Raw genomic sequence first — 55,385 nt, 5'->3', positions numbered from 1 at the left:
CAGACCGGCCCGCGCGGCCGCCTGGGCCTGCCGATGGCGCGGATTACCGAGCGGCTGGGCGATCCTTCGGCGCCGCGCGCCGTCAGCCTGATCGCCATCCACCAGCACGGCATCCCCGACGATTTCCCCGACGTGGTCATGGCCGAGGCCGATGCCGCGAAGCCCGCGACCATGAAGGGCCGCGAGGATCTGCGCCAGCTGCCGCTCGTCACCATCGACCCCTCGGACGCCCGCGACCGCGACGATGCCGTGGCGGCCGAGATCCGCGAGGACGGCGGCGCCGACATCTGGGTCGCCATCGCCGACGTGGCGCATTACGTCACCCCCGGCTCGGCCCTGGACCGCGAGGCGCGGAAGCGCGGCAACTCGACCTATTTCCCCGACCGGGTGGTGCCGATGCTGCCCGACATCCTGTCGGGCGATCTCTGTTCGCTGCACGAGGGCGTGGACCGGCCGGTGATCGCCGTCCGCATGCGGCTGGACGCGCAGGGCAACAAGGTTTCGCACAGCTTCCACCGCGCCATGATGCATTCCGCGGCGAGCCTGAGCTACGAACAGGCCCAGGCGGCCGCCGACGGCAACCTGGACGCGGTTACCGCGCCGCTGCTGGACGCGGCGATCCGGCCCCTGTGGCACGCCTATGGCCTGCTGAAAACCGCCCGCGCCCGGCGCCAGCCGCTGGAACTGGACCTGCCCGAGCGCAAGATCGTCCTGACCCCGGACGGAAGGGTGAAGTCGGTCAATTTCCGCGACCGCTTCGACGCGCACCGGCTGATCGAGGAATTCATGGTGCTGGCCAATGTCGCCGCCGCCGAGGAGTTGGAACGCCTGCGCCGCCCGCTGCTCTATCGCGTGCACGAGGAGCCGACGGTGGAAAAGCTCGACGCGCTGCGCGAGGTGGCCGCGGCCTCGGGCTTCACCCTGGCCAAGGGCCAGGTGCTGCAGACCCGGCACCTGAACCGGCTCTTGGAACAGGCGCAGGGCTCGGATTTCGACGAGCTGATCAACATGACCGCGCTGCGCTCGATGCAGCAGGCCTATTACCACCCGGAAAACCTGGGCCATTTCGGGCTGGCGCTGCGCAGCTACGCGCATTTCACCTCGCCGATCCGGCGCTATTCCGACCTGATCGTGCATCGCGCGCTGATCCTCGGCCATAAATGGGGCAAGGACGGTCTGTCGGAGGGGGACATCGAGAACCTGTCCGAGACCGCGCAGCAGATCTCGGAAACCGAGCGCCGCTCGATGGCGGCCGAGCGCGACACCACCGACCGCTATCTGGCCGCCTATCTCGCCGACCGGGTCGGGGCCGAGTTCTCGGGCCGCATCTCGGGCGTGCAGAAATTCGGCGCCTTCGTGCGGCTGGACGAGACCGGCGCCGACGGGCTGATCCCGATCCGCGAGATCGGCCGCGAATATTTCCACTACGACCCGGATGCGCAGATCCTGATGGGCGCGGAAACCGGGCTGGAAATCGGCATCGGCCAGCGCGTCACCGTGCGCCTGTCCGAGGCGGTGCCGCTGACCGGCGGGCTGCTGCTGGAGCTGCTCGAGGTCGAGGGCCGGCCGCTGCCGCAGGGCTCGGGCCAGCGCGGCAAGGGCAAGGGCCCGATGCGCAAGCGTGCCACCCAGGCCCGGCTGGCCGAGGTCAAGCGCGCCCAGAAGCGCCGCCGCATCCGGAAATAGCCCATGCCCGACGACCGGTTGCAGCGGCTGCTGCCCCATGTCCTGACGGCGCTGATCGTGGCGCTTGCCGCCGCATGGCTGCTGTGGATCGGGCGCGAGCCGATCTGCACCTGCGGCCATGTCAAGCTCTGGCACGGCCAGACCGTCAGCTCGGAAAACTCGCAGCACATTTCGGACTGGTATACGCCCTCGCACCTGATCCACGGCGTCCTGTTCTATGCCGCGCTGTGGCTCGTCGCCCGGCGCATGTCCTTCGGCTGGCGCCTGGCCATCGCCACCCTGGTCGAGTCGCTCTGGGAAATCGTCGAAAACTCCGATGCCGTCATCGAGCGCTACCGCGCCGTGACCATCTCGCTCGATTATTACGGCGACAGCGTGCTGAACTCGGTCAGCGACATCCTGGCGATGATTGTGGGCTTTCTTCTGGCCAGCCGCCTGCCGGTCTGGGCCTCGGTCGTCCTTGCCCTGGGGTTCGAGATCCTGACCACCTGGCTGATCCGCGACGGGCTTACGCTGAACGTGCTGATGCTGATCTGGCCGCTGCAAGCCGTGCGCGACTGGCAAGCCGCGCTCTGACGCGAAGGGCGGCCCGCAGACCGCCCTTTCACCGTTTCGAAAAATACTCCGGGGGAGCCCCGCAGGGGCGGGGGCAGCGCCCCCATGCCTCAGCCGATGGCGGCGGCGCGCACGTCCTCGTCGATCTTGTCGGCATATTGCGCGAAATTGTCGCTGAACATGCCGACCAGCTTCTGCGCCTGGGCGTCATAGGCGGCCGGATCGGCCCAGGTCTGGCGCGGATCCAGCAGCTTGTCCTCGACGCCGGGGACCGAGACCGGAACCTCGAAGCCGAAGTTCGGGTCCTTGCGGAACTGCACGCCGTTCAGCGAGCCGTCCAGCGCCGCGGTCAGCAGGGCGCGGGTCGCCTTGATCGGCATGCGCTTGCCGGTGCCGAAGGCGCCGCCGGTCCAGCCGGTGTTGACCAACCAGCAATGCGCGCCGGTGGCAGCGATCTTTTCCTGCAGGAGCTTGCCATAGACTTCCGGCCGGCGCGGCATGAAGGGCGCACCGAAGCAGGTCGAGAAGGTCGGCGTCGGCTCGGTCACGCCCACTTCGGTGCCCGGCGTCTTCGAGGTGAAGCCCGACAGGAAGTGATACATCGCCTGCGCCGGGGTCAGCCGCGCGATCGGCGGCAGCACGCCATAGGCGTCGCAGGTCAGCATGATGACGTTCTTCGGCATGCCGCCCAGCGAGGAGGGCGAGGCGTTCGAGATCTGCTCTAGCGGATAGGCGCAGCGCATGTTGTCGGTGATCGAGTTGTCCTCGAAATCCAGCTCCAGCGTGTCGGGATCGAAGACCATGTTCTCGATCACGGTGCCGAACTTGTAGCAGGTGGCGTGGATCTCGGGCTCGGCCTCGGCCGACAGGTTGATGGTCTTGGCGTAGCAGCCGCCTTCGAAGTTGAAGATACCGTTGTCCGACCAGCCGTGCTCGTCATCGCCGATCAGCGTGCGCGAGGGATCGGCCGAAAGCGTGGTCTTGCCGGTGCCCGACAGGCCGAAGAAGATCGCGGCGTCGTCCGGGTTGCCGATGGCGTGGTTGGCCGAGCAATGCATCGGCATCACGCCTTTTTCCGGCAGGATGTAGTTCAGCAGCGTGAACACCGACTTCTTGTTCTCGCCGGCATAGGCGGTGTTGCCGATCAGGATCAGCTTCTTCTCGAAGTTCAGCGCGATCACCGTCTCGGTCCGGCAGCCGTGGCGTTCCGGGTCGGCCTTGAAGCTCGGGCAGTTGATGATGGTGAACTCGGGCACGAAGCTGGCCAGCTCGGCCGCCTCGGGACGGCGCAGCAGGTTGCGGATGAAAAGCCCGTGCCAGGCCAGTTCCGTCACCACGCGCACGTCCAGCCGCAGCGCCGGGTCCGCACCGCCGTAGAGATCCTGGACGAAATAGTCGCGGCCCTTCATGTGGGCCAGCATGTCGGCGTGCAGGCGGTCGAAGGCCTCGGGCGCCATCGGCCGGTTGTTTTCCCACCAGATGGCGTTTTCCACGCCGGGCGTGCGCACGACATGCTTGTCCTTGGGCGAGCGGCCGGTATGGGCGCCGGTGGTGGTCAGGAAGGTGCCGCCCAGGCCCAGCTTGCCTTCGCCGCGCTGGATCGCGGCCTCGATCAGCGCCGGTTCAAGCAGGTTGTAGTGAACTTGGCCGAGCCCGGTGATTCCCTGGTCTTCCAGACGACAGTTCGGATTGACGCGCGGTTCGCTCATGACAGCTTGGCTCCTGCAAGATTCCGGGCCGACAACCGGCCGTTGCGCGTCCTATAACACGCCCTTTTCCCGGGGAAAGCGCACATATCGTCAGGTTTAGCGCTACCAGGATGGTTTATCGCTATCAGTCGCCCGCACATGGCTTTGCCGTCGGGATTTCGTCACAAAGAGCGGCAGCCTCAACCTTTGGGTGGAGCGATTCGGGGCCGTATCAAGGGGGAGGTGACCATGATCCTGCATGCATCCTGCGTCGCACACCGGGGCCGGGGACTGCTGATCCTCGGTGCCTCCGGCGCAGGCAAATCCGGCTTGGCGCTTGAAATGATGGCGCTGGGCGCGGTGCTGGTCGCGGATGACCGCACCGCGCTGCGGTATGAAGCCGGGGCGATCATCGCCGATGCGCCTGATTCGCTGCGCGGGCTGATCGAGGCGCGCGGCGTCGGCATCCTGCGCGCCCGCGCGCATGGGCCGGTGAACCTGGCGCTGGCGGTCGATCTGGACCGGGCCGAACCCGAGCGGCTGCCGCCCGACCGCCGCTTTGGCCTTTTCGACAGCCACCTGCCCCTTGTCCTTGGCGCCGGCCGCGTTCATCTTGCGTCAATGCTCTTGCAATATCTTGATTCCGGTAGGGCGGACACGGAGTTGCGCGACAGCTGAATCAAGGGCCGGAGGCGATGGACGATCTCGACAGCCAGGAAAAGGACAGCCGCGACGAAGACGCGCAGCGGCTGGTCCTGATCACCGGGCCGTCCGGGGCGGGACGCTCGACCGCGATCAACGTGCTCGAGGACCTGGGCTATGAGGCCATCGACAACCTGCCCTTGTCGCTGATCCCGCGGCTCTTGGACGGGCCGCCGCGCCCGGTGCCGCTGGCGCTGGGGCTGGACGTGCGCAACCGCGATTTCTCGGTCGCGAACCTGATCGAGCTGATCGACAAGCTGACCCGGCTGCCGGCATACGCGCCCGAAGTGCTGTTCCTGGACTGCACCACCGAGCAGCTTTTGCGACGGTTCAATGAAACCCGCCGCCGCCATCCCTTGCGGAGCGAGGCCTCGCCCCTGGACGCCATCCGGGCCGAACGCGACATGCTGGCGCCGATCCGCGCCCGGGCCGATGTGCTGGTCGATACCTCGGAACTCTCGCCGCATGATCTGAAGGCGGAACTGTCGCGTTGGTTCGATGCCGAGCAGGGGCGACGGCTGGCAGTCTCGGTGCAGTCGTTTTCCTATAAACGCGGGGTGCCGCGCGGGGTTGACGTGATGTTCGACTGCCGCTTCCTCGCCAATCCGCATTGGGAGCCGGCGCTGCGCCCATTGGACGGCCGCGACAGTGCCGTGCAGGGTTACGTTGCGTCGGATCCGCGATTCGCGCCCTTCTTCGAACGGGTGCTGGATCTTGTGCTTTTTACCCTTCCGGCCCATCTAGAAGAGGGTAAGGCCCATCTGGCCATCGGCTTCGGTTGTACCGGAGGGCAACACCGTTCCGTCACAATGGCGGAAAAAATGGCTGATGCGCTTGCGAAAGCAGGTTGGCAAGTGTCAATTAGACATCGGGAACTTGAACGCCGCGAGAAGGCGCCGGCACCTGGTGATGATGGCCTCATTGGCCTCTCGCACAGCACGGGCGCGGGTTTTGGCGGCTGATGCGTGGTGGAGCGAATTGATCGGGATTGTCATCGTGGCGCATGGCGGCCTTGCGCGGGAATATCTCTCGGCGGTCGAGCATGTGGTGGGACCGCAGACCGGCATCCGGGCCGTAACGATCGAGGAGAACCACGATCGTGGCCAGAAGCAGGCCGAAATCTGCGCGGCCGCCGATTCGGTGGATGCCGGCGACGGCGTGGTGGTGGTGACGGACCTGTTCGGCGGCTCGCCCTCGAACCTGTCGCTGATGGCCTGCGCGGCGCGCAACCGCTCGATCCTGTACGGCGCGAACCTGCCGATGCTGGTCAAGCTGGCCAAGTCGCGCAAATTGTCGGTGGCGGATGCGGTAACGCTGGCCAAGGACGCCGGGCGCAAGTACATCAACAGCTATGATGTCCTGCCTGCCGATGTGATCCCTGTGCCGAGCCGCGCCGCCTCATGAATGACCTGACCAACGGGGCCGTCACCCGCGAGCTGGCGATCATCAACGAAAAGGGCCTGCATGCGCGGGCCAGCGCCAAGTTCGTCGAGACGGTCGAGCGTTTCGATGCCCAGGCCACCGTGGAAAAGGACGGGCTGAGCGTGTCGGGCGATTCGATCATGGGCCTGCTGATGCTGACCGCGCCGCGCGGCAGCACCATCCGCGTCACCACCAAGGGGGCGGAGGCAGCCGAACTGGCCGATGCGCTGAGTGCGCTGGTCGGGGACTATTTCGGCGAAGGCATGTAAGGGCCGGTCATGGCCCGATCCTCCTATCACCACGGCAATCTGCGCCAGGCGCTGGTCGAGGCCACGGTCAAGCTGGTCGAGGACAGCGGCCCGCAGGGCTTTACCCTGGCCGAGGCCGCCCGCCTGGCCGGCGTCAGCGCCGCCGCGCCCTATCGCCATTTTGCCGGCCGCGACGAATTGCTGGAAGAGGTCGCCCGCCAGGGCTTCGAGGAATTCGCCGACCGGCTCGAGGCCGCCTTCGACGATGGCCGGCCGCGGCCGCTGACCGCCTTCCTGCGCATGGGCCAGGCCTATCTGGCCTTCGCGGCCGAGCGGCGCGGCTTCTACATCGCCATGTTCGAATCCGGTATCTCGATCGCCGGCAATTCCGCCTTGCAGCAGGCCTCCGAGCGCGCGCGCGGCGTGCTGGTGCGCGGTGCCGAGTCGCTTTTCGTCGCCCGGCCCGGCCCGCGCCCGCCCGCCGGCATGATCGCCGACCACATCTGGGCGCTGAGCCATGGCGTCGTCGAGCTTTTCGGCCGCGGCAAGCCCGGCGCGCGCTCGCCCATCGCCCCCGCCGACATGCTGGAAAGCGGCGCGCTGATCTATCTGCGCGGCTTGGGCGTCATTCCCGACTGATTTTTTCCCGGTGCGGACTTGAACCCCGCTTGCGGCGCTCCATCTATGTAAATGTGATTAACATTCACATCGGAAAGGGACCGCAATGAACACTGAAATCGCCCCGCGCCCCTCCGTCGTGGACCGGATCGGCGCTGCGCTGGCAGGCATCCGGGACTGGCTGGACGAACGCGGAAAGGTGGCCTGGATCGCCGCCATGATCCTGGGCTTCATCGCCTGCTGGCCCGTGGGCCTCGCCATCCTCGGCTACATGATCTGGAGCAAACGCATGTTTTCCTGCCGCCACCGCCATCATCATCACCGTCGCGGCTTCGGGCGCGATTTCGCGCAGCCGACCGGCAACTATGCCTTCGACGCCTATCGCGAGGAAACGCTGAAGCGGCTCGAGGACGAGCACCGGGAGTTCCTGGACTTCCTGCAGAAGCTGCGCGAGGCCAAGGACAAGGCCGAGTTCGACCAGTTCATGGCCGGCCGCAACCAGCCGCCCGCCACCCAGAACTGACATCGGAAAAAGGGCCGGGAATTACCCCCGGCCCTTTGCTTTCAATAGGAATATTCGGCGTAGATCCGCGACAGGTCGCCCTGCCATTCGCCGTGATATTTCTCCAGCATCTCGTCGGCCGGCACCTTGCCGGTCTCGACGCTTTCCTTGAGCGCGTTCAGGAAATGCGTCTCGTCCGGGACCAGCCCGCCCGCCCCGGGACGCGCCCGCGCCTTCAGCCCGGCTTCGGAAATCGCCAGCACCTCGCGCGCCAGATCGCGCATCCGGGTGCCGCCGACCGCGCCGTCCAGAGCCTTCAGCCCGGCCTCGCGCCGCCAGCTTTCGCGCGTCTCGGCGTCCCAGCCCTTGACCAGATCCCAGGCCGCGTCCAGCGCCGCGTCGTCATAGACCAGCCCGACCCAGAAGGCGGGCAGGGCGCAGAGCCGCCGCCAGGGGCCGCCGTCGGCGCCGCGCATCTCGATGAATTTCTTAACCCGCGCCTCGGGGAAGACCGTGGTCAGGTGGTCGGCCCAGTCGGACAGCGTCGGCACCTCGCCCGGCAGCGCCGGCAGCTTGCCCTTGAGGAAATCGCGGAAGCTCTGACCCAGCGCGTCGATATATTTGCCGTCGCGATAGACGAAATACATCGGCACATCGAGCACGTAGTCGACCCAACGCTCATAGCCCATGCCATCCTCGAAGGCGAAGGGCAGCATGCCGGTCCGCGCCGCGTCGAGGTTCTGCCAGATATGCGCGCGCCAGCTTTTCCAGCCGTTCGGCTTGCCGTCCAGGAAGGGCGAATTCGCGAACAGCGCATTGGCGACCGGCTGCAAGGCCAGCGCGACGCGCAGCTTCTTGACCATGTCGGCTTCGCTGGCGAAATCCAGGTTCACCTGCACCGTGCAGGTGCGATACATCATCTGCGTGCCCAGCGTGCCGACACGGCCCATGTAGTCGGTCATCAGCCGATAGCGGCCTTTCGGCATCATCGGCATCTGGTCCTGGGTCCAGATCGGCGCCGCGCCCAGGCCGATGAAGCCGGCGCCCAGCTTGTCGGCGATCTCGCGCACCTCGGACAGGTGGCTGTTCACCTCGTCGCAGGTCTGGTGGATGGTCTCCAGCGGCGCGCCCGAGAGTTCAAGCTGCCCGCCCGGCTCCAGGCTGACATTGGCGCCGTCGCGCTCCAGCCCGATGATATGGCCGGCCTCCAGCACCGGGGTCCAGCCGAAGCGGTCGCGCAGGCCCTCCAGCATGGCCTTGACCGAGGGCTGGCCCGCGGGCGCCTCATAGGGCAGGGGCATCAGGTCGGCATGGCGATAGCCGAATTTCTCGTGCTCGGTGCCGATGCGCCAAGCGTCGCGCGGCTTCTCGCCCGAGGCGAGATATTCGGCCAGCTGTTCGGAACGCTCGATCGGGCCGCCGCCCTGTTGGGGAATGGACATCGGTGGCCTTTCTTCTGCCTTGCCCGCCACAGGTGGCAAGGCCCGGGGCTCAAGTCAAGGCGGCGCGCGCGGGCCTGGTCCAAACGGTCTGGATCGTCGGCGCCCCGGGCGCCAGCGCGGCGGCCACGCGGCCCATGTCGATGCCGGGCAGGGTGGCAAAGGCGCCGGCCAGGAATTCCGCGCCGCGCGCATCGACGGGAATCAGCAGCGCCTCGCCCGCGACGCTTTTCAGCCGCCAGTGACTGCGACCGTTGAGGCGCATGAGCCGGATCTCGGTCAGTTCGCGCAGGCCGATCTCGCCGCCCAGCAGCCGGTTCGGCGACAGGTAGCGAATCGCGCCCTCGTCCAGTTCGACCATGCCGGGGCCCAGGCCGTCATGGCGAAAGCGCATGCGCCGGCGCGCATCCAGCGCCCAGGCGGCCGCGGCGGCGGCGATCAGCCCGCCCAGAGGCCAGAACACCCAGCCGCCCAGCGAGAAAACCCAAAGCCCGAAGCCCACGGCGGCCAAGGCCGCGCCGGTCTCGGCCCAAGGGCGCAGCTTTTCGGCCAGCTCCGGGCGGATCATCAGAGTTCCAGCGCCATGTCGCGATGCGGGATGCCGGCATCGTCATATTCCGGGCCATAGGCGGCGAAGCCCAGCTTTTCGTAGAATCCGATGGCATGGGTCTGGGCGCCCAGCTTGGCGCGGCTGATGCCCGGCATGGCGCGCAGCCGCGCAAGCGCCGCGCGGATCAGCGCCGCGCCCGCCCCGGTGCCGCGCGCCGATTGCAGCACGGCGACGCGGCCGATCTTGCCGGTCTGTCCTTCGGTCAGGATGCGGGCGGTGCCGATGGCCGCGCCGGTTGCGTCGCGGGCCAGCAGGTGGATCGCCTCGCCATCGCGGCCGTCCCATTCCTCGGCCTCGGGCACGGCCTGCTCGACGATGAAGACCGCGCGGCGGATGGCGCGGCAGGTGTCCAGGTCGGTGGTTTCCTCGATCATGCGAAATACTGCTCCAGGATGCGGCGATAGATGCGCGAGAGCTGGCGCACCTGCTCGGCCGGGACGCGCTCGTCCACCTGATGCATGAAATGTCCGACCAGGCCGAATTCAAGCACCGGGCAGTGATCCTTGACGAAACGCGCATCCGAGGTGCCGCCCGAGGTCGAGAGCACCGGGTCGAGCCCGGTCTCCGCGCGCACCACGCCCGCGACCAGTTCGACGAAGGGGCCGGGCGCGGTCAGGAAGCTTTCGCCCGAGACATCGGTCGCGATGCCGAAGCCGACGCCGGTCGCCTGGGCGATCGCCTCGGCCTTGCTGCGGATCATCGCATCGAGGCTGGCCGAGCTATGTGCGTCGTTGAAGCGGATGTTGACCGTCGCCCGCGCCTTTTCCGGGATCACGTTCGAGGCCGGGTTGCCGACGTCGATGGACGTCACCTGCAATCCCGAGGGGTCGAAATGCGCCGTGCCCTGGTCCAGCGGCTGGCTGGTCAGATCGTGCAGCAGCCCGAGCAGGGCGTGGACCGGGTTCTTCGCGCGATGCGGATAGGCGGCATGGCCCTGCACGCCTTTGGCCTCGATCTGCAAGGTCATCGAGCCGCGGCGGCCGATCTTGATCATCTCGCCCATGCGGTCGGGGTTCGAGGGCTCGCCGACGATGCAGACGTCCATGCGCTCGCCGTTGGCGGCCATCCAGTCCAGAAGCGCCAGCGTGCCGTCGCGGCCGGGGCCTTCCTCGTCGCCGGTGATGGCCAGGATCACGGCGCCCTCCGGCGGGGTCTCGGTCACGAAGCCGATGGCGGCGGCGGCAAAGGCCGCGACGCCGGATTTCATGTCGGTGGCGCCGCGGCCCCAGATCCAGCCGTCGATCTCGGCCCCGGAAAACGGCGGATGCGTCCAGCTGGCCGGATCGCCCGACGGCACCACATCGGTATGGCCGTTGAAGCCGAAGGTCCGCACGCCCCTGGCCCCCCAGCGCGCAAACAGGTTCGGCACGCCGTTGCGGTCGGTGCGGTGGCATTCGAAACCCGCCTCGGCCAGCACGCGCGCCAGCAGGTCCAGCGCGCCGCCCTCCTCGGGCGTGACCGAGGGGCAGCGGATCAGTTCGGCGGTCAGTCGGGCGGGGTCTGGCGTCATCGGCACTCTCCTGTCTTGGCGGCAGGGTTACACCGGCGGCCCCAGCAGTTCCAGCGCCCGGCGGATCAGGTTCAACCCGGTCAGCACCAGCAGGACCAGCGTCCAGCGCCGGAACTGCGTCACGTCCAGCCGGTCATGCGCCAGATAGCCCAGCCCCATGCCGATGATCGCCGGAACCACCAGCGCGGCGGAAAACGGCAGCGTCTGCGCGTTCAGCAGCCCCGATTGCAGATGCGCCGCCGTCAGCACCACGGCGCCGATGAAGAACACCACGCCCTGCACCCGCATCTGTTCGGCCTTGGGCGCGTGCAGCGACAGCAGGAGCACGATCAGCGGCGGCCCCCAGATCCCCGAGATGCCGCCGATCAGCCCGCCGATGATGCCGGTCGCGATCTCGGCCCGGCGGCGGTGGTGGATCGGCAGCGCCAGGCTGCGCCCGGCCAGCTGCCAGCCCGCGTAAAGCGTGATCGGCACGCCGATCAGCGCATACATCAGCCATTGCGGCACCCGGGTCGCGAAAAAGGCGCTGACCGGGATGAACAGCACTACCATGCCGATATGCCAGCGATAGGCCCAGGTCGCCTGCGCGGCCGGCCGCCAGCCTTGGCGCAGCGCCTGGCGGATGTTGGTCAGCAGCACCGGCAGGATCACCGCGGCCACCGCCTGCTGCGCGGTCAGGAACGACCCCAGCGCGGAAAGCATGATCATCGGCATGGCAAAGCCGATCGCGCCCTTCACGAAGCCGGAAAACAGCGTGATGGCGATGGCGAGTGCCAGGTGAAAGGGGTCCAGTCCGAACATGAGGCAGCCATAATGCAGGGGGCGGCGGATGCAAGCGGGTCGGGGGCTCTGCCCCCACGCCTGCGGCGTTCCCCTGGGGTATTTGGGGAGCAAAGAAGGTCCGAGGCAGGCGGGTCATTTTCGTGCGTTGTGGCGCTGCCGTGCGCATGATAGTTGCGCTGCGGCCGCGAAACGGCTAGTCATGCTGCGACGCCGCAAAAGGATTCCGCCATGAAGGACATGCCCGCGATGCCCGCCGACACGCCCGCCGCCCTGCTGGAGCTTGCCGCCAAGACCGTGCCCGAGCTTCAGGCCCTGCAATCCCGCGCGACCGAGGCCCTGCGCGCGCTGGTCGCCCCCGCCGGCAAGCCGCAGGCCGATCTGCTGGAGGAACACCAGCACGCCGCGCATGCCCTGTCCTGGCTGACCACCTATGTCGAATCGATCCGCCAGCTGTCCGCCTGGGCCGGCCGCCTGTCCGAGGCCGGCACCCTCGGCCGGGCCGAGGCGCTGATCCTGCAGATCGGCCTGGGCGAATACCTGACCCAGATCGCCGGCGGCATCCCGATGAGCCAGACCGAATTCGCCCGGCTTTCGGACCTCAGCCTTGACTGGACGCCGGGGGACGCAGCGCGGGCGTTGATGCGCGGCAACACCCCCGCCGCCCGGGCCGAGCTGGTGCGGCTGATGCAGGACAACCACGGCCGCGCCACCTTTGGCGCCTCGGGCCTGGACGAGGATCTGGAGATGATCCGCGACCAGTTCCGCCGCTATGCCGAGGAGCGCGTCATCCCCAATGCCCATGAATGGCACCTGAAGGACCAGCTGATCCCGATGGAGATCATCGAGGAGCTGGCGGAACTCGGCGTCTTCGGCCTGACCATCCCCGAGGAATTCGGCGGGCTCGGCCTGTCCAAGGCCTCGATGGTGGTGGTGACCGAAGAGCTGTCGCGCGGCTATATCGGCGTCGGCTCGCTGGGCACGCGCAGCGAGATCGCGGCCGAGCTGATTCTCTGCGGCGGCACCGAGGCGCAGAAGGCCAAGTGGCTGCCGAAGCTGGCCTCGGGCGAGATCCTGTCCACGGCGGTCTTTACCGAGCCGAACACCGGCAGCGACCTCGGGTCGCTGCGCACCCGCGCGGTGAAGGACGGCGAGGACTGGGTCGTCACCGGCAACAAGACCTGGATCACCCATGCGCAGCGCACCCATGTCATGACGCTGCTGGCGCGAACCGATCCGAACAGCACCGACTGGCGCGGGCTGTCGATGTTCCTGGCCGAAAAGACCCCGGGCACCGACGACGATCCCTTCCCGACCCCCGGCATGACCGGCGGCGAGATCGAGGTGCTGGGCTATCGCGGCATGAAGGAATACGAGCTAGGCTTCGACGGCTTCCGCGTGAAGGGCGAGAACCTGCTGGGCGGCGAGCCGGGGCGCGGCTTCAAGCAGCTGATGGAAACCTTTGAATCGGCTCGGATTCAGACCGCGGCCCGCGCCGTCGGCGTGGCGCAATGCGCGGCCGAGATCGGCATGCGCTATGCCATCGACCGCAAGCAGTTCGGCAAGTCGCTGATCGAATTCCCCCGCGTGGCCGACAAGCTGGCCATGATGGCGGTCGAGATCATGATCGCCCGCCAGCTGACCTATTTCAGCGCCTGGGAAAAGGACCACGGCCGGCGCTGCGATCTCGAGGCCGGCATGGCCAAGCTCCTGGGCGCCCGCGTTGCCTGGGCCGCCGCCGACAACGCGCTGCAGATCCACGGCGGCAACGGCTTTGCGCTGGAATACACCATCAGCCGCGTGCTTTGCGACGCCCGCATCCTGAACATCTTCGAGGGGGCGGCCGAGATCCAGGCCCAGGTTATTGCACGCAGGCTACTGGACTAGGATGAAATTCCGGCCCCTGCTGGACAGCGGGGGCCGTTCAGGCATTATGGCGGCAACAACAGAACCGGAGCTGCCAATGACTCGCATCCCCCTGATTTCCGCGGCGATTTCTGCCACGCTGGGCCTTGCCGCCTGCGAGCCGACCGCGCCCTCGACCCCCGGCTCGAACGTGCCGACCGGCCCCTATGTGCTGGTCGGCATCGGCTCGGACACGGTGCCGCAGCGCAATGTCGGCATGACCATCGAGGCCGACGGTTCGATCTCGGGCCAGGCGCCCTGCAACCACTATTCCGCGCCGCAGACCGCCGAGCCGCCGGGCTTTGCCCTGGGTGCGCTGACCACGACCAGAATGGCCTGCTCGGGCAAGGCCGGCCAGCTGGAATCGCGCTATTTCCAGGCGCTCTCGGGCGCCAACGGCATCGCCTATGAAGGCGGCGTGCTGACCATCAAGGGGCCGACCTACCTGACCTACGAGCCGGGCTATCGCAAGGAGAAGTGATCGGGCGCCGCGCCCCCTCGCAAAAAGGAGCGGACGATGCGGACAATCCTGCTTGCCCTGCCGCTGGCCCTGGCGGCCTGCGTTACGGAAGCCGAAACCGATGCGGCCATCCCCGGCGATTACGCGCTGATCGCGGTCGAGGGGATCGCGGTCTCGGGCGTGCCGACGCTGCGCATCGCCGAGGATGGCGCGGTTTCGGGGCAGGGCCCCTGCAACAGCTTCACCGGCCGCAACCGGGCCAGGCTGCCGGCGCTGGACCTGGGCGCGCTGGCGACCACACGGCGCGCCTGCCTGCAGGAGGGCGGCGAGCAGGCTTTCTTCCAGGCGCTCGCCGCGGTGCGCGAGGCGCGGCGCGAGGGTGACGCGCTGGTCATGACCGGACCCGATGTCACCATTCGCTGGAAGGTCGTGACCCCGTAAGCCGCGCCACCAGCCGGGCGCGGGCGGCGGGCAGCGGCCTGCCGACATGGACCTCGGCTAGCCGGACATGCAGGAAATGCCCGGTCAGCGCCAGGGCATCCGCCAGTCCGCCATTGCCGCGTCCGCCCAGCATCGCCGGCAGCGGCAACAGCCGCGGCGCCCAGTCGCCCGCCGCCTGTGCCGACACCGCCCGGCCCGAGCGCGGGCTGACATAGGCCAGCCCCTCGCGCGCGCCGGTGACGGCGCAGCGGCTCAGGTCCAGGCCGAAGCCCAGCTCATCGAGCAGCCGCATTTCCCAGCGCAGATAGGCCTCGGACCAATCGGCGCCGGCATCCATCAGGTCCAGCAGCAGCTCGGTGGCATCCGTCAGCCGCGGATGCGGGTCGCGCTCGGGCAGGGCCCAGGCCAGCAGCGCCGTCACCGCATTGACTCCGGCCAGCGCATCCGCCCCGGCGATCAACCCCGGCCGCGCCCGGCCCGGCTCGACCGCAAAGGTGCCCAGCTGGTCCTCCAACCGCGCCCGCCAGCGCAGGCTGACCCGGTTGCCCGGTTGCAGCATGGCCGCGCGCCTGGCGCTGGCGCCGCCCGGCACCAGCCCGCGCATCAGCCCTGCCTCGCGCGTCAGCACGGTCAGGATCACGGCGTTCTCGCCATGCCTCGCGCCGGTCATCACGCTGGCCTCGCCGCTCCATTCCATCACGCCGCCTTTCCTTCCGCGCCACCCTGCCGCAATCTGGGGGCCAGGAACAAGGAGACAGCGATGCTGAAGCAATGGACCGAATCCCAGCCGCGCCTGGTCGAGGTGGCGGCCGGCCGCGCCCCGGCCGATCTGGTGATCCGGGGCGGGCAATGGGTGAACGTCCACACGCGCGAGGTGATCCCCGGCATCGACGTGGCGGTGGCGGACGGTCGCGTCGCCTATGTCGGCCCCGATGCCGGCCCCGCGATCGGCCCCGACACGCAGCTGATCGAGGCGGCGGGCCGCTTCATGGTCCCGGGCCTGATCGACGCGCATATGCATGTCGAATCGGGGATGCTGACGCCGGCGGGCTTTGCGGCGGCGGTGATCCCGCATGGCACCACGACGATCTTTCACGACCCGCATGAGATCGCCAATGTGCTGGGCCTTGAAGGCGTGCGGCTGATGCGCGACGAATCGCTGATCCAGCCCATCAGCATGTTCACCCAGATGCCCAGCTGCGCGCCCTCGGCCCCCGGCCTGGAAACCACGGGCCAGCCCATCACCGAGGGCGAGGTGGCGCAAGCCATGGGCTGGGAGGGCATCGTGGCCCTGGGCGAGATGATGAATTTCCCCGGCGTCGCCGCGGGCGACCGCCAGATGCTGGCCGAGATCGCCGCGTCCCGCGCGGCGGGCAAGACCGTCGGCGGCCATTACGCCAGCCCCGACCTTGGCCGGCCCTTCCACGCCTATGTCGCCGGCGGCGCCAATGACGACCACGAGACCACTTCGGAGGAGCAGGGCATCGCCCGCGTCCGCCAGGGCATGGGCTGCATGATGCGGCTCGGCTCGGCCTGGTACGACGTGGCAAGCCAGATCACCGCGATCACCGAAAAGGGCCTCGACCCGCGCTTCTTCATCCTCTGCACCGACGACAGCCATTCCGGCACGCTGGTCCATGACGGCCACATGAACCGGGTGGTGCGCCACGCCATCGCCTGCGGCTGCGAGCCGCTGGTGGCGATCCAGATGGCGACGATCAATACCGCGAGCCACTTCGGCCTGGAACGCGAACTCGGCAGCATCACCCCCGGCCGCCGGGCCGACCTGATCCTGACCAGCGACCTCAGGACCCTGCCCATCGAGATGGTGGTCGCCCAAGGCAGGCTCGTGGCCGAGAACGGCCGCCTGCTGGTCGCCTGCCCGCGTATCGACTGGCCAAAGAGCGCCCGCAACTCGGTCCACCTGGGCAAGACCCTGACCGCCGGCGACTTCGAAATCCGCGCCACCGGCGACAGCGCCCGCGTCCGCGTCATCGGCGTGGTCGAGAACCAGGCCCCGACCCGCGCGCTGGAGGCCAGCTTGCCGATCCGCGACGGCGTGATCGAGGGCCAGGGCGAGACCTGCCAGATCGCGCTGGTCGAACGCCACCGCGGCACCGGCGGCGTGGTCAACGGCTTCGTCACGGGCTTCGGCTATCGCGGCCGGGTCGCGGTCGCCTCGACGGTCGCGCATGATAGCCACCACATGATCGTCGTCGGCACCGACCGTCAGACCATGGCCGCGGCCGCGAACCATCTGGGCCACGTCGGCGGCGGCGTCACCGTCTTCCGGGACGGCGCGGAACTCGCCAGCGTTGCCCTGCCCATCGCCGGGCTGATGTCCGACCGCCCGGCCGAGGAGGTCGCCGCGGCCGCCCAGGCCATCGTCCAGGCGATGCAGGATTGCGGCTGCACGCTCAACAACGCCTATATGCAGCACTCGCTCTTGGCGCTGGTGGTGATCCCGGAACTGCGCATCTCGGACCTGGGGCTGGTCGACGTTACCCGCTTCGAACTGGTGGACCTGATGCTCGACCCCTGAGTTTCACCGTTTCCCAAAGACCCGGATCGACGCGCAACCGGCTTCTTTGCTCTTCAAATACCCATGGCGAGGCTCGAGGTCTCGCCCTGCCGCTCGACCGCCAGGAACTGCGCCCGGCCCCGCAGCGCTTCGAACAGCTCGGGCCCGGTGCCGGTCAGCAGGCTCTGCGCTTCCAACCCGCAGATCTCGTCGTAAAGCGCGGCGCGGCGGTCGGCGTCCAGATGCGCCGCCACCTCATCGAGCAGCAGCACCACGCTTTCCCCGGCCAGCGCCCGCGCATTGGCAAGGATCATCGACAGCAGCAGGGCCTTCTGCTCGCCGGTCGAGGACAGCGCCGCGGGCATGGCCCGCGGCCCCCAATGCGCGCCCAGGTCGGCGCGATGCGGGCCGGTCAGCGTGCGTCCGGCGGCCATGTCGCGGGGGCGGCCCTCGGCCAGCCGGGCGGCGATTCGCGCGGGGTCGGGATCGTCCGCGAACCCTTCGCCCGGCAGCAGCGCCAGGCTGGCCGCGGGGAAGGCGGTCCCGGCCCCGTCCTGCGCCGCCGTGATGCGGGCGATGGCATCCAGCCGGTTGCGGGTGACGGCCGCGCCGGTCTCGGCCATCTGCGCCTCCAGCGCCCGATACCAGCCGGCATCGCGGACATCGTCCTTGAGCAGCCGGTTGCGCTCGCGCATGGCCTTTTCGTAACCCAGCGCATCCTCGGCATGGCCGGGGGCAAAGCTCAGCGTCACCCGGTCGAGGAAGCGCCGCCGCGCTTCGGGGGCGTCGGTCCACAGCCGGTCCATGGCCGGGGTCAGCCAGATCACCCGCATCAGCCGGCCAAGCGCGATCTGGGTCGAGGGCTTGTCGTCGATCGCCACCTCGCGCGGCTGGCCGGGCAGGGCGCGGGTCGCGACCTCGTGCTCGGCGATCCGGGCGCGGATCTGCCAGCCGACCTCCGGCCCCTTGCGGGCCTGGTCGCCGGGCGCGGCGCCGCGCATGCCGCGGCCAGGCGACAGCATCGAGATCGCTTCCAGAATATTGGTCTTGCCCGCGCCATTCGGCCCGTGGATCGCCACCGGCCGGTGGTCCAGGTCGATGTCGAGCCGGGCCCAGCTGCGGAACTGGGCCAGGTGCAGCCGGGAAAGCGTCACACGCGCATCGGCATCACGACATAGACCGCGCTGGTGTCGCCGCCCTCGCGGATCAGCGCCGCGTCGCCCGAGCCGTTGAACAGGAAGACCGCGTTCTCGCGCTCGATCTGGCTGGCGATCTCGTGCAGGTATTTGGCGTTGAAGCCGATCTCCAGCGGCTCGTCGGCATAGGCCACGGGCAGTTCCTCGTCGGCCGCGCCGGCATCGGGGGCGTTCACCGACAGCACCAGCCGGTCCTCGTCCAGGGAGAGCTTGACGGCGCGCGAACGTTCGCTGCTGACCGTCGCCACCCGGTCCACCGCCTTGGCGAAATCGCCGGCATCGACCTCCAGCTTGCGGGCATTGCCCGAGGGGATCACGCGGCTGTAATCCGGGAAGGTGCCGTCGATCACCTTCGAGGTCAGCGTGATGGTCGGCGTCGCGAACCGCACCTTGGTCTCGCTGACCGAAACCGCGATCTCGGTCTCGTCATTGTCCAGAAGTTTCTTCAGCTCGCCCACGGTCTTGCGCGGCACGATCACGCCGGGCATGGCCTCGGCCCCCTGGGGCAGGGGGGCGTCGATGCGGGCCAGCCGGTGGCCGTCGGTCGCGACGCAGCGCAGGCTGGGGCCGTCCTCGCCTTCGGCCACATGCATGTAGACGCCGTTCAGGTAATAGCGGGTTTCCTCGTTCGAGATGGCGAATTTCGACTTGTCGAACAGCCGGCGCAGCACCGCCGCCGGAGCCGAGAAATTCGCCGAATATTCCGACGAGGACATGACCGGGAAATCCTCGCGCGGCAGGGTCGCGAGGCTGAAGTTCGACCGCCCCGCCTGCACCGAGAGCCGCTGCGAGGCCGCGTCCAGGCTGAGTTGCACCAACGCGCCGTCCGGCAGCTTGCGGGCGATGTCGTTCAGCATCGAGGCCGAGACCGTGGTCGCGCCCGGCCGCTCGACCTGGGCCGCAGCCCGGTCCACGATCTCGGTATCAAGATCGGTGGCGCGCAGGCTGACGCCTTCGGGCGTGGCCTCGATCAGCACATTGGCCAGGATCGGGATGGTGTTGCGACGCTCGACGACGGACTGGGCCTGAGAGACCGCCTTCACCAGATCGGCACGTTCAATCGAAAATTTCATGGTCGGTCCTCAAGTCGATCTTGCGCGGCGGCGCGGGGCGCCAATTTGGCACAATTCCGCACAAGGTCAAGCGGATGGATCAGGCTTCCAGCAGCCGGCGCAACAGGTCGATATCTTCGGCCAGGCTGCGGTCCGCGCCGCGCAATTCCTCGATCTTGCGCACGCCATGCATGATGGTGGTGTGATCCCGGCCGCCGAAGCGGCGACCGATCTCGGGCAGGCTGCGCGAGGTCATCTGCTTGGACAGATACATGGCGATCTGCCGCGGCCGGGCGACGGTGCGCACCCGCTTCGGGCCGATCATGTCGGCGAGGCGGATGTTGTAATGCTCGGCGACCTTGCGCTGAATTTCCTCGATGGAAACCTTGCGATCATTGGCGCGCAGGATGTCGGCCAGGCATTCCTGCGTCATGTCCAGCGTGATCTCGCGCCCCATCAGGCTGGCGAAGGCAAACAGCCGCTGCAACGCGCCCTCCAGCACCCGGACATTCGAGGTGATGCGATGCGCGAGGAACTCCAGCACGCCCGGCGCGATCAGCAGGCCGGGATATTGCGCGCGGAAGCTGTCGGTCTTGCTTTGCAGGATGCCCAGCCGCAGCTCGTAATCGGTCGGGTGCAGGTCCACGACCAGGCCGCATTGCAGGCGCGACTTGATGCGCTCTTCCATGTCCTTGATCTCGCCCGGCGCGCGGTCGGCCGAGATGACGATCTGCTTGCCCTGATCGACCAGGGTGTTGAAGGTGTGGAAGAATTCCTCCTGCGTGCTGTCCTTGCCGGCGATGAACTGCACGTCATCGACCATCAGCACCGAGACGGTGCGGAACAGCTCCTTGAAATCCATCACGGTGCGGTCGCGCAGCGCCTGGACGAAGCGATACATGAACTGCTCGGCGGACAGATAGAGCACCCTGGCCTCGGGCTGGCGGATCTGGATCTCGCGCGCGATGGCATGCATCAGGTGGGTCTTGCCCAAGCCAACGCCGCCGTAAAGGAACAGCGGGTTGAAGGTCACCGGCCCGCCCTCGGCCACGCGGCGCGCGGCGGCATGGGCCAGCTCGTTGGGCTTGCCGACGACGAAATTCTCGAAGGTGAAGCGGCTGTCCAGCGGCGCGGCCAGTTCCTCGTCCACCGCGGCGCGGGGCGTCGGGCGCTTCACCGCGGGGGCGGCGGCCGGCGGGCGGGCCGAGGCGCTGCGGGTCTCGAAGCTCAGCCGCTGCACCGGGCCGCCGACGCGGTCCAGCACCTTCAGGATGTCGTCGCTGTAGTGGCGCGAGACCCAGTCGGACAGGAAGCGGGTCGGGCAGGCGATGGTCGCGGTGCCCTCGGCGACGCCGGTCAGGCGCAGCGGTTCGATCCAGGTCGAGAAACTGTCGGCTCCGACGATCTTCTGAAGTTCCGCACGCGCCTGTCCCCAAACTGTGTCCATTGTCTCGCCCAAGTCCGTCTCTTGTCCCCGATCTCTGCCGGATTCCCGGCATGAGGCGCCTTGCACCGGCCCGACGGACAAATTTCGGCAACAGGACATCCGGCGCCGCCGAAGCGTCGCGCAGAGCCGTCCTGCGGCCGAAACGTTCAGACACGAAACGCAGGCCGGTGGCAGCCGGCTTGCGCGTCATCGGTAGCGGATCCTTAATTGATCCTGCTGCCGCTCCAGCGGGTGGCGGTCGTGCTGACCGCTGAAGCATGTCCCCCAGGCGCGATGGTGAATCGCAGGGACGAAGCTAGCAAGAACCGCCGCCGCCCAGCAACCGATCTTCGCGCTTGACAGTCACTTTGCCGCATCGAATCTGACTGGAGCCGCCGGCGCGGCGAGCGATCCCGCAAATCCTTGATTTTCCGGGGGAAAACCAGCGGCTCTTCATGCGAAAGGGCGCGCTCCAGAGGAGTGCGCCCCTAAATCTTGCACCCGACAGTTGCGCAAATGCCGCATCCGTCGGGGTGGTCCGGCGGCCGATCAGGCCGTGGCCAGCGCCTTCACCCGGGCCGCGAGGCGCGAGATCTTGCGCGAGGCGGTGTTCTTGTGGACGACGCCCTTGGTGACGCCGCGCATCAGTTCCGGCTGGGCGCTTTTCAGGGCTTCGGCGGCCGCGGCGGCATCGCCCGAGGCCAGCGCCTCTTCGACCTTGCGCAGATAGGTGCGGATGCGCGAGCGGCGCGCCTTGTTGACGGCGGTGACCCGCTCGATCTGGCGGGCGCGTTTCTTGGATTGGGGCGTGTTGGCCATGGGTCCTGTCTTTCTCTCGTAATCTCTGTCACGCAAAAGCCCCACGGCACCGTCCCCGAAAGGACGGTCATGATTCTTGCCTTAAGCGGGCCCACGCGCATGTAAGCCCGGGCCTATACAGCGCCCCGGGCCGAAAGCCAAGCCCAATCAGCGATCGCGGAACTGCGGCTCGCGCTTTTCCAGGAAGGCGGCCATGCCTTCCTTCTGGTCCTCGGTTGCAAACAGCGCCTGGAAGGTGCGGCGCTCGAACAGCACGCCCTCGTGCAGCGTGGTCTCATAGCTGCGGTTCACGGCCTCCTTGGCGGCGACGGTGGCGATCTGCGACTTCTCGGCGATCTTCTTGGCCACCGCCATCACCTCGGCCAACAGCTTCGCGGCCGGCACCACGCGGCTGACCAGGCCCGAGCGCTCGGCCTCGGCCGCATCCATGAAGCGGCCGGTCAGGTGCATGTCCATCGACTTCGACTTGCCGACAAAGCGGGTCAGGCGCTGGGTGCCGCCGATGCCGGCGATGACGCCCAGGTTGATCTCGGGCTGGCCGAATTTCGCATTGTCGGCGCAGATGATGAAGTCGCAGGCCATGGCCAGCTCGCAGCCGCCGCCCAGCGCATAGCCCGACACGGCGGCGATGATCGGCTTGCGGGCCGCGGTGATGCGGTCGATCTCGTCGCCGAAGATATTGCCGGTATAGACGTCGACGAAGCTCTTGCCGGACATCTCCTTGATGTCGGCGCCGGCGGCGAAGGCCTTCTCGCTGCCGGTCAGCACGATGCAGCGCACCTTCTCGTTGCGGTCGGCCTCGGTCACGGCATCCGCCAGCTCGCCCATCAGCTGCGAGTTCAGCGCGTTCAGCGCCTCGGGCCGGTTCAGCCGGATCAGGGCCACATAGTCGTCGATCTCGACGGTCAGGGTCTGGTAAGCCATCATCTCATCGCCTTTCGAACCAAATTGACCGCGACTCGTAACAAAAGCGCGACCGCAAGGCCAGCGCGCTTCTTTGCTCGGGAAATACCCCCACCGGAGGCAGGCGGGCCGGGCTCACCTCTGGCAATGCGGACAGAAATAGCTCGACCGGCCCGATTGCGCGATGCGTTCGACGGTGGCGCCGCAGCCATGGGGGCAGGGCGCGCCCTCGCGGCCATAGACGCGGAAGGAATGCTGGAAATAGCCCAGTTCTCCCGTCGCCTGCCGGTGGTCGCGCAAGGACGAGCCGCCGGCGGCGATGGCTTCCTCGAGCACGGCGCGGATATGGCCGACCAGCGCCGCGATTTCCGGGGCCGTGACCTGCCCCGCCAGCCGGCGCGGGTCGATGCCGGCGCGAAACAACGCCTCGGAGACATAGATATTGCCCAGGCCCGCGACGATGCGCTGGTCCAGCAGCGCCGCCTTGACCGGGCTGCGCCGCCCGGCGAAGGCCGCCGCCAGGACCGCCGGGGTGAATTCCGGCGACAGCGGCTCGGGGCCCAACTGCGCCAGCAGCGGATGCGCGGCGCCGGGCGCGACCAGGTCCACCATGCCGAATCGGCGCGCGTCGTTGAAGGTGATGCGGGTGCCCTGGTCGGTCCAGAACACCACATGGTCGTGGCGCGGCAGGATGGCCGGGTCGCGGTGGAAATCACCCTGCGACTCGCCCTCGATCAGCATCCTGCCCGACATGCCCAGATGCAGCAGCAGGCTGCCGCGATCCTGAAGATCGGCGAGGATATACTTGGACCGCCGCCGCAGCCCCGTCACCCGTGCGCCGGTCAGCACCTGCACCAGGTCCGGCGGCAGCGGCCAGCGCAGGTCGGGACGGCGCGCCTCGGCCCGGGCGATGACATGGCCCTCGAGATGCGGCGCAAGGCCACGGCGGACGGTTTCGACCTCGGGCAGTTCTGGCATTTCTTTTCCATTCGTCGCATGGTGCGCCGCGCGCTTTCGGACTATCTGGGCGCGAAACGACGGATGGACAAGCGCGATGACCGACGACCCCAGCAAGCAAACCCATTTCGGCTTTCGCACCGTGGCCGAAAAGGACAAGGCCGGGCTGGTCCATGGCGTCTTCTCGCGCGTGGCCTCGCGCTATGACGTGATGAACGACCTGATGAGCATGGGCATCCACCGGGTCTGGAAAACCGCGATGATGGACTGGCTGGCGCCGCGCGACGGCCAGCACCTGCTGGACGTGGCCGGCGGCACCGGCGACATCGCCTTCCGCTTCCTGGAACGCGCCCGGGACGCCCGCGTCACCGTCTGCGACATGACCGAGTCGATGCTGGTCGAGGGCAGGAAGCGCGCCGAGGCCGGCAAGCTGGCGGATCGCCTGGCCTGGGTCACCGGCGACGCGATGGCGCTGCCCTTCGCCGACGACAGCTTCGACCGCTACACGATCAGCTTCGGCATCCGCAACGTCACCCGCATCCCCGACGCGCTGGCCGAGGCGCGCCGCGTGCTGAAGCCCGGCGGCCGGCTGATGGTTCTGGAGTTCAGCCAGATCCCGGTGCCGATGCTGCAATGGGCCTATGACCGCTATTCCTTCAACGTCATCCCGGTGATGGGCCAAGTCGTCGCGAACGACCGCGACAGCTACCAATACCTGGTCGAATCGATCCGCAAGTTCCCCGAGCAGGAAACCTTTGCCGAGATGATCCGCGCCGCCGGCTTCGGCCGGGTGCAATGGCGCAACCTGTCCATGGGCATCGCCGCGCTGCATTCCGGCTGGAAGCTGTAACGATGCGCGGCCCGCACAACATCTGGCGGCTGGTCCGCACCGGCGCCACGTTCGAGCGCACCGGCGCGATGAAAGTGGCGCTGGACGCGGCCGAGGCTCCGGCCCGCGTCCGCGTCGCCGCCCGCATCCTGGGCTGGCCCTTCGCCTGGCTGGGCTACAAGGGCGATCCGTCCCTGCCGCCCGTCACCCGTGCCATCACCGCGCTGGGGCCGGCCTATATCAAGTTCGGCCAGATCCTTTCCACCCGCCCGGACGTGGTGGGGCCGGAACTGGCCGACCAACTCGCCATGCTGCAGGACCGGCTGCCGCCGTTTCCCCAGGACCAGGCCCGGCGCATGGTCGAGGCCGATCTCGGCCGCCCGATCGAGGCGCTGTTCAGCGAATTCGCCGAGCCGGTGGCGGCGGCCTCGATCGCGCAGGTCCATCGCGGCCGCCGCGCCGACACCGGGCGCGAGGTCGCGGTCAAGGTCCTGCGCCCAGGCATCGAGGGCGCTTTCCGCCGCGACATCGACGCCTTCCACTTCGCCGCCGGCATGATCGAGCGGCTGTCGCCCGCGACCCGCCGCCTGCGCCCGCGCGACGTGGTGGCGCATTTCGAATCCGTGGTCATGGGCGAGCTGGACCTGCGGCTCGAGGCCGCTTCGGCCTCGGAATTCGCCGAGAACACCGAGGGCGACACCGGCATGCAGGTGCCGAAGCCGCATTGGCACCTGTCGGCGCGGCGCGTGCTGACCAGCGACTGGGCCGAGGGCCTGCCGATGGGCGATGTCGAGGGGCTGCGCGCCGCCGGCCACGACCTGCCGACCATCGCCGCCCGCGTGCTGCAACTGTTCCTGCAGCACGCGCTGCGCGACGGCTATTTCCACGCCGACATGCACCAGGGCAACCTGAAGGTTGCGGTGAATGGCGATGTCATCATCTATGACTTCGGCATCATGGGCGAGATCGACGAATACACCCGCCGCGTCTATGCCGAGATCCTGATGGGCTTCATCCGCCGCGATTACGAGCGCGTGGCGCGGGTGCATTTCGAGGCGGGCTATGTCCCGCGCGACCGCGACATCAAGGAATTCTCCCGCGCGCTGCGGGCGGTGGGCGAGCCGATCTTCGGCGCCGATGCCAGCCAGATCTCGATGGCCAATCTGCTGGCCTATCTCTTCGAGGTCACGGAACGCTTCGGCATGGCGACGCGGACCGAGCTGATTCTTCTGCAGCGCACCATGGTGGTGGTCGAGGGCGTGGCGCGCAGCCTCGACCCGCAGATCAACATCTGGCAGGTCGCGCGGCCGGTGGTCGAAAGCTATATCCGCGACAACCTCGGCCCCAAGGCCGCGGCGCGCGACCTGGGCCGCGCCGTCCAGGTGCTGGGCCGCTTCGCGCCGCTGCTGCCGGAATTCCTGGAACGCCGCATGCCCGAGCTGCTGCGCGAGCCGCAGATCGTCGCGGTGCCGGTCCGCCGGGGCAGGGGTATGGCCCTTGGCGTGGTCCTGGGGGCTGCGCTGGCGCTTTCCGGCGTGGCGCTGGGGCTGTGGCTGGGCTGAAGCGGCGAACCGGGGTTGAGCGTCCCGGGGCTTTGGCCTAACGCTGTGGCATGCGAATCCTCTATCTAGGCGATGTGATGGGGCGCGCCGGTCGGCGCGCCATTTCGGAAGGGCTCGAACCGCTGAAGCAGCGGCTGGGGGTCGATTTCACCATCGTGAACGGCGAGAACGCCAGCGGCGGCATGGGGCTGACGGGGGGGCACGCCAAGCTCATACTCGATTCGGGTGCCGATTGCGTGACACTGGGCGACCATGCCTTCGACCAGAAGGAAATGCTGTCCTTCATCGAGACCGAGCCGCGCATCATCCGGCCGCTGAACTATTCCAAGGTCGCGCCCGGCCGCGGCGCGCGGGTGTTCGAGGCGACGCGCGGCCGCAAGGTGCTGGTGGCGCAGGCGCTGGGCCAGGTCTTCATGAAGCGGCCCTTCGACGACCCGTTCTCGGCCCTCGACGCGGTGCTGAAGGCGCATCCGCTGGGCGGGCTGGTGCAGGCGACGGTGGTCGACATCCATGCCGAGGCCACCAGCGAGAAGATGGCCGTCGGGCATTTCTGCGACGGCCGCGCCAGCCTGGTCGTCGGCACCCATACCCATGTGCCGACCGCCGACACGATGATCCTGAACCGCGGCACCGCCTATCAGTCCGATGCCGGCATGTGCGGCGACTATGACAGCGTCATCGGCATGGAAAAGACCGAGCCGCTGCGCCGCTTCCTGACCGGCATGTCCAGCGAGCGCTTCACCCCGGCCGAGGGCGAGGCGACGCTCTGCGGCGTGCTGGTGACCACCGACGACCGCACCGGCAAGGCCAGCGCGGTGCAGGCGTTGCGCACGGGCGGCAGGCTGGATCCCACGCCCGCCGGCGCCTGAGCGGGAAAGCCATGCTGTTTCGCTTGCGGCGGTGGAGAAAATAATTCTAATACCCCACCGAAAGGGCCGTGATTAACAGCGCCTCTGGACAGGATCTTCATGCTGGGTTTCGAACTGACCGGGACGAATGCGGCCATCGCCATGCTGGTCATCATCGTCGTGATGTTCATCGAATTCGTCCGCGAGCGGAACCCGCCCGAGGTGGTGGCGATCGGCACCGCGGCGGTGCTGATGCTGCTGGGCCTGCTGCCGGTCAAGGACGCGGCCTCGGTGCTGTCGAACGCGGCGCCCTGGACCATCGCCTTCATGTTCCTGATCATGGGCGGCCTCTTGCGCACCGGCGCGCTCGAGATCATGTCGCGGCTGGTGACGGCGCGGGCCGATAGCCGCCCGCTGCTGACGCTGTGCGGGCTTTTCGGCTTCGTCATCCTGGCCTCGGCGATCATGAACAACACGCCGGTGGTGGCGGTGATGATCCCGATCTTCATCCAGCTGGCGCTGCGGCTGGGCACCTCGCCGTCGAAATTCCTGATGCCGCTCAGCTATTTCACCATCCTTGGCGGCATGATCACGCTGATCGGCACCTCGACCAACCTGCTGGTCGACGGCGTGGCGCGCGAGGCCGGCATGGTGCCGTTCTCGATCTTCGAGATCGCGCCGGTCGGCATCGCCATCACCCTGGCCGGCATCGCCTATTTCGCGCTGATCGGCTGGCGGCTTCTGCCCGAGCGCACCTCGCTGGCCGGTTTCCTCGGCACCCGGCGCGGCATGAAATATTTCACCGAGGTCGCCGTGCCCGCCGATTCCAGCCTGGCCGGCATGAACGTGAACGAGGTGCCGCTGTTCAGGCGCGACGCGGTGCGGGTGATCGACGTGCTGCGCGGCGACCTGTCGCTGCGCCGCAACCTGGCCGAGGTGGTGCTGGAGCCGGGTGACCGCGTGGTGCTGCGCTCGGAAATGGCCGAACTGCTCGAGATGCAGGCCAACAAGAATTTCCAGATGGTCGACAAGCTGAGCTCGGTCGCGACCGAGACGGTCGAGGTGCTGATCTCGCCCGGCGCGCGGCTGGTGGGCCGGCGGCTGGGCGACATGCGCCTGCGCCGCCGCTATGGCGTCTATGTCCTGGCCGCGCATCGCCGCAGCCAGAACATCGGCCGCCAGCTCGACGACCTGGTGGTGCAGGTCGGCGACACGCTGCTGCTGGAAGGCGCGCCCGAGGACATCGGCCGCCTTGCCGCCGACATGGAACTGGTCGATGTCTCGCGGCCCTCGGCGCGGCCCTATCGCCGCTCCAAGGCGCCGATCGCGGTGCTTTGCCTCTTGGCGGTGGTGTCGCTGGCGGCGCTGGACGTGGCGCCGATCATGGCGCTGTCCTTCGTCGCGGCCGCGATCATCCTGATCACGCGCTGCGTCGATGCCGAGGAGGCCTTCGAATTCGTCGATGCCCGGCTGATGGCGATGATCTTTGCCATGCTGGCGGTGGGCGAGGCGCTGGAACATACCGGCACCGTGACCTTGGTGGTGGATTTCGTCGCGCCCTGGCTGCGCGGGCTGCCGCCCTTCGCCACGCTGATCGCGGTCTATTTCCTGGGCCTGGTGATGACCGAGATCCTGTCGAACAATGCCGTGGCGGTGCTGCTGACGCCGGTCGCCATCGCGCTGGCCCAGTCGCTGGGCCACGATCCGCGCGCCTATGTCGTGGCGGTGATGTTCTCGGCCACCGTCGCCTTCGCGACGCCCATCGGCTATCAGACGCATCTGATGGTCTATGGTCCCGGCGGCTACAAGTTCAGCGATTTCGTCAAGGTCGGCGTGCCCCTGGACATCATCTGCGGCATCGTCGCCTGCCTGACCATCCCGCTGTTCTGGCCGCTCTAGGCGGCAACGCGGTCGTGGCGTCGCGGCTGCTGGGGTATTTGGGAAACAAAGAAGGCGATCCTTTGGGATGCGCGCTTCCTTGTGGCCTTCTTTGTTGTGCAAATACCCAGGCAGCGGCGCCACCGGCGCGGCGCGTCAATCCTGGCCGAAACCTTGCCGCACCGCCGCTTCGGCCTTGGCGGAAAGCGTCTTGCGGGTCTCTTCCGCGACCGGGATCGGCGGCAGCAGCCGCACCGTGACCGCGCCCTGGCGCGGCTCGGCCAAAACCGCCAGCAGATGCGGACCCAGCGCCATGCTGCCCCACCAGCCATAGAAGCGCGGGTCGCGGCCCGGCGGGGCGTGGTAATGCGCGCTCATCGGCTGGATCGCCAGACCCTGGGGCAGGGCGGGGTCGAGGAAGCCCTGGAACAGGGTCGGCTTGAAGGGCAGCACGCGGCGCCCGTCGCTGCTGGTGCCTTCGGGAAAGAACAGCAGCCGGTGGCCGGCGCGGGTGCGGGCGGCGAATTCCTCGGCCTGCCGGCGCGCGAGGCGTGGATCGCGGGTGACGAAATGCGTGTCGGTGACGCGGGTCAGGATATTGATGCCTGGCCAGCCGGCCACCTCGGCTTTCGACACGAAGAACACCGGCATGGCCGCGTTCAGAACGAAGATGTCGAGCCAGCTCGAATGGTTCGCGACCACGGCGCCCGGGCCGCGCAGCGGCCTGCCCTCGCAGCACCAGCGCAGGCCCAGGATCCACAGGCAGAGCCGGCAGACCAGCTGCACATGCGGCCCGGTGACCGGGCGGCGCGGCCCGGCGAAAAGCCGCTCGACCCAACGCATCGGCAGGATCAGGATCACGCCGATCAGCAGCACCGAGACGATGCCCAAGCCCCGCGTCGCCACCAGCAGCCAGCCCAGGGCCGAGGGGCGGGGGATGGCGGGCGGCGTGGCCTCGCCGTGCCAGGTGCCCGGGGAGGTCTCGCTCATTGGCCCTGCCGGGTCTCGTAGAACTTGCGGTGCTTTTCCGACATGGCCTTGGTGTCGACCATCAGGAAGACGTCGGTGGTGTTGAAGGGCCGGTCCAGATAGGCGCCTTCGCCGACCAGCCCGCCCAGCCGCAGATAGGCCTTGATCAGCGCCGGCATGCCGGTCATGGCCGCGCGGCGATCGAGCTCGGCCTCCGGGATCAGGTCCATCGCCTGGAAGCCCTCGGGCCGGGCGCGGGGCCGCAGCGTCGCGGGGGCCAGGTGGTGGTGGTGCAGCCAGCTCAGCGGCTGCGCCAGGGCCTGCGCGTCGGTGCCGTGGAACGAGGCGACGCCGAACAGGATCTCGATCTCGCGGCTCAGCACGTATTCCGCCAGGGCGTTCCACATCAGGAACATGCCCGAGCCGCCGCGAAACGCCGGATCGACGCAGGACCGGCCCAGTTCCAGCAGCGAGCGGCCAGCAGCGCGCAACGACGTCAGGTCATATTCGCTGTCGCAATAGAAGCGGCCGAAGCGCTCGGCCCGGTCGCCCGGCAGCAGCCGGTAGACGCCCACGACATGATCCAGCGCCTGGCGCGAGCGGCGGTTGTCCACCAGCACCAGGTGATCGACCACCGGGTCGAATTCGTCGCGCTCCAGCCGGTCGGCGTGATCGACCATGGCGCCGTCGCCGCCCAGCTCCTCGACGAAGACGCGATAGCGCAGGCGCTGCGCCGCCAGAAGGTCGGTCTCATCCGTGGCAAGACGGGTTTCGAAGAAGGAAGTTTCGGGCGTCATCGTCCGGGCATGGCCTGCCTGTTGGGGATCCGGTCCCGTGTCTAGGCGGGGCTGGACGACATTGCAACCGCGTCCGAACGGGCGGCGCCAAGACCGATTGACTCGCGCAAAAGTTGAATTACTCTGCCCGATGCGTCAGAAAGGATCGCCCGTGACCAGTTCAAGACTGACATGTCTGCCGTCGACCACCTGCTTTCCGGCATGGGTGAAGTTGACGGTGATGCGATCCCCGATGCGCGACTGGACCTGGCCGGTGCCCCATTCCGGCGCGCCCGGGTGGCGCACGATCATGCCCGGCTCCAGGATCTCATTCATCTCACGCCCTTTCCTTCGGCGCTTTGCAGGCTAATTCCTCATGGACGATCTGACAATCCATCGCGATCCCCGGCTGCCCTTCGGAACCGAGCCAGAGCGGCTGGCGGCGCTGGTCAGCTCGCGGCTGTGCCATGACATCGTCTCGCCGCTTGGCGCCATCGGCAACGGGCTGGAGCTGCTGGAACTGTCGGGTGAGTTTCCGGGCATCGCCCGCAGCGCCGAGATGCAGTTGATCGCGGAAAGCGTCGAGGCAGCGCGGGCGCGGATCCGCTGGTTCCGCGTCGCCTTCGGCCATGCCTCGCCCGACCAGCGGCTGAGCCTGTCCGAACTGTCGGCGCTGCTGGCCGATGTCGAGAAGGGCGGCCGCCTCAAGCTGCGGCTCGAGGCCGAGGGCGACCTGCCGCGAGCCGAGGCGCGGATGATCCTCTTGGCGCTGATGTGCCTGGAAACCGCCTTGCCCTGGGGCGGGCGGGTGCTGGTGTGCCGCGGCGCCTCGGGCTGGCGGCTGGTGGCTGAATCGAGCCGCACCAAGCCCGATCCGGCGCTGTGGTCCTGGCTCGACCCGGACGCGACCCGCGCCCGGCCCGAACCGGCCTCCTCCGAGGTGCATTTCCTGCTGCTCGCCGGCTTCGCCCGCGCCGCCGGGCGGCCGCTGAGCTGGGAACTGGACGAGAGCGGCGGCGAGATCGCGTTCTAGGCGCCGTCGAGCGCGCGCGTGAGCCGGCGCAGCAGGCGGGGCGGCAGATCGGGCTCTTCGGCCAGCCGCGCGGCAAGCAGGGTCTCGGCGCGCGGATCGCCCCGTTCCAGCAGCAAAAGCGCCGCCTCGATGGCCGGACCGGGCGGGGCCTCGGCGGCCAGGGCGCGCAACTCTTGCGCCGCGCGCTGCGGGTGACGAGGCAGGGCGGCCTCGGCCAGGCGCAGGCGATAGGCGGGATTGCCGCGCCGCGCGGCGCGGTGCAACTCGCGGATGGCCTGCGGGTCGATGCGGTCCCGAACCAGCATTTCGGCCAAGTGGCCGGTGCCACTGGCGATCACCCCGGTCGCCGGATGGCCGCCATGCGGCAGCGCCACGGCAGTCAGCCCGGGAAAACCCGCCCGCACCCGCGCCGCATGGGCGCGGTCGGCGGCGATGGAGGGATCATAAAGCAGCAGCCCGCCGATGCCGGTGTCGCCTTGTGTTTCCGGCCGCGGCATGGGCTGGCCGATGCGGGCGAATTTCCCGTGCCGGTCGGGATCGAAGGGCGCGACCGCCGGGTCGATCGAATATTGCGGCGAAACCGCCATCACCCGCCGCGCCCGGCAGGCGGCGGAATAAAGCAGCGCCGCATAGCCGCCCATCGAAAAGCCGGTGGCGGTGACCTCGGCATAGGCTGCGGTGGCAAGGGACAGCGCCTGGGCCAGCGCGGCGCTTTGCGGCGACAGGAACCAGTCGCGCCGCGCGGTCTGTACCACCAGCGCGTCGATGCCCAGCCGCCGGGCAAAGCGCGGGCAGGACGGCGGGGTGAAGCCCCGCATCGCCACGTCGCGGCCGTGTTCGAAGGTGACGACGGCCTGCCGGCTCCCGCCCATGCCGCGAAACAGCGTGATGCGGTGACGGTCGTCCTGGTGCAGCCGTTCGGCATCCATCAGGGGCGGATGGTCCCGTCTCCGGTGACCAGGTATTTGAAGCTGGTCAGCTGCTCGGCGCCGACCGGGCCGCGGGCATGCATCTTGCCGGTGGCGATGCCGATCTCGCCGCCCATGCCGAACTCGCCGCCATCGGCGAACTGGGTCGAGGCGTTGCGCATCAGGATGGCGCTGTCGAGACCCTTGAAGAAGCGCTCGGCGGTGGCGTCATTCTCGGTCAGGATCGATTCCGTGTGGCCCGAGCCGTAGCGGCGGATATGCGCGATCGCCTCCTCGACGCCATCGACCAGCCGGACGGCGATGATCTTGTCCAGGAATTCCTGCCCGAAATCCGAGGGCTCGGCCGGCACCGTGCCGGCGATCCGGGCCAATTCGCCCTCGGCCCGCACCTCGACGCCGGCGTCGAGCAGATCCTGCACCAGCACGGCGCCGTGCCTGGTATAGAACTGCCAGTCGATCAGCAGGCATTCGGCGGCGCCGCAGATGCCGGTGCGCCGGGTCTTGGCGTTCAGCACCACGCGGCGGGCCTTCTCCAGGTCGGCGTCGCGGTCGGCATAGACGTGGCAGATGCCTTCCAGATGGGCAAAGACTGGCACCCGGGCTTCCTTCTGCACCAGCCCGACCAGGCCCTTGCCGCCGCGCGGCACGATCACGTCGATGAATTCCTGCGCCCGCAGCATGGCGGCCACCGCCTCGCGGTCGCGGGTCGGCACCATCTGGATCGCCGCCTCGGGCAGGCCGGCCTGCTTGAGCCCCGCGACCAGCGCGTCATGGACGGCGGCCGAGCTTTCCAGGCTTTCCGAGCCGCCGCGCAGGATCACCGCATTGCCGGCCTTCAGCGCCAGGGCAGCGGCATCGGCGGTGACATTGGGCCGGCTTTCGTAGATCACGCCGATGACGCCCAGGGGCGTGGCCACGCGCCGGATATGCAGCCCGTTCGGCCGGTCCCATTCGGCCAGCACCTTGCCCACCGGGTCCGCCTGGGCCGCGACCGAGCGCAGCCCCTCGGCCATGGCGCGGATGCGCGCCGGGTCCAGCTTCAGCCGGTCGAGCATGGCCGGGCTCAGGCCCTTTTCCTCGGCATGGTGCATGTCGAGGACATTGGCGTCGAGGATCGCATCCTCGGCCTTGCGGATCGCCTCGGCCGCACCGATCAGCGCGGCATGCTTGCGCTCGGCCGTGGTCTCGGCCAGCACGGCGGCGGCGTCCCGCGCCTTGCGGCCCATCTCGGCGATCAGCGCATCGGCCTCGGAAGTGGTCAGGTCTTTCATGGCGGCATTCCCTTGCATCGGCCCGAGATAGGACGCTGCGCCACGGATTTCCAGAAGAAAGGGAGGGTGCAGGATTCTGTTGCCAGGCTCCTGCGGGCCCCGCCTTACGCTGCTAGGCGGAAGGACTTGAGTTTCGGTTACCCGAGCTGCTTACGCAGCCAGAGCGACCGGAGCACGGTTGTCGTTGGCAACTGTACATTTTGCACCGATAACGGTGGTAGCTCACCGAGACAAAGCAAACAGCTTTAGACGTTCGTCGATCCTGTTTCGACCCCATGTGCCCCCAACGAGGGAATCTGGTGGAGTCGCCGGGTACCGCCCCCGGGTCCGATCCGCTTATTACCTGCGCGTTTATGTCCATAGCCCGGGCGAACCCGAACGACCCAGATATAGGCGTCGGCCCGGCGGCGCGCAAGAGAGTGGAACGCCGTTCCCCTCTTGCCCCGCTTCGCGGGCCAATTCACCCCTTGGGGTATTTTTCCAACAAAGAAGGGCGGGGCCTGCGGACCGGCCTTCTTTGTTTTCCAAATACCCCTGCGACCGGGCCGATCGCTCGGCGCCGGTCGGGTTCAGGGCGTCAGAAGCCGGCCTTGATCTTTTCGAACTCCTGCAGCTGGCGCTCGCGCTGCTGCGGGTCGTTCGGGGTCTGGGCCAGGATCGGCGCGTCGATGGGCGAGAGGCCCTCCTTCACCGCCGGCTCGTCCTTGATCGTCTCCATGGCGACGGTCGAGGTATGGCCGTAGCCGATGGTGTCCAGCAGGCCCTTGGCCGCCGGCGGGGCGAGCCAGGCGTTGATGAAGTCATAGGCCTTGTCTTCCTTGCCCGGGCCGTTCTTCAGGTTGATGAAGCCGCAGAAGAAGGTCGAGCTGCCCTCCTTGGGCGCGCGCTGGAAGCCGACCGGGAAGCCGTCCTTTTCCAGCAGCACCACGCCGTCGTTCCAGGACCAGGCCACGTCCACCGCACCCGAGGCCATCAGCTGCGCCTGCTCGGCCGGGTCGGCCCAATAGGCGGCGACGTTCTGATGCGCCTGGCGCAGCCAGTCGGCGGCGGCCTTGAACTGCTCGTCCGTGACCTTGGTCCAGTCGGTGGTGCCGGTCGCCAGATAGGCCAGCGCCCAGACGTCATCCGCCGAATCGGGCAGCGACACCCGGCCCTGGTACTTCGGGTCGATGAAGACGTTCAGGCTGGCCACGTCCTCGGCCGGGACGGTGTCCTTGTTATAGGCGATGGCGGTCGCGCCCCAGTCGGTCGGGATATACCAGACGCCCTGGTCGTCCTTGAAGATCGGCGAGTCGAGGAATTTCGGGTCGAGCGTGTCGAAGGCCGGGATCTTCGCGGTGTCCCAGGGCTCGATCAGCCCGGCGTCGCGGTATTTCGACACCATCTGCGAGCAGGGGTGCGCCACGTCCGCCTTGAAGCCCGAGGCGAGCTTCTGATAGGCCTCGTCGTCGTCGCCATAGAAGGCGAATGTCGGGCTGTCGCCGTTCTTGTCGATATAGCCCTGGAAGATCACCGGCTCCTCGAAGCCGGCCCAGTCGAAGACCGTCAATTCGGAATCGGCGGCATGGGCGGCGGTGCCGGCGAGGATCAGCGCAAGGGCGGAGGAACGCAGGAGTTTCATCGGGGGCCTTTCGGATGGGTGGCGGAATGGCCATGACGCTAGCCGGCCCGGGTCCACCTCGCAAGCCTTGCCCGGCGGCCGGCCGGGCCGTGCCCGCAAAACCGACGGCCTACCAGCGCCCCGAGGCGCCGCCGCCGCGCGACGCGCCGCCGCCGAAGCCCGAGCTGCCGGGGCGGCTGGTGCGGAAGGCCGGGTTGCGTTCCTGGCGCAGCAGCTCGCCGGCCGGGCCGTAGAAGCTGCGCGTGCCCAGCGGCGCCAGCCGGGTCTCGCTCCAGCCGCACTGCGGGCAGCGCCGCGTCACCGCCTGGTCCGAGACCAGGGTGCTGCCGTCGGGCTGCGGCCGGCTGTTCGGGGCGCGGGTCGTTTCCAGCCCGCGGCTGCCGCATTGCGGGCAGCGGTTGCGGCGCCACAGCCGCCAGCCCATGCCGGCCAGGATCAGGGTCCAGGCGCCGCCGAACAGGACCGGGAACAGCCGCGCGAGCCAGCTGCGGCGCGGAGCCTCGATGCCGCGGCCCTGGGCCTGGGGCAGGGCGATCTGCGCGATCACCGCCAGCGTGCCCTCGCGGATGCCCTGCGACATGCGGCCGTCGCGAAAGGCGGGCAGCATGGTGCCGCGCATGATGTCCTGGGCCAGGATATCGGCATCGCCCGGATAGCCGGCGCCAAGCTCGATGCGCGCCGCGCGGTCCCGGGCCAGCACCAGCAGCATGAAGCCGTCGTTGCGGTCCGCCCGGCCGACGCCCCACCGGTTGAAGAGCCGGGTGGCGAAATCCTCGAGCCCGGCGCCGTAGCTGCTGTCGAGCGTGACCACCGTGCCCTGCACCCCGGTCTGGCGGTCGAGGTCCGACAGCGCCCGGTCCAGCGCCGCCGCATCGGCGGGCGTCAGCAGCGCGGCGAAGTCGTTGATCGTCGTGCTGGCGGGCGCGGGCAGGTCCTGCGCCTGCAGCGGCAGCGCCAGTCCCAGGACCAGCAGCACGGCCGCCAGCAGCCGCGTCATGGTTCCAGGATCTCCGGCCCGCCGGTGATCTTCGGATCGGGGTTGCCGATCACCGCATCGTCGCGGCCGGTGAAATCCACCGCGCGCAGGATGGCCTGGATCGCCGCGATCCGCGCCCGGCGCTTGTCGTCCGAGCGGATCACCGTCCAGGGCGCGATGCCGGAATGGCTGCGCCGCAGCGTGTCGCGGATCGCGTCGGTGTAGTCGTCCCATTTCGCCAGCCCGTCCACGTCGATCGAACTGAGCTTCCATTGCTTGAGCGGGTCCTTCTCGCGGTCGAGGAAGCGCTTCAGCTGCTCGGCCCGGCCGACGTTCAGCCACAGCTTGACCAGGATCACCCCGTCGTCGACCAGCATGCTTTCAAAGGATGGCAACTGGCGGAAGAAGGTCTCGCGCTGCGCCTCGGTGCAGAAGCCGAAGACCTTTTCCACCACGCCGCGGTTGTACCAGCTGCGGTCGAACAGCGCGATCTCGCCCGCCGCCGGCAGCCAGTCGACATAGCGCTGGAAATACCACTCTCCGGCCTCGCGCTCGCTGGGTTTCGGCAGGGCGGCGATATAGGCCGAGCGCGGGTTCAGGTTCTCGCGCACCCGCTCGATGGTGCCGCCCTTGCCGGCGGCGTCGCGGCCCTCGAACAGCACCACGATGCGCTTGCCGGTGTGGATCACGTCGCGCATCAGCCGCACCAGCTGCAACTGCAGCCCTTCCATCTGCGCGTCGTATTCCTTGCCCTTCATCTCGTCGCGATAGGGATAGGAGGCGTCCAGGATCTCGTCGCCACTCGCGTCGCGGATCGCCTTGCGCACCGCCTCGGGCGCGTCCTTGTCGAGGTAGCGCGAGATGGCGCCGACGAAGGGCAGGTCGGGATGGGTCGCGGCCAGCGCCTTCTCGTCGGATTTCTTCGCCATTCACCGCTCTCCGATGCGCGCGATGTCATACCAGGTGGTCTGGTAGATCTCGTTGATCCAGTTACCGTAGAGCAGATGGGCATGGCTGCGCCAGCGGTTCGTCGGCGCCTGCGAGGGGTCGTCGTCGGGATAATAGTTCACCGGCACGTTGATCGGCTTTCCGGCCGCCACATCGCGGTCGTATTCGTCCTTCAGCGTGGTGCTGTCATATTCGAAATGGTTGAAGACATAGAGCGCGCGGTGGCCCGGATCCTCCAGCAGGCAGGGCCCGACCTGGTCCGAGGCGATCAGCGTGTTCAGCCCCGGGCAGGTGTCGACCTCGGGCTGGCGCACCTCGGTCCAGCGGCTGACCGGCACCAGCACGTCGTCGGAAAAGCCGCGCAGATAGGGGCTGGAGGGCGCCAGATTCTGGTGGCGGAAGCAGCCGAAGGCCTTGCGCTCCAGCATGTGCTTCTTCAGCCCGTGGAAATACCAGGCCATGGCCATGCCGCCCCAGCAGACGCCGAAGGTGGAATGCACATGCGTCCGGGTCCATTCGAAGACGCGGGTCAGCTCGTCCCAATAGGTCACCGCCTCGAAGGGCAGGTGCTCGATCGGGGCGCCGGTGATGATGAGCCCGTCGAATTTCTCGCCCGTGGCCGCGACGTCGCAGAAACGGCGATAGAAGCTCTCCATGTGGTCGGCGGCGGTGTTGCGGCTTTCGTGGTCCGACATGCGGATCAGCTGGAAGTCGATCTGCAAGGGTGTCGCGCCGATCAGGCGGGCGAACTGGTTCTCGGTCTGGATCTTCTTCGGCATCAGGTTAAGAAGCCCGATGCGCAGCGGCCGGATGTCCTGGGTCGCCGCACGACCCGGCGACATGACCATGACGCCTTCGTTCGACAGGATGTCAAAGGCGGGCAGGTCATTCGGTAGGGTGATGGGCATCATGCTTCCTTTCGTTCGATGGCCCGGCCGATCAGCCGGATCAGCTCGTCCGGGGTGCGGATCTCGGCCACTTCCTCGGCCAGGATCGTCAGGCCGCGCCGGGCCATGGCCTCGTAGCGCGGCTGGCGATGGGCCAGGGCGCGGGCATAGGTCCAGCGGATGAAGTCGTCGGGATTGACCTCGTCCTCGGCCAGGCCCTTCTCGACCCGGTAGTCGGTCCAGGCCCGGTCGAGGAAATCCGGCTGGTAATACATCGGCTTCGGCGCGCGGTCGAAGCGGCGCACCAGTTCCTGGGTATGGGCGGGCGAGCCCTTGATCCAGACCAGAGCCAGGTCGCGTTCCAGCGCGTCCAGCACCGGGTCGGTCTCGGCAAAGGGATCGACCACCTCGCAGACCGAGCCGCCGGAATCGCAGACGAAATTCCCCAGCCCATAGAGCTCTTGCGCGCGGCGGATGAAATGGCTGGTGTCGAGCAGCGCCGCGATCTCGGCGGCGCGGTGCTGGCCCTGGCGGCGCATGTATTCCGGGAACTCCAGCCCGCCGCGGGTCACGCTGCCGGGCTTGCCGAGATAGGTGGACAGCGGCGCCAGGTTTTCAAAGGTGATGTTGCTGGCGATATAGACCGAATCCGACAGAAGCAGCTCGCGCAGGAACGGCACCTTCATCGCCTCGCGCTTGAAGTTGTCGGCGATCAGCTCGCCCATGTAGCGCGTGCCGATGCGGTAATCGACCGAGTAGTGGAACCACTCGCCCGAGCCGCGCAGCATCGAGGCGAGATAGGTCTTGCCGAGGCCCGACATGCCGAAGAACAGCACGCGCTTTCTGGGCGCGGCCAGCCATTCGGCTTGGGTCTTGTAAAGCATGGGCGCTCCTTCCTGCCGGGCCCATCCGTCGGGCAGGGGATAGTTAATCCCGCGCAGGCGCATAGAAAAGGCCCCAGAATCCCGCCGCCTCGGCAAAAAATCCGCACCCACCCCTTGCGCCGGGGCCGCGAGCCCCCAAGTCCTGCGGGCGGACCGGGCCCCTCTGACGACCGAAAGGTCGTGATGTCGGACCGCATCGAGCCTGCTCGATGCCAGCCCGGAACCCGTCGTCCCGCCCGTGCGCCTGGCATCCAGCACCCAAACTGGAGCCTGACCCGTGGAACCCTTCTACCTCACCCTCTTTCTCGGCACGCCGATCTGGCTGTGGCTGGTCTTCGTCGGCCTGGTCGGCCTGCTTCTGGCCTTCGACCTCGGCGTGCTCAACCGCGGCGACAAGGAGATCGGCGTTGCTGAAAGCCTGAAGCTGTCGAGTTTCTACATCACGCTGGGCGTGCTGTTCGGCGGCTTCGTCTGGTATCAGCTCGGCAGCAATGCCGCCGCCGAATACATGACCGCCTTCGTGGTCGAAAAGACGCTGGCCATGGACAATGTCTTTGTCATCGCGCTGATCTTCGCCACGCTGTCGATCCCGCGCCGTTACCAGCATCGGGTGCTGTTCTGGGGCATCCTGGGCGTGATCGTGCTGCGCGGCATCATGATCGGCGTCGGCGCCACGCTGGTCGCGCAATACGGCTGGATCCTCTATGTCTTCGCCGGCTTCCTGATCCTGACCGGGATCAAGATGCTGCTCGTGGGCGACAAGGACCACGACATGGCAGCGAACCCGGTGCTGCGCTTCCTGCGCCGCCGCATGCCGCTGACCGAAGGCCTGCACGGCCATGCCTTCGTGGTCAGGCAGCCCGACCCCAGGACCGGCCGGCTGCGCCGCTATGCCACGCCGCTCTTGCTGGCGCTGGTGATGATCGAGATCGCCGACGTGATCTTTGCCGTCGATTCGGTGCCGGCGGTCTTTGCCATCACCACCGACCCCTATATCGTCTATACCTCGAACATCTTCGCCATCCTGGGCCTGCGCGCGCTGTTCTTCGCGCTGGCGGCGATCATCCACCGCTTCGAATATCTCAAGCAGGCGCTGGCGGTGCTGTTGATCTTCATCGGCGCCAAGGTGTTCATCGCCGACCTGATGGGGCTGGCGAAGTTCCCGCCGGCGCAGTCGCTGGGCATCACCTTCGCCATCCTGGGCGCCGGCGTCGCCTGGTCGCTGTGGCGCACCCGCAAGGACGCGGCAGGCGTCTGAGCCCGACCTGCGGCGCCGCGCCCGGCCGCGCGGTTGCCGTTGGGTATTTGAACAACAAAGAAGGCAGGGGCGGCGGTGCGAGATCCGGCCGCCTCCGCGCGATGTGATCCGGGCTGCCGCTGCGTTAACCAATCCGCTGTAGCGTGCCCGGGCCAATCGCGCTATGATTCGGCCCAGACCCGGAAAACGGGCGACGACAAACGAGGCAGTGACGGCGGTAACCCATGACCGAGATGGTCTTTGGCACCACGCCCGTGCGGGCTGGTGATCCGATTCTTCCCCGCTGGTGGCGCACCCTGGACCGGTGGTCCCTGGCCTGCGTGCTGGGGCTTTTCGCGGTGGGGCTTCTTCTGGGGCTGGCGGCCTCGGTGCCGCTGGCCGAAAAGAACGGCCTGCCGCAGTTCTATTACGTGACCCGGCAGGCGGTGTTCGGCGCCATGGCGCTGGCGGCGATGCTGGTGATCTCGACCTTCTCGCCGCGGATGGTGCGGCGGATCGGCGTCCTGGGTTTCCTGGCCGCGCTGGTGGTGCTGATGGCGCTGCCCTTCGTCGGCACCGATTTCGGCAAGGGCGCGGTGCGCTGGCTGCGCCTGCCCGGCGGCATGTCGGTGCAGCCCTCGGAATTCCTGAAACCCTGCTTCATCGCCATCTGCGCCTGGTTCATGGCGGCAAGCCAGGAGGTCGGCGGCCCGCCCGGCAAGCTGTTCTCCTTCGGGCTGGCGGTGGTGGTGGTGCTGCTGCTGGCGCTGCAGCCCGACTTCGGCCAGGCCTCGCTGGTGCTGTTTTCCTGGTGCGTGATGTATTTCATCGCCGGGGCGCCACTTTACCTTCTGGGCAGCGTCATGGGGCTGGCGGCGCTGGGCGGCTTCTTCGCCTATGGCGCGTCCGAGCATTTCGCCCGCCGCATCAACGGCTTCCTGGCCGCAGAGGTCGATCCGCGCACCCAGCTCGGCTATGCCTGGAACGCGATCCAGGAGGGCGGCTTCTTCGGCGTCGGCGTCGGCGAAGGCTCGGTCAAATGGTCGCTGCCGGATGCGCATACCGATTTCATCATCGCCGTCGCGGCCGAGGAATACGGGCTGATCCTGGTCCTGATCATCATCGCGCTTTACGCCACCATCGTCATCCGCTCGCTGCTGCGCTTGCAGGACGAACGCGACCCGTTCGCGCGCATCGGCGGCACCGGGCTCGCCTGCGCCTTCGGCGTGCAGGCGCTGATCAACATGGGCGTGGCGGTGCGGCTCCTGCCGGCCAAGGGCATGACGCTGCCCTTCGTCAGCTATGGCGGCTCGTCGGTGATCGCCTCGGGCATCGCCATGGGCATGCTGCTGGCCCTGACCCGCGCGCGCCCGCAGGGCCGCATCGGCGACGTGCTGGGGCGGGGCCGGGGATGAGCGCGGCTCCGCTTTGCCTGATCGCCGCCGGTGGGACCGGCGGCCATATGTTTCCGGCGCAATCGCTGGCCGAGGTGCTGCTGGCGCGCGGCTGGCGGGTGAAGCTGTCCACCGACGAGCGCGGCGCCCGCTATGCCGGCGCCTTCCCGGCCGAGGTGGCGCGCGAGGTCGTCAGTTCCGCCACCACCGCGCGGGGCGGGCCGCTGGCCAAGCTCGCCGTGCCCTTCCGCATCGGCGCGGGCGTGCTGACCGCGATGCGCCGCTTTCGCGCCGACCGTCCGGCGGTGGTGGTGGGCTTTGGCGGCTATCCGACTATTCCCGCCATGGCGGCGGCGCTGGCTTTGGGCATCCCGCGCATGATCCACGAACAGAACGGCGTCATGGGCCGGGTCAACATGGCCTTCGCCCGCCGGGTAAGCCGCGTCGCCTGCGGCACTTGGCCCACGCGCCTGCCCGAGGCGGTCGAGGGCATCCACACCGGCAACCCGGTGCGCCAGGCCGTGCTGGACCAGGCCGCCGCGCCCTATGCCCCGCCGGGCGAGACCGGCCCGCTGCACTTGCTGGTCATCGGCGGCAGCCAGGGTGCCCGCGTGCTGTCAGACGTGGTGCCCGAAGCCATCGCCAGCCTGCTCGAGGCCATGCGCCCCCGCCTGATCGTCAGCCACCAGGCGCGGGCCGAGGACGCCGAGCGCGTCACCGCCGCCTATCGGGCGGCGGGCATCGCCGCCACCGTGCGGCCCTTCTTCGACGATGTGCCGGCGCGGCTGGCGCAGGCGCAGCTGGTGGTCAGCCGGGCCGGGGCCTCGTCCATCGCCGACATCACCGTGATCGGCCGCCCGGCGATCCTGATCCCCTATGCCGCGGCCACCGCCGACCACCAGACCGCCAACGCCCGCGCCTTGGCGGAATCCGGCGCGGCGGTGCTTCTGCCCGAATCCGTGCTTGACGCCGAAAGCCTCGCGCGCGACATGCGGGACATCCTTTCCGACAGCGCCCGCGCCACCCGAATGGCAGCGGCGGCGCTGGAGCTCGCCCGCCCCGACGCGGCGCAGCGCCTTGCAGATCTAGTAACGGACCTATCCCGATGAACGCAGCGACCAAACTTCCGGGCGAACTGGGCCCCATCCACTTCATCGGCATCGGCGGCATCGGCATGTCGGGCATCGCCGAGGTGCTGATGACGCTGGGCTATGCCGTTCAGGGTTCGGACGCGAAACGCTCGAAGATCACCGACCGGCTGGAGAAGCTGGGCGCCGCGGTCTTCGAGGGCCAGCGCGCGGAAAACATCGGCGAGGCCGGCGTGGTCGTGATCTCGACCGCGATCAAGAAGGGCAACCCCGAGCTCGAGGAAGCCCGCCGCCGCGGGTTGCCCATCGTGCGCCGGGCCGAGATGCTGGCGGAACTCATGCGCCTGCGCTCGAACGTCGCCGTGGCCGGCACGCATGGCAAGACCACCACCACCACCATGGTGGCGACGCTGCTGGACGCCGGCGGCTTCGATCCGACCGTCATCAACGGCGGCGTGATCCACGCCTATGGCTCGAACGCCCGCGCCGGCGCCGGCGAATGGATGGTGGTCGAGGCCGACGAATCCGACGGCAGCTTCAACCGCCTGCCGGCGACCATCGCCATCGTCACCAACATCGACCCCGAGCATATGGAGCACTGGGGCAGCTTCGACGCGCTGCGCAAGGGTTTTCAGGATTTCGTCTCGAACATCCCCTTCTACGGCCTCGCCGTCTGCTGCACCGACCACCCCGAGGTGCAGGCGCTGGTCGGCCGCACCACCGACCGCCGCGTGGTCACCTTCGGCTTCAACGCCCAGGCCGACATCCGCGCGATAAACCTGCGCTATGAAAACGGCATCGCGCATTTCGACATCGCCCTGCAGGCCGAGGAGGACGCCCCGGTCATCGAGGATTGCACCCTGCCGATGCCGGGCGACCACAATGTCTCGAACGCGCTGGCCGCCGTCGCGGTCGCCCGCCACCTGGGCATGAAGCGCGCCCAGATCCGCGAGGCGCTGGCCAGGTTCGGCGGCGTCGGCCGCCGCTTCACCCGCGTGGGCGAGGTGAACGGCGTCACCATCATCGACGACTACGGCCACCACCCGGTCGAGATCGCCGCCGTGCTGAAGGCCGCGCGCCAGGCCACCAAGGGCCGGGTCATCGCCGTGCACCAGCCGCACCGCTACACCCGGCTCTCCAGCCTCTTCGACGATTTCTGCACCTGCTTCAACGAGGCCGACGTGGTCGCCATCGCCGAGGTCTATTCGGCGGGTGAGGAGCCCATTCCCGGCGCCTCGCGCGACGATCTGGTCGCCGGCCTCATCGCCCACGGCCACCGCCACGCCCGCGCCGTGATGGACGAGGGCGACCTGGAGCGCCTGGTCCGCGAACAGGCCCGGCCCGGCGACATGGTGGTCTGCCTCGGCGCCGGCACCATCTCGGCCTGGGCCAACAACCTGCCCGAACGGCTGATGGGACAGGCGGCATGATGCTGCTGGCCGGCCATCCGTTCGTCGCGGCGTTCTGCGCGGTCCTGTGGGGCGTGCTGGCCTGCCTGCTGCCCTTCGTGCGGCTGCGCTGGCGCCATGCCGCACTGTGGACGCTGGTGCTGTGCGGCGTGCCGGTGCTGGGCTGGCTGACCTATCTCTGCGGCCCGGGCTTCGGCGTGCTGTTCCTGTCGCTGGGCCTGTCGCTGCTAGTCTGGCCCCCGTTCGAGACCCGCCGCCGCCGCGCCGTGGCGCAGCGGGGCTTGCGCTAGGCGGCGTGGAGATCGTCTGGCTGATCGCCGCCGCGACGGTGGCGCTGACCGCCGGCATCCGCGCCCTGCGCGCCGCCGCCCGCAGTTGGCGCGGTCTGGCGCTGGAGCTCGGGCTGCTGCTCGGCGCCGCCGCGACCTGCTTCCTGATCGCCGAAAGCAAGACGGGGGGCTATCTGCCGGGCCTTGCCGGGGTGCTGATGTATCTGCTGATGCTGATCGCCGCCGGAGGCCTTGCCACAGGAGCGGCGGGCCGCTGGCTTTACGCCCGCCTGACCCCCTCGCCGGTCCGTCCGGCCCCGGCGGCGGCATGGGATCTGTGGCTGATCGGCGCGGTCTCGGCGCTGGCGGTGCTGCTCAGCGCGATGGAGTGAGTATGTCGCTTAGGCTAGATATGTTAGGAACAGCGCGATCAGACAGGCTGCGGCACCTTCGTGACGCCCATTACGCTGCATGCGCTGGAGGGCGTTCCCGCCCTGCATCCCCTGTGTACGCCCGGTGTACAGCCTGTGCACGCCCGTCACAGCCAAAACCCCAGCATTTGCTGGCCAATCTGCGCTCCGCCCCCACCACGGCATCCCCTGGCAACGCGCGCCCGATTGACGCCCCGCGCAACGGCGATTAACCACGCGGGCCATGACCCACAGCCTCCCCACGCCCCGCGGCGCCCTGATCCCGAACCGCCCGCTCGCCGAGCTGACCTGGCTGCGCGTCGGCGGCCCGGCGGATTGGCTGTTCCAGCCTGCGGACGAGGCCGACCTGGCCGCCTTCCTCGCCGCGCTCGACCCCGCCGTGCCGGTGTTTCCGATGGGCGTCGGCTCGAACCTGATCGTGCGCGACGGCGGCATCCGCGGCGTGGTGATCCGGTTGGGCCGCGGCTTCAACGCCATTGAAATCGCAGGGGAAACCGTCACTGCCGGCGCTGCCGCGCTGGATGCGCACGTCGCGCGCAAGGCGGCCGAGGCCGGGCGCGACCTGACCTTCCTGCGCACCATCCCGGGCAGCATCGGCGGCGCCGTGCGCATGAACGCCGGCTGCTACGGCAGCTATATCGCCGACCACCTGGTCTCGGTCCGGGCGGTGGCGCGCGACGGCGGCATCCACGATCTGCCCGCCGATGCGCTGAACCTCGCCTATCGCCACTCCGACCTGCCCGAAGGCTGGGTCGTGACCCGCGCGACCTTCCGCGCCGCCCCGGGTGAACCAACTGAACTCGCTGCGAAAATGGACGACCAGCTGGCGCGCCGCGACGCCAGCCAGCCGACCCGCGACCGCTCGGCCGGCTCGACCTTCCGCAACCCGGCCGGCTTTTCCTCGACCGGGCGGGCCGACGATTCGCATGAGCTGAAAGCCTGGAGCCTGATCGACGCCGCCGGCCTGCGCGGCCATCGGCTGGGCGGGGCGCAAATGTCTGAAAAGCATCCGAACTTCCTGGTGAACGCCGAAGGCGCCACGGCGGCCGAACTGGAATCCCTGGGCGAGCTGGTCCGCGACAAGGTGCGCGAAAGCTCGGGGCATGAGCTGCAATGGGAAGTCATCCGCGTGGGTGAGCCGTAACCCGCCGCCATCCCCGGAAATCTCGCGCCAAGCGCGAAAAGGGACTTTTGCGATTCCCCGCAACCCGCTATCCTGCCGCGATAAACACCCGGACAAACCGGGAGAATGAGGCAAAATTGGCGGGCAGGTCGAGCAGGACAGCCCCGAAAGTCGTGGTCCTGATGGGCGGACCCTCGGCCGAGCGCGAGGTTTCCCTCTCGTCCGGGCGGGAATGCGCGAATGCGCTGCGGCAGGCGGGCTATGACGTCGTCGAATTGGATGCGGGCAGGGATCTGCCCGCGCGTCTGGCCGAATCCGCGCCGGACGTGGTCTTCAACGCGCTGCACGGCCGTTGGGGCGAGGACGGCTGTGTCCAGGGCCTGATGGAATGGCTGGGGCTGCGCTATACCCATTCCGGCGTGCTGGCCTCGGCGCTGGCCATGGACAAGTCCCGGGCAAAGCAGGCTTTTCGCGAGGCGGGCATCCCCGTGGTCGAAAGCGTCATCGCCGACGCGGCCGAGGTGCGCGCCCGCCACGTCCTGCCGCCGCCCTATGTCGTCAAGCCGAATGACGAGGGCTCCTCGGTCGGGGTCTATATCGTGCACGAGGCAGCCAATGCCCCGCCGCAGCTGTCGGACCAGATGCCGGCGCGGGTCATGGTCGAGACCTATGCCCCCGGCCGCGAATTGACCGTCGCCGTGCTGGGCGACCGCGCGCTTGGCGTGACCGAGATCGTCACCGAGGGCTGGTACGACTACGATGCGAAATACAAGCCCGGCGGCTCGCGCCACGTCATCCCGGCCGCAGTCCCCGCCGAGATCGACGCCGCCTGCCGCGATTTCGCGGTGCGGGCGCATCAGGCGCTGGGATGCCGCGGCCTGTCGCGCAGCGATTTCCGCTGGGACGAATCGCGCGGGCTGGCCGGGCTGATCATCCTCGAGACCAACACCCAGCCCGGGATGACGCCGACCTCGCTGGCGCCGGAACAGGCGGCGCATGTCGGCATGGACTTCCCCGCGCTCTGCCGCTGGATCGTCGAGGAGGCGCTATGCAGGGGCTGAATTTCCATCGCGGCCAGGGGGATGGCGGAAGGCCGGCGCCGGTGCGGCACGTGCCCTCGCGCCCGGCGCCCTCGCAGCAGCCGCGCCCGGTGCGCAAGGACCCGGCGCCCTCGCGGCTGGCCTATCGGCTGAACCGGATGATGCTGCGCCCGCTGGTGCGGCGGCTGGTGCATGTCGGCCTGCCGGCCTTTCTGGCGGCGCTGGTGGCGGGGATCTGGCTGTCGGACGACACGCGGCGCGCGAACCTGACCGGCGGCATCGACGCCATCGTCGACAGGGTCCAGCACCGCGACGAATTCATGGTCCGCATGATGACCATCGAGGGTGCCTCGCCCGTGGTGGACAAGGGGCTGCGCGCCATGCTGCCCGTGGACCTGCCGGCCTCGAGCTTCGATCTGGACCTGGAAAAGCTGCGCGAGCGCGTGCTGAAGCTGGATGCCGTCGAGGCGGTGGACCTGCGCATCAAGCCCGGCGGCGTGCTGTCGGCCGTGGTGACGGAACGGGTGCCGGCGGTGCTGTGGCGCCATGCCCGCGGCATCGAGCTGCTGGACAAGACCGGGCACCGCGTCGCCTCGGTCACCGCGCGCGAGGTGCGGGGCGACCTGCCGATCATCTCGGGCGAGGGGGCCGATCGCGCCGCACCTGAGGCCTTGGCGCTGATCGACGCCGCCGGCCCGGTGCTGCCGCGGCTGCGCGGGCTCGAGCGCATGGGCGAGCGGCGCTGGGACGTGGTGCTGGACCGCGGCCAGCGCATCAAGCTGCCCGAGAACGGCGCGCTGCAGGCGCTGGAACGCGCCATCGCCATCGACCGCGCCCAGCACATGCTGGAGCGGGACATCGCGGTCGTGGACCTGCGCCAGCAGCAGCGGCCGGTGGTGCGGCTGGGGCTCGAGGCGCAGAACGCCATCCGCCGCGCCCGCGGCCAGCCCGAGCTTGGCCCGGACGGCAAGCCGATCGCGGTCGAGACGACGGAACAGAAATCTGCAAACGGCAAGAAGAAAAGCGGCTAACAGGCTGAAGGGGCGGGAAAGATGAAGGATCTGTATCAGGGCCAGCGCGCGATGCGGCAGATGCGCCGACAGGCGATGCAGCGCGGCGTCATCGCGGTCCTCGACATCGGAACCTCCAAGATCGCCTGCTTGGTGCTGCAATTCGACGGCCCCAGCCAGTTCCGCGAGACGGACGGCGTCGGCCCGATGGCCGGCCAGTCGAATTTCCGCGTCATCGGCACCGCCACCACCCGGTCGCGCGGCATGCGCTATGGCGAGATCGAGACCATGGCCGAGACCGAGCGCGCCATCCGCACCGTCATCCAGTCGGCGCAGAAGGTCGCCGGCGTCCGGGTCGATCACGTCATCGCCTGCATCTCGGGGGCGCGCCCGGCAAGCTATGGCCTGGCGGGCGAGATCCCGCTGCCCGCCGGAAAGGTGGGCGAGGGCGACGTCGCCCGCGTGCTGGCCGCGTGCGAGGTGCCGGATTTCGGCCGCGGCCGCGAGGTTCTGCACGCCCAGCCGGTGAACTTCGCCCTGGACGGCCGCTCGGGGCTGTCGGACCCGCGCGACCAGTCGGGCAACCGGCTGGCCTGCGACATGCACGTGCTGACCATCGACGGCGACGCGGCCAGCAACCTGGTGCATTGCATCCGGCGCTGCGACATGGAGCTGGCGGGGGTGGCGTCGGCCTCCTATGCCTCGGGCCTGGCCGCGCTGGTCGAGGACGAACAGGAGCTGGGCGCTGCCTGCGTCGATCTGGGCGGCGGCACCACGGGCGTGTCGATCTTCATCAAGAAGCACATGATCTTCGCCGATGCCGTGCGCTTCGGCGGCGAGCTGATCACCCAGGACATCGCCAAGGGCCTGCGCGTCAGCCATGCCGTGGCCGAGCGGCTGAAGACCCTGCATGGCGGGCTGGAAGCCACCGGCCGCGACGACCGCGAGATGATCGAGCTGGGCGGCGAGACCGGCGACTGGGACACCGACCGCCGCGCCGTCAGCCGCGCCGACCTGATCGGCATCATGCGCCCGCGCGTCGAGGAGATCCTGGAAAACGTCGCCGGCATCCTGGATGCGGCCGGCTTCGATTCGATGCCCTCGCGCCAGATCGTGCTGACCGGCGGCGGCAGCCAGATCCCGGGGCTCGATGTGCTGGCGGCGCGCATGCTGGGGCAGAACGTGCGCATCGGCCGGCCGCTGCGCATCCAGGGCCTGCCGCATAACGCGACCGCGCCGGGTTTCTCCTCGGCCATCGGCCTGTCGTTGCTGACCGCGCATCCGCAGGACGAGTGGTGGGATTTCGACATGCCCGCCGAACACTATCCGGCGCGCAGCCTGCGCCGGGCCTATCGCTGGTTCCGCAACAACTGGTAGTTGAACGCGGCGCCGATGCGGTGGTGCGGACACCTGTCCACACCACATGCTGGAGAATGGGCAAGATACCGCCTAAAACGCCCCGCCAGACCGCCATATTTGGTGGTCTGACTGTGTTTTTCGGGTGACGGTCGGGCCGAATCTGGCTAGGCTTGCGGGTAATGGGGATTCGACCGGGCCAACTGCGTCCGGCAAACGAAAAGGCAGGCGAGACATGGAACGGCAGATCCACCTGATGCTGAACGACGAACAGGAACTGAAGCCGCGCATCACCGTCTTCGGCGTCGGTGGGGCAGGTGGCAACGCGGTCAACAACATGATCGACAAGCAGCTGGAAGGGGTCGAATTCGTCGTCGCGAACACCGACGCCCAGGCGCTGCAATCCTCGAAAGCCGACAGCCGCATCCAGATCGGTCCGAAAGTGACCGAGGGCCTGGGCGCCGGTGCCAAGCCCTCGATCGGCGCCAAGGCCGCCGAGGAAACCATCGAGGATATCGTCGATCACCTGATGGGCGCGCATATGTGCTTCATCACCGCCGGCATGGGCGGCGGCACCGGCACCGGCGCCGCGCCGATCATCGCCCAGGCCGCGCGCGAGATGGGCATCCTGACCGTCGGCGTGGTGACGAAGCCGTTCCAGTTCGAGGGCACAAAGCGCATGCGCCAGGCCGAGGAGGGCGTCGAGGCCCTGCAGAAGGTCGTGGACACGCTGATCATCATCCCGAACCAGAACCTGTTCCGTCTGGCCAACGAAAAGACCACCTTCACCGAAGCCTTCGCCATGGCCGACGACGTGCTCTACCAGGGCGTCAAGGGCGTGACCGACTTGATGGTGCGGCCGGGCCTGATCAACCTCGACTTCGCCGACGTGCGCGCGGTGATGGACGAGATGGGCAAGGCGATGATGGGCACCGGCGAGGCCTCGGGCGAGAACCGCGCCGTGCAGGCGGCCGAGAAGGCCATCGCCAACCCGCTCCTGGACGAAATCAGCCTGAACGGCGCCAAGGGCGTGCTGATCAACATCACCGGCGGCTACGACCTGACGCTGTTCGAAATGGACGAGGCGGCCGAGAAGATCCGCGAGAAGGTCGATGCCGATGCCAATATCATCGTCGGCTCGACCATGGATCCCTCGATGGAAGGCACGATCCGCGTTTCGGTCGTGGCGACCGGCATCGACGCCTCGGCGGCCGAGATCCCCGCGCCGCGCCGTGGCATGAAAGAGCCGCTGACCCAGAACCCGCCGGTCACCCAGCGCGTCGAGGAAGAGCTGCCGGTGCCGCCGCGCCGCGTCGCGCCGACGGCGGAAGCCGCGCCGCAGCCGATGATGCAGCCGCGCGTGCAGGCGCAGCCCGCGGCCCCCGCCGCGCGCTATGAGGAAGAGGACATGCCGCGCCCGGCCTATCAGCCCGAATTGCGCCAGCCGGCCGCCGCGCCGACGCGCGACGCGCTGAACGGCGATGCCGGCGGCTTCGTGGCCCCGAGCCGTGCCCCGGCGCCGGCCGGCACGCCCTCGGATGCGGTGATGCAGCGCCTGGCCGCCGCCGTGCAGAAGGCGCCCGAGCGCCAGGCCGCCGCCCAGGGCCGCCCGGCCCAGCCGCAGCAGCAGCCGGCCGCCGATGCGGCGCGCGGGCAGGGCCGCATGGCCGGCCTCAGCCGCATGCTGGAACGCATCTCGGGCCATGGCGAACAGGCCGAGAAGCCCGCGCCCTCGACCATCGCCGAGCGCGTCAGCGAGCGGGTGCAGGCCCGTCGCAGCGGCGGATTCGATGCCGGCTTCGACGATCTGGCCAGCCCGGATCGCAGCGGCGACAATGTCGAGATCCCGGCTTTCCTGCGCCGCCAGGCCAATTGAGGCGTTCACAAGTTTTCGCCCAAGGAATCTGGAAGGACCGCTTCGGCGGTCCTTTTTCATTGGCGAAAACAGGCTCTTGCCGGGCATCGGCGGAATATTTCCGCACCGCGGCATGGATTGTTTCACCCCGTTACAATTCGTTAATTGAGGAAGTGCGGGCCGGTGCCTAACTGAATGTCACGCCGCGAGAATCCCTTGCGGCGACGACTCACAGAACCGGCAGGCCAGACCATGCAGACCACCATCGCTCAGAAAGCCCAGTTCCGCGGCGTCGGACTGCATTCCGGTGCGGCCGTGCGGCTGGCCATCCTGCCGGCGCCGGCGGATCACGGCATCGTCTTCGTGCGCACCGACCTGGACCGCGCCCGCATCCCGGCGCGCTGGGACCGGGTGACGCCCTCGCAGCTGTGCACGCTTCTGGACAACGGCCAGGGCGCCACCGTCTCGACGGTCGAGCATGTCATGGCGGCGCTGTCGGGCACCGGCATCAACAATGCCGTGGTCGAGGTGAACGGGCCCGAGGTGCCGATCCTCGACGGCTCGGCCGCGCCCTTCGTGCAAGGCATTCTCGAGGCCGGGCTGCGCCAGCAAGCCGACGCGCCCCTGCGCGCCATCCGCGTGCTGCGCCCGGTCGAGGTGCAGATGGGCGAGGGCTTTGCCCGCCTGTCGCCGGCCGACCACCTGGAAATGCATTTCGACATCGACTTCACCGATGCCGCCATCGGCCATCAGGAAAAGTCGCTGGACATGGCGAACGGCAGCTTCGTGCATGAGCTGATGGACAGCCGCACCTTCTGCCGCCAGGCCGACGTGGTGCGGATGCAGCAAAACGGGCTGGCGCTTGGCGGCACCTATCTGAACGCCGTGGTCTTCGACGGCGACAAGGTGCTGTCGCCCGGCGGTCTGCGCCACCGGGACGAGGCCGTGCGCCACAAGATGCTGGATGCGGTGGGCGACCTGGCGCTGGCCGGGGCGCCGCTGCTGGCGCGCTATACCGGCCACCGCGCCGGCCATGCCATGACCAACAAGCTGCTGCGTGCGCTTTTCGCCCAGGCGGATGCCTGGGAATGGGTCACGCTGACCCCGGAAATGGAAAGCCGCCTGCCGGGTGCCGGCGTGATCGCCGCGGCCGCGCGCATGGCCGCGCCACTCCGCCAGCTGGCCGTCGCCTGAAGGTGACGGCCGGGCCGCAGATTTTCCGGTTTTGGCATTTTGCGCAGCCCGATTTTCTGTGCTAGGACGACCGGGCCGCGCGGCCTGACGCCGTCGCGGCGACGCAAGATTCTGACGGGCAGGGTGGAATGACAGGCATCAGATCGGGTTCCTTGGTCGCGGCTGTGCTGTCGATTGGCCTTCTGGCAGGATGTGGCGGCGGCGCGAGCAAAACGCCCGAATCATTCGAGAATTTCACCGCCGAGGAAATCTACAAGCGCGGCGAGTATGAGCTTGAGAACACGCGCAAGCCGAAGGACGCGGTGAAGTACTTCACCGAGGTCGAACGGCTTTATCCCTATTCCGAATGGGCCAAGCGCGCGCTGATCATGCAGGCCTATTCCTATCACCGCGCCCGCGACTACGAAGAGGCGCGCGGCGCCGCGCAGCGTTTCATCGACACCTATCCGGGCGACGAGGACGCGGCCTATGCGAAATACCTGCTGGCGCTCAGCTATTACGACCAGATCGACGAGATCGGCCGCGACCAGGGCCTGACCTTCCAGGCGCTGCAATCGCTGCGCGAGGTGATCGAGCAATATCCCGACACCGAATATGCCCGCTCGGCGATCCTGAAGTTCGACCTGGCCTTCGACCATCTGGCGGCGAAGGAGATGGAGATCGGGCGCTACTACCTCAAGCGCGGCCATTACACCGCCGCCATCAACCGCTTCCGCGTCGTGGTCGAGGAATACCAGACCACGACCCACACGCCCGAGGCGCTGATGCGGCTGGTCGAGGCCTATCTGGCGCTGGGTCTGAACGACCAGGCGCAGACGGCGGGCGCGATCCTGGGCCACAACTTCCAGTCCTCGCCCTTCTACGAGGATGCCTATGCGCAGCTGCGCGGCCACGGGCTGAAGCCCGAGGCACGCGGCGACAGCTGGCTGACCCGGGTCTATCGCCAGGTGATCCAGGGCAAGTGGCTATAGCCCGCGCGTCACGCACGGCAGGATGGGGTGATGCTGCGTTCGCTTGAAATCCGCGACATGCTGCTGATCGACCGGCTGGATCTGGACTTCCGGCCGGGCCTGAACGTGCTGACCGGCGAGACCGGCGCCGGCAAGTCGATCCTGCTCGACTGCCTAGGCTTCGTGCTGGGCTGGCGCGGCCGCGCCGATCTGGTGCGGCAGGGCGCGAGCCAGGGCGAGGTCACCGCCGTCTTCGACCTGCCCGCCGGCCATCCCGCCCGCACACTGCTGGACGAGGCCGGCTTCCCGGTCTCGGATGAGCTGATCCTGCGCCGCGTGAACGGTGGCGACGGCCGCAAGACCGGCTGGATCAACGACCGCCGCGCCTCGGGCGAGGTGCTGCGGCTGCTGTCGGAAACGCTGGTGGAGCTGCACGGCCAGCATGACGACCGCGGCCTTCTGAACCCGCGCGGCCACCGGCTGCTGCTCGACGCCTTTGCCGCCGTCGACCTCGGTCCCGTCCGCGCGGCCTGGGCGGCCCGGCGCGAGGCTCGGGCGGCGCAGGAGCGGGCCGAAGCGGCCTTGGCTGCCGCGAAGGGCGAGGAGGAGTTCCTGCGCCATGCCGTGGCCGAGCTGGACAAGCTCGACCCGCAGCCCGGCGAGGAGGCCGAGCTCGACACCCGCCGCCGCGCCATGCAGGGCGCTGAGCGCATCCGCGAGGATGTGTCGCGCGCCTTGCAGGCCCTGGGCAGCGCGGGGGCCGAGGGCGCGATGCTGGATGCCGCGCGCTGGCTCGACGCCGCCGCCGAGCGGGCCGAGGGCCGGCTGGAGGCCCCCGCCGCCGCGCTGCAACGCGCGCTGATCGAGCTGGGCGAGGCGCATGCCGGCGTCGAATCGGCGCTGGAGGCGATGGATTTCGATCCGCGCGACCTCGAGGCCACCGAAGAGCGGCTGTTCGCCCTGCGTGCCCTGGCCCGCAAGCATGACGTGCTGGCCGACGACCTGGCCGGGCTGGCCGAAGTATTGCGCGGCCGCCTGACGCGCATCGACGCCGGCGAGGGCGACCTGGCGCGCCTGCGCGAGGCCGTCGCGGCGGCTGACGCCGCTTATGACAGCGCCGCCGCCGCCCTGTCGGACCAGCGCGCCACGGCCGCCAAGCGGCTCGATGCCGCGATGGCGGCCGAACTCGCGCCGCTGAAGATGGAGCGCGCGGTTTTCGAAACGCTGGTGACGCCCGCCGACCCCGGCCCCGAGGGCCGCGACGCGGCGGCCTTCACCGTCGCCACCAATCCGGGCGCCCCGGCCGGTCCCCTGGACCGCATCGCCTCGGGCGGCGAGCTGTCGCGTTTCCTGCTGGCGCTGAAGGTCTGCCTGGCGCGCGGCAATGACGCGCTGACGCTGATCTTCGACGAGATCGACCGCGGCGTCGGCGGCGCGACCGCCGATGCGGTCGGCCGGCGCCTAGCCCGGCTGGCCGAGGGCGCGCAGGTTCTGGTCGTGACCCACAGCCCGCAGGTCGCGGCGCTGGGGGGGCATCATTTCCGGGTGGCGAAATCGGTCGAAGGCGGCATGACCACCTCGCACGTGGCCGCCCTGACCGCCAGCCAGCGCATAGAGGAAATCGCCCGCATGCTCTCGGGCGAGGAAATCACCCCGGCCGCCAAGGACGCCGCCCGCGCGCTGCTGCAAGGCTAGTCGAGAATCCTGTCCACCTGCCGGATGATCGACAGCACCTGCGCGCTGTCCGGGTCATAGCGGATCAGCTGTCCCGCGATGATGCCATAGCGGCTGCCGGCGGGCGGCTGGCTCATGCCGTAAAGCCCCGGCCGGGTAACCGGATGCAGCAGTGCCGCATCGACCGTGCCGCCGACCCGTAAGCTGCCGCCGCCGTCGCGCGCCACCTGCGGCAGGCTCGTCGGCGCCGCGGCCGATGCCGCGCGCTCGGCCGCGGGCCCTTCCGGGTCGGGCTGGGCCGCCGAAGTCATCGCGGCGGCCAGCGCCGCGGCCATCACGGCCGCAAGGAAGCGGGTTCGATCACGTCTCATGGCATTCAGCCTGGCACGAATTCATTGATCCAAGGTAAACGCCGCAGGCCCGCGATCGGCTCCCTCACGAAGCGGCGAGATCGTCCTCGGACCGGCCGCGCTTCTCGAATCTCGGCAACATTGCCGAGAAGTC

General features: G+C 68.7%; 55 protein-coding genes and 1 other RNA gene (1 of these 56 running past the window's edge). 31 read left to right on the top strand and 25 right to left on the bottom strand.

The window, feature by feature from the left end; translation table 11 throughout:
* Together rnr and E3D03_RS12155 are read left to right on the top strand one after the other, a co-directional pair.
* Positions 1-1,686: the 3' portion of a ribonuclease R gene (gene rnr, locus E3D03_RS12160; RefSeq protein WP_263567178.1), read on the top strand. 576 nt of this gene lie to the left of the window's left edge; 1,686 of the gene's 2,262 nt are visible here — the last part of the coding sequence; its start codon lies beyond the left edge, outside the window; its stop codon occupies positions 1,684-1,686.
* A gap of 3 nt (positions 1,687-1,689) precedes the next feature.
* Positions 1,690-2,262: a DUF2585 domain-containing protein gene (locus tag E3D03_RS12155; protein WP_263567177.1), complete on the top strand. Its 573-nt coding sequence runs from the start codon at positions 1,690-1,692 to the stop codon at positions 2,260-2,262.
* 89 nt (positions 2,263-2,351) lie between these two features.
* On the opposite strand, the gene E3D03_RS12150 is transcribed toward E3D03_RS12155, so the two are convergent.
* Positions 2,352-3,950, bottom strand: coding sequence for a phosphoenolpyruvate carboxykinase (locus tag E3D03_RS12150; RefSeq protein WP_263567176.1), 1,599 nt, complete (start codon positions 3,948-3,950; stop codon positions 2,352-2,354).
* 228 nt (positions 3,951-4,178) lie between these two features.
* Here E3D03_RS12150 and E3D03_RS12145 point away from each other — a divergent pair, with 228 nt between their 5' ends.
* The 6 genes from E3D03_RS12145 (at position 4,179) to E3D03_RS12120 (ending at position 7,442) form a co-directional block, all read left to right on the top strand.
* Positions 4,179-4,607: an HPr kinase/phosphorylase gene (locus tag E3D03_RS12145; protein ID WP_263567175.1), complete on the top strand. Its 429-nt coding sequence runs from the start codon at positions 4,179-4,181 to the stop codon at positions 4,605-4,607.
* Positions 4,608-4,624: 17 nt separating this feature from the next.
* Positions 4,625-5,593: an RNase adapter RapZ gene (gene rapZ / locus E3D03_RS12140; protein WP_263567174.1), complete on the top strand. Its 969-nt coding sequence runs from the start codon at positions 4,625-4,627 to the stop codon at positions 5,591-5,593.
* A 16-nt stretch (positions 5,594-5,609) separates the two neighbouring features.
* Positions 5,610-6,035: a PTS sugar transporter subunit IIA gene (locus tag E3D03_RS12135; RefSeq protein WP_062563595.1), complete on the top strand. Its 426-nt coding sequence runs from the start codon at positions 5,610-5,612 to the stop codon at positions 6,033-6,035.
* Positions 6,032-6,322 carry an HPr family phosphocarrier protein gene (locus tag E3D03_RS12130; protein ID WP_062563596.1) on the top strand — a complete coding sequence of 97 codons (291 nt, stop codon included), beginning with the start codon at positions 6,032-6,034 and terminating at the stop codon, positions 6,320-6,322. Before E3D03_RS12135 ends, E3D03_RS12130 begins: the two co-directional genes overlap by 4 nt.
* Before the next feature lie 9 nt (positions 6,323-6,331).
* Entirely contained in the window at positions 6,332-6,940 is a 609-nt protein-coding gene (locus tag E3D03_RS12125) for a TetR/AcrR family transcriptional regulator (protein ID WP_263567173.1), read from the top strand.
* An 85-nt stretch (positions 6,941-7,025) separates the two neighbouring features.
* Positions 7,026-7,442 carry a DUF2852 domain-containing protein gene (locus tag E3D03_RS12120; RefSeq protein WP_263567172.1) on the top strand — a complete coding sequence of 139 codons (417 nt, stop codon included), beginning with the start codon at positions 7,026-7,028 and terminating at the stop codon, positions 7,440-7,442.
* A 41-nt stretch (positions 7,443-7,483) separates the two neighbouring features.
* Here the strand turns inward: E3D03_RS12120 and E3D03_RS12115 are convergent, their stop codons facing one another.
* The 5 genes from E3D03_RS12115 to E3D03_RS12095 are packed head-to-tail and all read right to left on the bottom strand — an operon-like array spanning position 7,484 to position 11,781.
* On the bottom strand, positions 7,484-8,863 hold the full coding sequence (locus E3D03_RS12115; protein ID WP_263567171.1) for a glutamate--cysteine ligase: 1,380 nt from the start codon (positions 8,861-8,863) through the stop codon (positions 7,484-7,486).
* Between the two features lie 49 nt (positions 8,864-8,912).
* Positions 8,913-9,428: a hypothetical protein gene (locus tag E3D03_RS12110; protein ID WP_263567170.1), complete on the bottom strand. Its 516-nt coding sequence runs from the start codon at positions 9,426-9,428 to the stop codon at positions 8,913-8,915.
* The gene (locus tag E3D03_RS12105) at positions 9,428-9,844 is read right to left on the bottom strand and encodes a GNAT family N-acetyltransferase (RefSeq protein WP_263567169.1); all 417 of its coding nucleotides are present in this window, start codon (positions 9,842-9,844) and stop codon (positions 9,428-9,430) included. The genes E3D03_RS12110 and E3D03_RS12105 overlap by 1 nt, the downstream gene beginning before the upstream one ends.
* Positions 9,841-10,980 carry a succinyl-diaminopimelate desuccinylase gene (dapE, locus tag E3D03_RS12100; protein WP_263567168.1) on the bottom strand — a complete coding sequence of 380 codons (1,140 nt, stop codon included), beginning with the start codon at positions 10,978-10,980 and terminating at the stop codon, positions 9,841-9,843. Before dapE ends, E3D03_RS12105 begins: the two co-directional genes overlap by 4 nt.
* A 27-nt stretch (positions 10,981-11,007) precedes the next feature.
* Positions 11,008-11,781, bottom strand: coding sequence for a sulfite exporter TauE/SafE family protein (locus E3D03_RS12095; RefSeq protein WP_263567167.1), 774 nt, complete (start codon positions 11,779-11,781; stop codon positions 11,008-11,010).
* 210 nt (positions 11,782-11,991) lie between these two features.
* On the opposite strand from E3D03_RS12095, the gene E3D03_RS12090 reads away from it, so the two are divergent.
* The 3 genes from E3D03_RS12090 (at position 11,992) to E3D03_RS12080 (ending at position 14,566) form a co-directional block, all read left to right on the top strand.
* Complete coding sequence (locus E3D03_RS12090; protein WP_263567166.1) at positions 11,992-13,647, top strand: acyl-CoA dehydrogenase family protein; 1,656 nt, start codon at positions 11,992-11,994, stop codon at positions 13,645-13,647.
* Between the two features lie 76 nt (positions 13,648-13,723).
* Positions 13,724-14,146: an META domain-containing protein gene (locus E3D03_RS12085; RefSeq protein ID WP_263567165.1), complete on the top strand. Its 423-nt coding sequence runs from the start codon at positions 13,724-13,726 to the stop codon at positions 14,144-14,146.
* 36 nt (positions 14,147-14,182) lie between these two features.
* Positions 14,183-14,566, top strand: a complete 384-nt coding sequence (locus E3D03_RS12080) for an META domain-containing protein (protein WP_263567164.1) — start codon at positions 14,183-14,185, stop codon at positions 14,564-14,566.
* Here E3D03_RS12080 and recO read toward each other — a convergent pair.
* Positions 14,535-15,263, bottom strand: coding sequence for a DNA repair protein RecO (recO, locus tag E3D03_RS12075; protein ID WP_263567187.1), 729 nt, complete (start codon positions 15,261-15,263; stop codon positions 14,535-14,537). The two genes, E3D03_RS12080 and recO, sit on opposite strands and share 32 nt — an antisense overlap.
* Positions 15,264-15,326: 63 nt before the next feature.
* On the opposite strand from recO, the gene ade reads away from it, so the two are divergent.
* Positions 15,327-17,108: an adenine deaminase gene (gene ade / locus E3D03_RS12070; RefSeq protein WP_263567163.1), complete on the top strand. Its 1,782-nt coding sequence runs from the start codon at positions 15,327-15,329 to the stop codon at positions 17,106-17,108.
* A 53-nt stretch (positions 17,109-17,161) separates the two neighbouring features.
* On the opposite strand, the gene recF is transcribed toward ade, so the two are convergent.
* The 6 genes from recF to mutM all read right to left on the bottom strand — a co-directional run bounded on the left by recF (position 17,162) and on the right by mutM (position 23,461).
* Positions 17,162-18,241, bottom strand: a complete 1,080-nt coding sequence (gene recF, locus E3D03_RS12065; protein WP_263567162.1) for a DNA replication/repair protein RecF — start codon at positions 18,239-18,241, stop codon at positions 17,162-17,164.
* On the bottom strand, positions 18,238-19,356 hold the full coding sequence (dnaN, locus tag E3D03_RS12060; RefSeq protein WP_062563610.1) for a DNA polymerase III subunit beta: 1,119 nt from the start codon (positions 19,354-19,356) through the stop codon (positions 18,238-18,240). The genes recF and dnaN overlap by 4 nt, the downstream gene beginning before the upstream one ends.
* A 79-nt stretch (positions 19,357-19,435) precedes the next feature.
* Positions 19,436-20,782 (bottom strand): chromosomal replication initiator protein DnaA, encoded by a 1,347-nt coding sequence (gene dnaA, locus E3D03_RS12055; protein WP_263567186.1) that lies wholly within the window; start codon positions 20,780-20,782, stop codon positions 19,436-19,438.
* Positions 20,783-21,310: 528 nt separating this feature from the next.
* Positions 21,311-21,580, bottom strand: a complete 270-nt coding sequence (gene rpsT, locus E3D03_RS12050) for a 30S ribosomal protein S20 (RefSeq protein WP_017998304.1) — start codon at positions 21,578-21,580, stop codon at positions 21,311-21,313.
* Positions 21,581-21,727: 147 nt separating this feature from the next.
* Positions 21,728-22,504, bottom strand: coding sequence for an enoyl-CoA hydratase (locus tag E3D03_RS12045; protein ID WP_263567161.1), 777 nt, complete (start codon positions 22,502-22,504; stop codon positions 21,728-21,730).
* A gap of 114 nt (positions 22,505-22,618) precedes the next feature.
* Positions 22,619-23,461: a bifunctional DNA-formamidopyrimidine glycosylase/DNA-(apurinic or apyrimidinic site) lyase gene (gene mutM, locus E3D03_RS12040; RefSeq protein ID WP_263567160.1), complete on the bottom strand. Its 843-nt coding sequence runs from the start codon at positions 23,459-23,461 to the stop codon at positions 22,619-22,621.
* Positions 23,462-23,537: 76 nt separating this feature from the next.
* Between mutM and ubiE the strand changes: the two genes are divergently transcribed.
* The 4 genes from ubiE to E3D03_RS12020 all read left to right on the top strand — a co-directional run bounded on the left by ubiE (position 23,538) and on the right by E3D03_RS12020 (position 28,578).
* A complete protein-coding gene (ubiE, locus tag E3D03_RS12035) occupies positions 23,538-24,290 on the top strand; it encodes a bifunctional demethylmenaquinone methyltransferase/2-methoxy-6-polyprenyl-1,4-benzoquinol methylase UbiE (RefSeq protein ID WP_263567159.1) in 753 nt (250 codons plus the stop codon).
* A 2-nt stretch (positions 24,291-24,292) separates the two neighbouring features.
* Positions 24,293-25,831 (top strand): 2-polyprenylphenol 6-hydroxylase, encoded by a 1,539-nt coding sequence (gene ubiB / locus E3D03_RS12030; RefSeq protein ID WP_062563615.1) that lies wholly within the window; start codon positions 24,293-24,295, stop codon positions 25,829-25,831.
* A 50-nt stretch (positions 25,832-25,881) separates the two neighbouring features.
* Entirely contained in the window at positions 25,882-26,700 is an 819-nt protein-coding gene (locus tag E3D03_RS12025) for a YmdB family metallophosphoesterase (protein WP_263567158.1), read from the top strand.
* A gap of 99 nt (positions 26,701-26,799) precedes the next feature.
* Positions 26,800-28,578 (top strand): SLC13 family permease, encoded by a 1,779-nt coding sequence (locus E3D03_RS12020; protein ID WP_263567157.1) that lies wholly within the window; start codon positions 26,800-26,802, stop codon positions 28,576-28,578.
* Positions 28,579-28,713: 135 nt separating this feature from the next.
* Here E3D03_RS12020 and E3D03_RS12015 read toward each other — a convergent pair whose 3' ends face one another.
* The 3 genes from E3D03_RS12015 to E3D03_RS12005 all read right to left on the bottom strand — a co-directional run bounded on the left by E3D03_RS12015 (position 28,714) and on the right by E3D03_RS12005 (position 30,638).
* A complete protein-coding gene (locus tag E3D03_RS12015; RefSeq protein ID WP_263567156.1) occupies positions 28,714-29,547 on the bottom strand; it encodes a lysophospholipid acyltransferase family protein in 834 nt (277 codons plus the stop codon).
* Positions 29,544-30,323 carry a GNAT family N-acetyltransferase gene (locus E3D03_RS12010; RefSeq protein ID WP_263567155.1) on the bottom strand — a complete coding sequence of 260 codons (780 nt, stop codon included), beginning with the start codon at positions 30,321-30,323 and terminating at the stop codon, positions 29,544-29,546. Before E3D03_RS12010 ends, E3D03_RS12015 begins: the two co-directional genes overlap by 4 nt.
* A 135-nt stretch (positions 30,324-30,458) precedes the next feature.
* Entirely contained in the window at positions 30,459-30,638 is a 180-nt protein-coding gene (locus E3D03_RS12005) for a DUF3553 domain-containing protein (RefSeq protein ID WP_017998295.1), read from the bottom strand.
* Between the two features lie 40 nt (positions 30,639-30,678).
* On the opposite strand from E3D03_RS12005, the gene E3D03_RS12000 reads away from it, so the two are divergent.
* Positions 30,679-31,335 (top strand): histidine phosphotransferase family protein, encoded by a 657-nt coding sequence (locus E3D03_RS12000; RefSeq protein ID WP_062563620.1) that lies wholly within the window; start codon positions 30,679-30,681, stop codon positions 31,333-31,335.
* Here E3D03_RS12000 and E3D03_RS11995 read toward each other — a convergent pair.
* The 8 genes from E3D03_RS11995 to E3D03_RS11960 form a co-directional block, all read right to left on the bottom strand.
* The gene (locus E3D03_RS11995) at positions 31,332-32,264 is read right to left on the bottom strand and encodes a hypothetical protein (protein ID WP_263567154.1); all 933 of its coding nucleotides are present in this window, start codon (positions 32,262-32,264) and stop codon (positions 31,332-31,334) included. The two genes, E3D03_RS12000 and E3D03_RS11995, sit on opposite strands and share 4 nt — an antisense overlap.
* A complete protein-coding gene (locus E3D03_RS11990; RefSeq protein ID WP_263567153.1) occupies positions 32,264-33,535 on the bottom strand; it encodes a glutamate-5-semialdehyde dehydrogenase in 1,272 nt (423 codons plus the stop codon). The genes E3D03_RS11995 and E3D03_RS11990 overlap by 1 nt, the downstream gene beginning before the upstream one ends.
* Before the next feature lie 65 nt (positions 33,536-33,600).
* Positions 33,601-33,954, bottom strand: a transfer-messenger RNA (tmRNA) gene (ssrA, locus tag E3D03_RS11985).
* Positions 33,955-34,112: 158 nt separating this feature from the next.
* Entirely contained in the window at positions 34,113-35,156 is a 1,044-nt protein-coding gene (locus E3D03_RS11980; protein ID WP_062563631.1) for a PotD/PotF family extracellular solute-binding protein, read from the bottom strand.
* A 109-nt stretch (positions 35,157-35,265) separates the two neighbouring features.
* Positions 35,266-36,153 carry a TPM domain-containing protein gene (locus tag E3D03_RS11975; protein ID WP_263567152.1) on the bottom strand — a complete coding sequence of 296 codons (888 nt, stop codon included), beginning with the start codon at positions 36,151-36,153 and terminating at the stop codon, positions 35,266-35,268.
* Positions 36,150-37,061, bottom strand: coding sequence for a polyphosphate kinase 2 (ppk2, locus tag E3D03_RS11970; protein WP_263567151.1), 912 nt, complete (start codon positions 37,059-37,061; stop codon positions 36,150-36,152). The genes E3D03_RS11975 and ppk2 overlap by 4 nt, the downstream gene beginning before the upstream one ends.
* Positions 37,062-37,988, bottom strand: coding sequence for a homoserine O-succinyltransferase (locus E3D03_RS11965; protein ID WP_263567150.1), 927 nt, complete (start codon positions 37,986-37,988; stop codon positions 37,062-37,064). It lies immediately after the preceding gene.
* Positions 37,988-38,851, bottom strand: coding sequence for an ATPase (locus tag E3D03_RS11960; RefSeq protein WP_263567149.1), 864 nt, complete (start codon positions 38,849-38,851; stop codon positions 37,988-37,990). Before E3D03_RS11960 ends, E3D03_RS11965 begins: the two co-directional genes overlap by 1 nt.
* A gap of 277 nt (positions 38,852-39,128) precedes the next feature.
* On the opposite strand from E3D03_RS11960, the gene E3D03_RS11955 reads away from it, so the two are divergent.
* The 14 genes from E3D03_RS11955 (at position 39,129) to recN (ending at position 54,902) form a co-directional block, all read left to right on the top strand.
* A complete protein-coding gene (locus E3D03_RS11955) occupies positions 39,129-40,109 on the top strand; it encodes a TerC family protein (RefSeq protein ID WP_263567148.1) in 981 nt (326 codons plus the stop codon).
* A 224-nt stretch (positions 40,110-40,333) separates the two neighbouring features.
* On the top strand, positions 40,334-41,503 hold the full coding sequence (locus E3D03_RS11950; RefSeq protein WP_062563637.1) for a putative peptidoglycan glycosyltransferase FtsW: 1,170 nt from the start codon (positions 40,334-40,336) through the stop codon (positions 41,501-41,503).
* Positions 41,500-42,591, top strand: a complete 1,092-nt coding sequence (gene murG / locus E3D03_RS11945; protein ID WP_263567147.1) for an undecaprenyldiphospho-muramoylpentapeptide beta-N-acetylglucosaminyltransferase — start codon at positions 41,500-41,502, stop codon at positions 42,589-42,591. Before E3D03_RS11950 ends, murG begins: the two co-directional genes overlap by 4 nt.
* Entirely contained in the window at positions 42,588-44,000 is a 1,413-nt protein-coding gene (gene murC / locus E3D03_RS11940) for a UDP-N-acetylmuramate--L-alanine ligase (RefSeq protein WP_263567146.1), read from the top strand. The genes murG and murC overlap by 4 nt, the downstream gene beginning before the upstream one ends.
* Entirely contained in the window at positions 43,997-44,269 is a 273-nt protein-coding gene (locus tag E3D03_RS11935) for a DUF2484 family protein (RefSeq protein ID WP_062563640.1), read from the top strand. Before murC ends, E3D03_RS11935 begins: the two co-directional genes overlap by 4 nt.
* A gap of 5 nt (positions 44,270-44,274) precedes the next feature.
* Positions 44,275-44,640 carry a hypothetical protein gene (locus tag E3D03_RS11930; RefSeq protein ID WP_263567145.1) on the top strand — a complete coding sequence of 122 codons (366 nt, stop codon included), beginning with the start codon at positions 44,275-44,277 and terminating at the stop codon, positions 44,638-44,640.
* 262 nt (positions 44,641-44,902) lie between these two features.
* A complete protein-coding gene (gene murB, locus E3D03_RS11925; protein ID WP_263567144.1) occupies positions 44,903-45,823 on the top strand; it encodes a UDP-N-acetylmuramate dehydrogenase in 921 nt (306 codons plus the stop codon).
* A gap of 116 nt (positions 45,824-45,939) precedes the next feature.
* A complete protein-coding gene (locus tag E3D03_RS11920; protein ID WP_263567143.1) occupies positions 45,940-46,863 on the top strand; it encodes a D-alanine--D-alanine ligase in 924 nt (307 codons plus the stop codon).
* The gene (locus E3D03_RS11915; RefSeq protein WP_263567142.1) at positions 46,851-47,873 is read left to right on the top strand and encodes a cell division protein FtsQ/DivIB; all 1,023 of its coding nucleotides are present in this window, start codon (positions 46,851-46,853) and stop codon (positions 47,871-47,873) included. Before E3D03_RS11920 ends, E3D03_RS11915 begins: the two co-directional genes overlap by 13 nt.
* 21 nt (positions 47,874-47,894) lie before the next feature.
* Positions 47,895-49,229, top strand: a complete 1,335-nt coding sequence (ftsA, locus tag E3D03_RS11910) for a cell division protein FtsA (protein WP_062560258.1) — start codon at positions 47,895-47,897, stop codon at positions 49,227-49,229.
* Positions 49,230-49,443: 214 nt separating this feature from the next.
* Entirely contained in the window at positions 49,444-51,084 is a 1,641-nt protein-coding gene (gene ftsZ / locus E3D03_RS11905) for a cell division protein FtsZ (protein WP_263567141.1), read from the top strand.
* Positions 51,085-51,315: 231 nt separating this feature from the next.
* Positions 51,316-52,257, top strand: coding sequence for a UDP-3-O-acyl-N-acetylglucosamine deacetylase (gene lpxC, locus E3D03_RS11900; protein ID WP_263567140.1), 942 nt, complete (start codon positions 51,316-51,318; stop codon positions 52,255-52,257).
* A gap of 128 nt (positions 52,258-52,385) precedes the next feature.
* On the top strand, positions 52,386-53,228 hold the full coding sequence (locus E3D03_RS11895) for an outer membrane protein assembly factor BamD (protein WP_017999982.1): 843 nt from the start codon (positions 52,386-52,388) through the stop codon (positions 53,226-53,228).
* A 30-nt stretch (positions 53,229-53,258) separates the two neighbouring features.
* Entirely contained in the window at positions 53,259-54,902 is a 1,644-nt protein-coding gene (gene recN / locus E3D03_RS11890; protein WP_263567139.1) for a DNA repair protein RecN, read from the top strand.
* On the opposite strand, the gene E3D03_RS11885 is transcribed toward recN, so the two are convergent.
* The gene (locus E3D03_RS11885) at positions 54,899-55,252 is read right to left on the bottom strand and encodes a hypothetical protein (RefSeq protein WP_263567138.1); all 354 of its coding nucleotides are present in this window, start codon (positions 55,250-55,252) and stop codon (positions 54,899-54,901) included. The genes recN and E3D03_RS11885 overlap by 4 nt on opposite strands.
* Between the last annotated feature and the right edge of the window lie 133 nt (positions 55,253-55,385).

Origin of the sequence: Paracoccus sp. DMF (assembly GCF_004407025.1) — a bacterium.
GTDB lineage: Bacteria > Pseudomonadota > Alphaproteobacteria > Rhodobacterales > Rhodobacteraceae > Paracoccus > Paracoccus aminovorans_B.
This window is presented reverse-complemented; position numbering and strand designations above follow the sequence as displayed.

Bases quoted from the DNA above. Each gene is read 5' to 3' on its own strand.
- E3D03_RS12155 (WP_263567177.1), top strand. From the start codon at position 1,690: ATGCCCGACGACCGGTTGCAGCGGCTGCTGCCCCATGTCCTGACGGCG.
- E3D03_RS12150 (WP_263567176.1), bottom strand. From the start codon at position 3,950: ATGAGCGAACCGCGCGTCAATCCGAACTGTCGTCTGGAAGACCAGGGA.
- E3D03_RS12145 (WP_263567175.1), top strand. From the start codon at position 4,179: ATGATCCTGCATGCATCCTGCGTCGCACACCGGGGCCGGGGACTGCTG.
- rapZ (WP_263567174.1), top strand. From the start codon at position 4,625: ATGGACGATCTCGACAGCCAGGAAAAGGACAGCCGCGACGAAGACGCG.
- E3D03_RS12130 (WP_062563596.1), top strand. From the start codon at position 6,032: ATGAATGACCTGACCAACGGGGCCGTCACCCGCGAGCTGGCGATCATC.
- E3D03_RS12125 (WP_263567173.1), top strand. From the start codon at position 6,332: ATGGCCCGATCCTCCTATCACCACGGCAATCTGCGCCAGGCGCTGGTC.
- E3D03_RS12120 (WP_263567172.1), top strand. From the start codon at position 7,026: ATGAACACTGAAATCGCCCCGCGCCCCTCCGTCGTGGACCGGATCGGC.
- E3D03_RS12115 (WP_263567171.1), bottom strand. From the start codon at position 8,863: ATGTCCATTCCCCAACAGGGCGGCGGCCCGATCGAGCGTTCCGAACAG.
- E3D03_RS12110 (WP_263567170.1), bottom strand. From the start codon at position 9,428: ATGATCCGCCCGGAGCTGGCCGAAAAGCTGCGCCCTTGGGCCGAGACC.
- E3D03_RS12105 (WP_263567169.1), bottom strand. From the start codon at position 9,844: ATGATCGAGGAAACCACCGACCTGGACACCTGCCGCGCCATCCGCCGC.
- dapE (WP_263567168.1), bottom strand. From the start codon at position 10,980: ATGACGCCAGACCCCGCCCGACTGACCGCCGAACTGATCCGCTGCCCC.
- E3D03_RS12095 (WP_263567167.1), bottom strand. From the start codon at position 11,781: ATGTTCGGACTGGACCCCTTTCACCTGGCACTCGCCATCGCCATCACG.
- E3D03_RS12090 (WP_263567166.1), top strand. From the start codon at position 11,992: ATGAAGGACATGCCCGCGATGCCCGCCGACACGCCCGCCGCCCTGCTG.
- E3D03_RS12085 (WP_263567165.1), top strand. From the start codon at position 13,724: ATGACTCGCATCCCCCTGATTTCCGCGGCGATTTCTGCCACGCTGGGC.
- E3D03_RS12080 (WP_263567164.1), top strand. From the start codon at position 14,183: ATGCGGACAATCCTGCTTGCCCTGCCGCTGGCCCTGGCGGCCTGCGTT.
- recO (WP_263567187.1), bottom strand. From the start codon at position 15,263: ATGGAATGGAGCGGCGAGGCCAGCGTGATGACCGGCGCGAGGCATGGC.
- ade (WP_263567163.1), top strand. From the start codon at position 15,327: ATGCTGAAGCAATGGACCGAATCCCAGCCGCGCCTGGTCGAGGTGGCG.
- dnaN (WP_062563610.1), bottom strand. From the start codon at position 19,356: ATGAAATTTTCGATTGAACGTGCCGATCTGGTGAAGGCGGTCTCTCAG.
- dnaA (WP_263567186.1), bottom strand. From the start codon at position 20,782: ATGGACACAGTTTGGGGACAGGCGCGTGCGGAACTTCAGAAGATCGTC.
- rpsT (WP_017998304.1), bottom strand. From the start codon at position 21,580: ATGGCCAACACGCCCCAATCCAAGAAACGCGCCCGCCAGATCGAGCGG.
- E3D03_RS12045 (WP_263567161.1), bottom strand. From the start codon at position 22,504: ATGGCTTACCAGACCCTGACCGTCGAGATCGACGACTATGTGGCCCTG.
- mutM (WP_263567160.1), bottom strand. From the start codon at position 23,461: ATGCCAGAACTGCCCGAGGTCGAAACCGTCCGCCGTGGCCTTGCGCCG.
- ubiE (WP_263567159.1), top strand. From the start codon at position 23,538: ATGACCGACGACCCCAGCAAGCAAACCCATTTCGGCTTTCGCACCGTG.
- ubiB (WP_062563615.1), top strand. From the start codon at position 24,293: ATGCGCGGCCCGCACAACATCTGGCGGCTGGTCCGCACCGGCGCCACG.
- E3D03_RS12025 (WP_263567158.1), top strand. From the start codon at position 25,882: ATGCGAATCCTCTATCTAGGCGATGTGATGGGGCGCGCCGGTCGGCGC.
- E3D03_RS12020 (WP_263567157.1), top strand. From the start codon at position 26,800: ATGCTGGGTTTCGAACTGACCGGGACGAATGCGGCCATCGCCATGCTG.
- E3D03_RS12015 (WP_263567156.1), bottom strand. From the start codon at position 29,547: ATGAGCGAGACCTCCCCGGGCACCTGGCACGGCGAGGCCACGCCGCCC.
- E3D03_RS12010 (WP_263567155.1), bottom strand. From the start codon at position 30,323: ATGACGCCCGAAACTTCCTTCTTCGAAACCCGTCTTGCCACGGATGAG.
- E3D03_RS12005 (WP_017998295.1), bottom strand. From the start codon at position 30,638: ATGAATGAGATCCTGGAGCCGGGCATGATCGTGCGCCACCCGGGCGCG.
- E3D03_RS12000 (WP_062563620.1), top strand. From the start codon at position 30,679: ATGGACGATCTGACAATCCATCGCGATCCCCGGCTGCCCTTCGGAACC.
- E3D03_RS11995 (WP_263567154.1), bottom strand. From the start codon at position 32,264: ATGGATGCCGAACGGCTGCACCAGGACGACCGTCACCGCATCACGCTG.
- E3D03_RS11990 (WP_263567153.1), bottom strand. From the start codon at position 33,535: ATGAAAGACCTGACCACTTCCGAGGCCGATGCGCTGATCGCCGAGATG.
- E3D03_RS11980 (WP_062563631.1), bottom strand. From the start codon at position 35,156: ATGAAACTCCTGCGTTCCTCCGCCCTTGCGCTGATCCTCGCCGGCACC.
- E3D03_RS11975 (WP_263567152.1), bottom strand. From the start codon at position 36,153: ATGACGCGGCTGCTGGCGGCCGTGCTGCTGGTCCTGGGACTGGCGCTG.
- ppk2 (WP_263567151.1), bottom strand. From the start codon at position 37,061: ATGGCGAAGAAATCCGACGAGAAGGCGCTGGCCGCGACCCATCCCGAC.
- E3D03_RS11965 (WP_263567150.1), bottom strand. From the start codon at position 37,988: ATGCCCATCACCCTACCGAATGACCTGCCCGCCTTTGACATCCTGTCG.
- E3D03_RS11960 (WP_263567149.1), bottom strand. From the start codon at position 38,851: ATGCTTTACAAGACCCAAGCCGAATGGCTGGCCGCGCCCAGAAAGCGC.
- E3D03_RS11950 (WP_062563637.1), top strand. From the start codon at position 40,334: ATGACCGAGATGGTCTTTGGCACCACGCCCGTGCGGGCTGGTGATCCG.
- murG (WP_263567147.1), top strand. From the start codon at position 41,500: ATGAGCGCGGCTCCGCTTTGCCTGATCGCCGCCGGTGGGACCGGCGGC.
- murC (WP_263567146.1), top strand. From the start codon at position 42,588: ATGAACGCAGCGACCAAACTTCCGGGCGAACTGGGCCCCATCCACTTC.
- E3D03_RS11935 (WP_062563640.1), top strand. From the start codon at position 43,997: ATGATGCTGCTGGCCGGCCATCCGTTCGTCGCGGCGTTCTGCGCGGTC.
- murB (WP_263567144.1), top strand. From the start codon at position 44,903: ATGACCCACAGCCTCCCCACGCCCCGCGGCGCCCTGATCCCGAACCGC.
- E3D03_RS11915 (WP_263567142.1), top strand. From the start codon at position 46,851: ATGCAGGGGCTGAATTTCCATCGCGGCCAGGGGGATGGCGGAAGGCCG.
- ftsA (WP_062560258.1), top strand. From the start codon at position 47,895: ATGAAGGATCTGTATCAGGGCCAGCGCGCGATGCGGCAGATGCGCCGA.
- ftsZ (WP_263567141.1), top strand. From the start codon at position 49,444: ATGGAACGGCAGATCCACCTGATGCTGAACGACGAACAGGAACTGAAG.
- lpxC (WP_263567140.1), top strand. From the start codon at position 51,316: ATGCAGACCACCATCGCTCAGAAAGCCCAGTTCCGCGGCGTCGGACTG.
- E3D03_RS11895 (WP_017999982.1), top strand. From the start codon at position 52,386: ATGACAGGCATCAGATCGGGTTCCTTGGTCGCGGCTGTGCTGTCGATT.
- recN (WP_263567139.1), top strand. From the start codon at position 53,259: ATGCTGCGTTCGCTTGAAATCCGCGACATGCTGCTGATCGACCGGCTG.
- E3D03_RS11885 (WP_263567138.1), bottom strand. From the start codon at position 55,252: ATGAGACGTGATCGAACCCGCTTCCTTGCGGCCGTGATGGCCGCGGCG.